Here is a 57,671-nt window from a genome sequence, read left to right as displayed (position 1 = left end):
AAAGCATGGATTACAAGGACCCGACGAAGCCGCCCCGCGTACGCGCGGAGCTGCTGCTTCGGCAGATGACGGCGGAAGAAAAGGTCGGCCAGCTCGTGCAGCCGTTCGGCTGGCAGGCCTATGAACATAAAGGCGGGAACGTCGTCATGAAGGAGACGTTCAAGGCGCAGGTCGCCCGCGGCGGCGTTGGCTCGCTGTACGGCACGCTGCGCGCGGACCCGTGGACCGGCGTTACGCTGGAGACGGGTCTGTCGCCCGTTCAGGGCGCGGAGGCCGTCAACGAGATTCAGCGCTATGCGATCGAGCGCTCGCGGCTCGGCATTCCGCTGCTGATCGGCGAGGAGTGCTCGCACGGCCATATGGCGATCGGCGCGACGGTATTTCCCGTGCCGCTGTCGATCGGCAGCGCCTGGAACGTCGATCTGTACCGCGAGATGTGCCGCGCGGTGGCGAAGGAGACGCGCGCCCAAGGCGGCGCGGTCACGTATTCGCCGGTGCTGGACATCGTCCGCGATCCCCGGTGGGGCCGGACGGAGGAGTGCTTCGGCGAGGATCCGTATCTGGTCGGCCAGCTGGCTGTCGCTGCCGTCGAAGGCATGCAGGGCGAGCGTCTCGATGCGCCGGACAGCGTCGCCGTGACGCTGAAGCACTTCGTCGGCTACGGCAGCTCGGAGGGCGGCCGCAATGCCGGGCCCGTCCATATGGGCTGGCGCGAGCTGCTCGAAGTCGATCTGCATCCGTTCCGCAAAGCCGTCGAGGCGGGCGCCGCGTCGATTATGCCGGCTTACAACGAGATCGACGGCGTCCCGTGCACGACCAACGCGAAGCTGCTGGACGAGGTGCTGGTCCGGGATTGGGGCTTCGACGGCATGATCATCACCGACTGCGGCGCGATCGACATGCTCGCGGCGGGGCACGACACGGCGGAAGACGGCATGGAAGCCGCCGTACGCGCGCTCGAAGCCGGCATCGATATGGAAATGTCGGGCGAAATGTTCGGGCGTTATCTGCTGCAAGCGCTGAGCGAGGGCAAGTTGAACGAGGCGGCGCTGGACCGGGCGGTCGTGCGCGTCCTGACGCTCAAGTTCAAGCTCGGCCTGTTCGAGCGACCTTACGTAGATGCGCAGCTCGCCGCCGACGCGATCGGCGCGGACGCGCATGTCGCGCTGGCGCGGCAGCTGGCGGCCGAAGGCGTCGTGCTGCTGAAGAACGAGGGCGGCGCACTGCCGCTGGACGCTGCGGGCGGCGGCATGGTCGCGGTCATCGGTCCGAACGCAGACCACGGCTACAACCAGCTGGGAGACTACACGTCGCCCCAGCCGGCGGACAAGGTCGCCACGGTGCTCGCGGGCATTCGCGCCAAGCTTGGGGCCGAGCGCGTGCTGTACGCGCCGGGCTGCCGGATCCGCGGCGAAGACCGGGACGGGTTTCCGCTGGCGCTTGAGACGGCGAAGCAGGCGGACATCGTCGTCATGGTGGTCGGCGGCTCCAGCGCGCGGGACTTTGGCGACGGCACGATCGACCTTCGTACCGGGGCTTCCAAAGTGACCGAAGACGGCTGGAACGACATGGACTGCGGCGAAGGCATCGACCGCATGTCGCTGCGGCTCTCGGGCGTGCAGCTCGAGCTGATCCAGGAGATTCGCAAGCTCGGCAAGCGACTTATCGTCGTCTATATTAACGGACGGCCGATTGCGGAGCCGTGGATCGACGCGAATGCGGATGCGATCCTCGAAGCGTGGTATCCTGGGCAGGAGGGCGGGCGCGCGATCGCCGACATTCTGTTCGGCGAAGTCAATCCGTCCGGACGCCTTACGATATCGATTCCGAAGGATGTCGGGCAGCTGCCCGTGTATTATAACGGCAAGCGCTCGCGGGGCAAGCGGTACCTGGAGAGCGATTTGAAGCCCCAGTATCCGTTCGGCTACGGGCTCAGTTACACGAACTACGAATATGCCAACCTGACGGTGACGCCCGCCGCGATCGGACCCGATGAAGAAGCGATCGTCTCCGTTGATGTGACCAACGCGGGCGGCGTCGCGGGTTCCGAGGTCGTGCAGTTGTATATCTCCGATGTCGCGAGCGCGGTCACGCGGCCTGCGCTGGAGCTGAAAGGCTTCGAGAAGATTGGATTGGCGCCAGGAGAGACGCGTACCGTGCAGTTTCGGGTAGGGAGAGAACAGCTTGAATACGTAGGCCCGGCTTACGAGCGGGTCGTCGAGCCCGGACGCTTCAAGGTGCTGGTCGGGCGGCATTCGGCCGACACGCTGGCAGCCGATCTGCTCGTCAAGGAGGACGGAAACCGATGAACGCAAAAGACCTATTGGAACGTCTGCGCCGTTTCCTTCGCGAGCTGTCCGAGGCACAATGGCTGGAACGGGCGGAAGTGAGCGGTTGGGCGATCGACCGGGCGACCTACGTGCTGCCGGGGCAGTATGAGGAGCGCGCTCCCTATAAGACGGAGGGACTTGCCCCGTTTCCGAGCAAGCAGGGGAACACTTACTTTTTTCGCAAAAAGCTGGAGCTGCCCGGAGACTGGATCGCGTCGGGCGGTACCGTCGGGCTCATATTCGAATCCGGCGGCGAGGGGCTGCTCCGCGTCAACGGCGCTTCGTTTCAAGGGCTTGATCGCAACCATACGTTCGTAACGCTCGACGCCGCTCGCGTCGGCACGTCGCCGGAGCTTGCGATCGAGTTGTACGACCCGATCCCCGAGCCCGTCGATCCGCTCAACCGACAGGCGGTCATACAGCCGCCGATCGCCGCGATCCGCAGCGAGCTTGTGCTGGCGAACGAACCGGTCCAGCGCCTCCTGTACGCGGCGACGGTCGTGCGCGATTCGGCCGTACTGCTGCCGGAAACGGACTTCCGCAGGGCGCGGCTGCTTGAAGCGCTGCTTCGAGCGATGGATTCGTATGTATCCTTGAGCGAAGGGGATATCCGCGAAGGTACGGCGGTTGCAGACATCGAGGCGCGATTGGGGGACGAGGTTCGCGCGGTGGGCGGCAACGCCGAAGGCGTCCAGCACATGGTCGGGCAGTCGCATATCGACGTCGCCTGGCTCTGGCCGGTACGGGAGACGGTGCGCAAGACGAGCCGGACGTTCTCGACGGTGGACGCGCTCATGCGGGAGTATCCGGACTTCCGGTACGCGCAGAGCCAGCCGCTGCTGTTCGAATTTCTGAAGAACAACGATCCGGAGCTGTACGGGCGGGTGAAGTCGCGGATCGCCGAGGGCCGCTGGGAGCTTGTCGGGGGCATGTACGTCGAGCCCGATTTGAACATCCCGAGCGGGGAATCGCTCATGCGGCAGATGCTGTACGGCCAGCGTTTTTACCAAGAAGAATTCGGACGCGTCTCGGACATCGAGTGGCTGCCGGATACGTTCGGCTACTGCGCGTCCCTGCCCCAGATTCTGAAGCACGGCGGCGTCCGCTATTTCATGACAACCAAGCTGAATTGGAACGACACGAACGTGTTCCCTTACGATTTGTTCCGCTGGGTCGGCATCGACGGCACGCCGATGCTGTCTTACCTGAACCATGGCATCAACGAGCACACGACGCCGAAGGACATTCACGACCACTGGCAATCGTACCGGCAAAAGGACGTCTATCCCGAGCAGATGCTGCTGTACGGGCATGGCGATGGGGGCGGCGGCGTGACGCGCGAGATGCTCGAGTACGTCGACCGCTCGGACCTGATGGTCGGCCAGCCGGCGAGCAAGCACAGCACGGCCGCAGATTTTTTCGCGGGCGCAGAGGAGAAGCGGGACGAGGTGCCGGAATGGCACGGCGATCTGTATCTCGAGCTGCACCGCGGGACGTACACGACCCACGGCCGCAACAAGCGCAGCAACCGCAAAGCCGAGGTGCTATACCGCGAGGCCGAGCTGTGGCACGCGCTTGCGCTGCCTCGGCTGGACGCCGGCCTGGACGGACGGCTGCGGAGCGAACTGCACGAAGGCTGGAAGCTGATTTTGCTCAACCAGTTCCACGACATCATCCCGGGGTCGGCGATTACCGAAGCGTACGTGACCTCGGAGAAGGAATACGGGACGATTTTTGAAAAGGGACGCGATAGCCTGAACGAGATCCTGCCGGCGCTCGCAGGAGGCATCGATACGACGGCGGGAGAAGGCGTGCCGTACGTTGTATTTAACGGACTTGGCTGGGCGCGGGACGTGCAGGCGGCATTGACGGTGGCGGGATCGTCCGCGAGCGCGCTGGCCGCGTTCGATTCGGAAGGACGCCGGTTGACCGCCGATGCCGTTGGCGAGGATCGTCTGGCCGTGCGCGTGCCGGCGGTGCCGGCGTTCGGCTATAAGACGATCTGGCTGCGCGAGCGGGGTGACGCAGGCGCGGCGGCTGCGGACGCCAGGGCGCGCACGCTTGGCGACAGCTGGGAGACCGAAGTCTACCGCGTTCGGTTCAACGCGCGGGGCGAGATCGTCAGCCTGTTCGACAAGGCGGCCGGACGGGAGATCGTGAAGGGCGGCGAAGCCGCGAACCGCTTCGGCTTCTACCACGACCGTCCGACGCTGTGGGACGCCTGGGACATCGACGAGCGCTACGAGTTGCAGCCGGCCGGCGAAGCCGAACTGCTGGAGAAGAGCGTCGCGCTGCAAGGGGAGACGATGGACGTGCTGCGGTTCCGCTGGCGGCTCCATCAGTCGGAGATCAGTCAGGACGTCGTTTTCTACCATGGCGACCGGCGCATCGACTTCCGCACCCGCGTCGTCTGGAACGAGGCGCACAAGCTGCTGAAGGTCGGCTTCCCGATCGACGTCGTCGCGAGCAAGGCGACGTACGAGATTCCATACGGCGCGCTCGAGCGTCCGACGCATCGCAACACGAGCTGGGAGCAGGCCCAATACGAAGTATGCGGCCACCGGTTCGTCGACGTGTCTGAGCACGGCTACGGCGTCAGCCTGCTGAACGACTGCAAATACGGCTACGACGTCCAGGGTACGACGATCCGCCTGTCCCTGCTCCGCGCCCCCAAGTGGCCGGACGTCACCGCGGATCTGGGCGAGCACGAATTCACCTACTCGCTTTATCCGCACGAAGGCGATTGGCGGACCGCGCATACGCTGCGCCGCGCTGCGGAGCTGAACGCCGAGGACGCCGTGCTTATGGCCGATCGTCAGAGCGGTTCGCTCCCGGCGGCCGGTGCGCTGCTGCCGTTCGAGAGCGAGCATGTCGTGCTCGACTCGGTCAAGCCTGCCGAAGACGGCGACGGTATCGTGCTGCGCCTGTACGAATCGTCCGGCGGCCGCGGCACCGCGGTGCTGAACTGGCCCCGTCCGTTCGCGCGCGCCGTGCTGTCGGACGCGCTCGAGGCGAACGGGGAGACACTTGCGGCCGAGGACGGCCGGATCGCGCTGTCGTTCGCGCCGTTTGAGATTAAGACCGTTAAGCTTTTAGATCGCTAATGTATCGTGCGGGATCGGCGGTATGCAGCGGGATAGGGATGCGCGAACGCGCCGCTCCGGGCCCATTAGCGGCACGGAATGCCGCTAACATACGCCACCGGCCGCTCTGAACTATTTAATGATACGTGACTGGATAACGATGCGTGCGTCTTCTCTCAGCGGCGGCTTGTTATCTCGGTCGGATCGGTGGTTCACGGTCAGGCGGCGGTAATGCTTTATAACGTTAATTTAGCTCGTTAAATCACATAGAAGCGGGGTCTTGCCTGCCATGGAACAATTCAGATTGCCACAGATCGCGATGCCGAAGCTGACGCTGCCGGCGGCCGTGCGGGACGTGCTGGCCGAAGCCGAGCAGCGGCTCGCGCACCGTCCGAAGCTGCTCCGGCTCTTCAAAAACTGCTTCCCGAACACGCTCGAAACGACGACCAAGCTGCTGGACGACGGCACGACGTTCGTCATCACCGGCGACATCCCGGCCTCCTGGCTGCGGGATTCCGTCGAGCAGGTCGTCCACTACGTGCCGCTCGCCAAGGACGATGCCGACTTGCAGCGCATCATCGCGGGCCTCATCCGCCGCCACATTGCCTACATCCAGATCGACCCTTACGCGAACGCGTTTAACGAATCCGCCAACGACTGGCACTGGAACACGACGGACGTCACCGAGATGTCGCCGTGGGTGTGGGAGCGCAAGTTCGAGATCGACTCGCTGTGCTTCTCGATGCGTCTCGCATACCTGTACTGGAAAGAGACCGGGCGCGCGGACGTATTCGACGCGGGCTTCAAGCAGGCGATGCGCCTGATCGTCGACCTGTTCAAAACCGAGCAGCGCCATTTCGAGCAGTCCCCGTACCGCTTCACGCGCAACAACGGCATCCCGACGGATTCCCTTCGCAATAACGGGTTGGGCATGCCGGTCAATTACACGGGCATGGTCTGGTCCGGCTTCCGCTCGAGCGACGACGCCTGCGATTTCCACTACAATATTCCGGGCAACATGTTCGCCGTCGTCGCGCTGCGTCATATGCAGGAGTTCGCCGAGTGGGTGTTCCGCGACATGGCGCTGCTGGCCGAGCTGAAGGCGCTCGAAGCCGACATCGATCACGGCATTCAGCTATACGGCATCTACCGTCACCCCGAGTTCGGACCGATCTACGCCTACGAGACTGACGGCTACGGCAACTACTGCCTGATGGACGACGCGGGTACGCCGGGTCTTATGTCCATCCCGTACCTGGGCTACGTGTCCGCTGACGACCCGATCTACCAGAACACGCGCCGCTTCGCGCTGAGCAAGGAAAACCCGTTCTACTACGAAGGCAAGGTCGCGCGGGGCATCGGCAGCCCGCATACGCCGCCGGACTACATCTGGCACATGGCGCTGTCCATGCAAGGCATCACGGCGTCGACCGCCGAGGAAAAGCTGGAGATGATCGCGATGCTCGAAGCGACGGACGGAGACACGGGGTTCATGCATGAGGGCTTCCACGCCGACGATCCGGCCGTGTTCACGCGCAAGTGGTTCGCCTGGTCCAACAGCCTGTTCTCGCAGCTCGTCTACCGCGCGATGAAGGATGGATTGCTCGATGGATAAGGGGGCGAGGGAGAAGGCAGCGTTGAGTGAGGACTCGTTGAAAATCATCGTTTTCTATGACCCTGCGTTTCCGGGCGCGCCGGCGCTGTCGGAGGCGGAAGCGCAGCTGATCGGCGAGGTGGCGAACGCGGAGGAACTCGGCGAGCGCCTGCGCAATGCGGGGGGCGCCAGCTTCGTATCGCTGCACGCGCCGTATTTTCCCGTCGACGCATGGGAAGACATCCTCGCGTACCTGAAGCGCGGGGGCGGTCTGCTTAGCGCCGGCGGCGCGCCGTTCCGCAAGCCGGTTCGCCGCAGAAACGGCGCCTGGCTCGTCGAAGCCGAGCAGACGGCTTATCATCGCCAGCTTCGCATACACGAGATGCTGCGGGTGTCCGCCGATCCCGTGACGAGGCACGCTTCCCACGCGGATATCCCGCTGTTCGCGGGACAGGAGGCGCTGCTCGACGTCGCCGATACTTGGAACCTCGTGCCGCACGTGTCGAGAGCGAGTGACCTGCCGCATCAGATGGGCTCGGCAGGCCCGATGGACGCGCACGTGTACGCGCTGCTCAAGGGCATGTCGGCCGACGGACGCGAGCGGTCCGCGCCGGTCGTCCTGTGGGAGAACACCAAGGGCGACTTCGCCGGCAGCCGCTGGCTGTTCGTGAACCAGCCGCTCGGCGGCGCGTTCGCGGCGCGCGGCGGCTGGGAGGCCCTCGCGGGCTGGGCGCGGTTCTGCGCGCGCGGCGTGACGGAGCTGTGGCTGAAGCCAAGCTATGCGGTCTATGAAGCGCACGAGCGTCCGCTGCTGACGCTGCAGGCGCAGACGCTCGGACGCGGCGGCGCCGCTGGCGGTGAGGCTGGCGCTTCGGCTGATGGCCGAAACCTGAAGTGGACGTTCGACCTTCGGGTCGAACGGGAGACGAAGGGACAAGAGGGCGCCGAAGAACCGTTCCGTCTGACGCTTCGCGAGAACGTAGGCCGGGAGCTGGACGTATGGCGGATTCCGGTGCCGACGGACGTGCAAAACGGCTTCTACCGGGTGTCCTGCCGGGCCGAGTCGGAGGAAGGCGAAGTCCGCTATCTCCGGCAGGGCTTCTGGGGCGCGGACCCGGCCCTGCTGGCCGAAGGCACGCCAATCCGGGCCGGACGCGATTACTTCGAGCAGGACGGACGCCCGCTGCCGATCGTCGGCATGACCTACATGACGAGCGACGTCGCGCGCAAGTTCCTGTTCCTCCCGAACGTATCGGTCTGGGACCGCGACATGGCGCAGATGCGCCGCGCGGGCATCAACTGGATTCGTACGGGCATCTGGACGGCTTACCGCAACATCATGCAGGTCGACGGCCACGTCTCGGAGGACGCGCTGCGCGCGATCGACGCGTTTTTGCTGACGGCCAAGAAGCACGGGCTGCAGGTAACGTTCACCTTCTTCTCGTTCACGCCGGAGACTTGGGAGGGCGTCAACCCTTATCTGGACCCGCGCAGCGTAGAAGCGCAGAAGCGGTTCATTCGCTCGATCGTCAGCCGCCACCGGGACACCAAGCACGTCGACTGGGATCTGATCAACGAGCCGTCGATGTTCGATCCGGTCCGCATCTTCTCCGACGGTCCCCGTTCGAGCCGCGATCCGTTCGAGCGGGCGGCGTTCGCCGAGTGGCTGCAGCGGCGGCACGGCACGATCGCGCGCCTGCGCGAGCGCTGGGGCATGACGCCGGGCGAGCTGCCGGACTTCGCTTCGGCCGAGATTCCCGAGCCCGAGCAGATCAACTTCGACGTGCAGGACATGCATAGCGGGAAAAGGGAACGCGCTGGCTCGACTACGCGCTGTTCTCGATGGATATGCATAACCGGTGGGCGAGCCAACTCGTCGCCTCGATCAAGGACCTTTGCCCGGACCATCTCGTGACCGTAGGCCAGGACGAGGCGCTCGGCGCGCAGCGGCCTTCCCCGTTCTTCTATGGGGAAGCGGTCGACTACACGACGGTGCATTCCTGGTGGCTGAACGATCAGCTGCTGTGGGACGGCGTGTTCGCCAAGACGGCGGACAAGCCGAACGTCGTGCAGGAGACCGGCATCATGTACGTGGAGACGCCCGAGGGGCTGGCCAAGCGCTCGGAGCAGGAGCTGAGGGCGCTGCTGGAGCGCAAGTACGCCTACGCCTTCGCGGCGGGCGGCGCCGGCGCGATTCACTGGATCTGGAATACGAACTTCTATATGGACAATGCGAACGAGTCGCATATCGGCGCTCTTCGCGCGGACGGCACGGAGAAGCCGGAGGCGGACGTCTCGTACGACTTTGGCGCGTTCATCGAAGCGACGCGCGATCTGTTCAAGGGCCGCGAGCTTGAGGACGTGGCGGTCGTCTTCCCGTATTCGAACGATCTGTCCAACCGCAAGCTGGCCTTCGACGCGACGACGAAGCTGACGCGCGTATTGTCCTATGAACTGAACGTGCCGTTCCGCGGCGTGTCCGAGTACGACCTGAAGCCGCTGCTGGACGAGCCGGCGAAGCTCATCATACTGCCGTCCGCGCATAACGTGGACGACACGGCGTACGCCGCGCTGCTGGACATCGTCGGCCGGACGGGCGCGACGCTGCTCGTCACCGGACCTGCGGGCCTTGATGCATACTGGCGGCACACGGACCGTCTCGCGGACACGCTGGGCGAGCGGAAGCCCGCCAACGTCGTGCGCGAGGAGCGGCTTGCCGTCGGCGGCAAGCGTTACGCGGTCAGCTACGGCAGCCGGCGCATCGCGCAGGTCGCCAAGGAAGTGCCGGCCCGCGCCGCCGGCTCGGGAGCGGACGCCGTGGTCGACGTGTTCTACGGCATCGGCCGTATCCTCTGGTGCCCGCTGCCGGTCGAGCTGAACGAACGCAGCGAGCCGATCGCGGCGCTGTATGCGCACGCGCTGGAGACGGCAGGCTATAAGCCCGCGCTCGAGTGGCTCGAGGGCGGCGATTTGCCGGGCGTTTACGGGCGCAAACTTTCGTTTGGAGAAGGGGCGCTGTACGTATTCGTCTCGGAGTATGCCTACGATACGCCGGTCCGGGTGAAGGACGCTTCGACCGGAGCGACTTATTCGTTCCTGCTGGAACGAGAGCGCTCGGTGCTGTTCGCGGTCGACCGGGAGGGCCGCCTTACGGCCGTCTATCGCCCTGGGGAGACGACAGTAGAAACAGACATCGGCGCCTGAGCGATCAGGAGAGGAGAGAGTCATTTTGGAGCAAAAAAAGAACCGCCCATATCATCTCGCACACCCACTGGGACCGCGAATGGTATTTACCCTATGAAAAGCACCACGTCCGCCTGATTCGCCTGATGGATACGCTGATGGACACGCTGGAGCGGGAAGAAGAATACCGCAGCTTTTTCCTCGACGGCCAGACGATCATCCTGGAGGACTATCTCCAGGTTCGTCCGGAGCGCCGCGAGCGGCTCGAGAAGCTGATCCGGGAAGGCCGGATTCATATCGGTCCCTGGTATATTCTGCAGGACGCGTTCCTGACGAGCGGGGAAGCGAACCTGCGCAACCTGCTCATCGGTCACCGCGACGCCGCGCGCTACGGGACGATCTCGAAGGTCGGCTATTTCCCCGACACGTTCGGCAACATCGGCCAGGCGCCGCAGATCATGAAGCAGGCCGGCATCGACAATGCCGTTTTCGGACGCGGCGTGAAGCCGACCGGGTTCAACAACACGGTGGCCGATTCGGAGTACGAATCGTCGTTCTCCGAGCTGATCTGGGAAGGACCGGACGGGTCGCGCGTGCTCGGCATTCTGTTCGCCAACTGGTACAGCAACGGCAACGAAGTGCCGGTCGACGCGGCCGAAGCGAAGGCATACTGGGATCGCAAGCTGGCGGATGCGGAGCGCTATGCGTCGACCGGCCAGCTGCTCTATATGAACGGCTGCGATCACCAACCGATCCAGACGGACTTGCCCGAGGCGATCCGCGTCGCCCGCGAGCTGTATCCGGACACGGAGTTCGTACACTCCAGCTTCGGGGAATACTTGGAGTCGGTCAGGAAGTCGCTCGGCGACAACCTGTCCGTCGTCAAGGGCGAGCTGCGCAGCCAGCGCACCGACGGCTGGTCGACGCTCGTGAATACCGCCTCCGCGCGGGTGTATTTGAAGCAGATGAACCAGCTGGGGCAAGCGCTGCTGGAGCGGGTGGCGGAGCCGCTCGCCGCGATCGCGCACGTCGTCGGCGAAGCTTATCCGCATCACCTGCTTACCTACGCGTGGAAGACGCTCATGCAGAACCATCCGCACGACAGCATCTGCGGCTGCAGCGTCGACGAGGTCCATCGCGAGATGGTGACCCGGTTCGAGAAAAGCAAGCACGTCGCCGAGGCGATCATCGACGACAGCAAGCGGGCCGCGGCGGATGCCGTGGATACGTCGGCCTTCGCCCGCTACGGCGCGGACGCGCTGCCGGTCGTGGCATTCAACACGACCGGCTGGCCGCGCACGGGCACGGTCGAGATCGAGCTTGACGTCGAGCGCATCTACTACCGCGACGGCGTGCCGCCCGAAGAGATGCAGCGCCGCATGAAGGCGCTGGACATCGGCGGACGCGTATTGGTGGATGCCGAGGGCTTGGCCGTAGCCTGCCAGGCGGAAGATCTCGGTCTGCAGTTCGGCTACGATCTGCCGGACGACAAGTTCCGTCAGCCTTACTGGACGCGGCGCGTGAAGCTGACATTCGAAGCGACGGACGTACCGGCGCTGGGATGGAAGGCTTACGCGTGGGTCAAAGCCGTCGCTGTTGCTGGCGGCGAGGCTGCCGGCGAAGCGGGCGCTGCGCCTTCGCTCGTAAGTGGCGAGCGCTCGCTGGAGAACGACCGCCTGCGCGTCGAAGTCGCGGACGACGGCACGCTGGCGGTGACGGACAAGCAGACCGGTCGCGCCTACCGCGATCTGCTCGTCTACGAGGACACCGGCGACATCGGCAACGAGTACATGTACCGCCAGCCGGACGGCGAGACGGCGCTGACGACCCGCGGCCTGGCAGCCGATATCCGGATCGTCGAAGACGAAGCGCATCGCGGCGCGATCGAGATCGTGCACCGCTGGGCCGTGCCGGCTTCGGCGGACGCGTTGTTCGAGGAAGAGAAGCGGGAAGCCGTCTACTTCCCGGAACGCAAGGCGCAGCGCGTGGCGGAGACGGTGCCGACGGAGATTCGGACCGTCGTCAGCCTGGAGCGCGCGGGTCGCGGCGTCGGCATCCGCGCGACGATCGACAACCGCGCCAAGGATCATCGGGTACGGGCTTTGTTCCCGTCGGATATTCAGGCGAAAACGCACCTGGCCGACGCGATCTTCGAGATCGCGCGCCGGGATACCGAGCCTGCCGCCGAGTGGCGCAATCCGAGCAACGCCCAGCATCAGCAGGCGTTCGTGGACGTCGCGGACGGCGAAGCCTTCGGCCTGACGGTCGCGAACCTCGGCCTGAACGAGTACGAGGTGCTCCGCGACGGACGCGGCACGATCGCGGTGACGCTGCTGCGTTCGGTCGCCGAGCTGGGCGATTGGGGCGTCTTCCCGACGCCGGAAGCGCAGTGCCTGGGCGTGCATACGGCCGAGCTGCTGCTCGTGCCGCACGGCGGCGACGGGGCGACGGACGGCGCGTATGCGGCATCGTATCAGTTCCAGACGCCTTGGGCGCTGGCGCAGACCCGCGTGCACGAGGGCAAGCTGGCCGCTTCCGGGCAGCTGCTGAGCTGGGAAGGCGAGGGCGTCGCCTTCTCCTCCGCTGCGATTGGCGAGGAGAGCGGAGACCTGATGGTCCGCTGGTTCAACATGCGGCCGGAGGCGGCCGAGCTGCGCATAGCGGCGACGGCAGCGTCGTTCTACGAGAGCGATGTGCTGGAGCGGCGCGTTACAGATGCGGCGGCGGGGTCATCCGGCGACGCCTTCATCCGCAAGCTGGGCGCCTGCGAGATTTTCACGCTGGGCATCCGCGGCGCGGCGCCGAAGAGCGCCAAGTAGTCTCAACCAGAGATTCTTTGCAGTCGGGGTTGGCCTGAGCTGCGCAAGAAGTCTCCGTCGGAGTCTCTCTCGCGCGCCAACCGGTCAAGGTCCGCCAAGTCGTCTCAACCAGAACCTCTTCGGCTGTCCGGTTGGCCTCAGCTGCGCAAGAAGTCTCAGTCAGCGCCACTTTGCCGGCAAGCCAATCAATAGCGCCATACACGAAACGGGATGGAGCAGACACGTCTGCTTCATCCTTTTTTACATCCAAATTCGCCTTCCGCTTATAGGGTGCAGGCATCGCACGTCGGCAATCCCGCAGCCGCCCGTGAGACGCAGGGTCCAAATGCCATATAAAATGGGCAAATAACGGACTCGTAAGCGCTCCCGCCGAACGCCTATAATGGAGATGGACAAAAAAGGTCAACGGCGCCTTCCGCGCTAAATCGAATATTCCGAATATGGAGGAATGAATCATGAGCAAGCCGCAAGTGGGCATCCAGCTTTACTCCGTACGCGACCGCAGCGAGAAGGACTTCCTCGGCACGATCCGCGAGATCGCCGAGATCGGATACAAGAACGTCGAATTGGCGGGGAACTACGGCGTTTCCGCCGCCGACCTGAAGAAGGCGCTGGCGGATGCCGGCCTGAACGTCAACTCGGTGCACGTCGGCCTGAACGTGCAGGAGCCGGACAAGTTCGAATCCGACCTGAACGAGAAGGTCGCTTATTACAAGGAACTCGGCATCAAGCGCTTCGTCGTGCCTTACTACCCGCTGCCGGAAAATCCGTCCGTCGAGGACGTGAACAAGTTCGCCGACACGCTGAAGCGCGCTTCCGCGATCGTACGCGCGGCCGGCCTCGAATTCGGTTACCACAACCATGCGTTCGAATTCAAGCCGGCCCAGGACGGCAAGCTGGTCATCGATCACCTCGCCGAACAGCTGTCGGCTGAAGAGCTGACCTTCGAGTTCGACCTCGGCTGGGTGAAGGTCGCGGGTCAAGACCCTGCCGCCTACATCGAGAAGTATGCCGGCCGCCTGCCGCTCGTGCATGCCAAGGACTTCAAGGACGACGGCAAGGACACCGAGATCGGCAAGGGCTCGGTCGATTGGGACTCCGCGCTGGCGGCTGCCGAGAAGGCGGGCGTCGAGTACGTCATCATCGAGCAGGAGCAGTACGACGTGAGCTCGCTCGAGAGCGCGAAGCTGAACTACGCTTGGTTCAAGGAGCGCGGCTGGATCTAAGAGACCGCACCGCGATTCGCTGACGACAGCCCGGCCGGACGGCCGGGCTTTTTGCTATGCGCGACTCATTCTTCACCTCCCCCTTCATGCGGAATTCATACCATCTTCATGCATATCCTGCCAGTCCAGGGATAGAGTAAGAATAGCGATTCATTCTTCCTTATAGAGGTGACCATGAGATGGCGAACGAGACGAATCAGAACGGCGGACAGCAACAAGGCGCGGAAACGGATATGACGCTGACCAATCGCCAGGGACATCCGATCACGGACAACCAGAACGTGCGAACGGTGGGCAGCAGAGGACCGACGACGCTGGAAAACTATCATTTCCTGGAGAAGATCACGCACTTCGACCGCGAGCGCATTCCCGAGCGGGTCGTGCATGCGCGCGGCGCCGGGGCGCACGGCTACTTCGAAGCGTACGGAAAGGCGGGAGAAGAGCCCGTCTCGAAGTATACGCGCGCGAAGCTGTTCCAGGAGGCGGGCAAGCGTACCCCGGTATTCGTTCGCTTTTCGACCGTCGTGCACGGCGGTCACTCCCCGGAGACGCTGCGGGATCCGCGCGGCTTCGCGGTCAAGTTCTATACGGAGGACGGCAACTGGGATCTCGTCGGCAACAACCTCAAGATCTTTTTCATCCGCGATCCGCTGAAGTTTCCCGACATGGTGCACGCGTTCAAGCCGGATCCGGTGACGAACGTCAACAATATGGAGCGCATGTTCGACTTCCTGTCGCTCTCGCCTGAGGCCACGCATATGGTGACGTTCGTGTTCTCCCCGTGGGGGGATCCCGGCGAATTACCGGCAGATGCAGGGTTCTGGCGTCAATACGTACAAATGGGTCAATAAAGAAGGCGTCGGCGTTCTCGTGAAGTACCATTGGGAGCCCCTGAAGCTGCCGATCCGCAATCTGACGCAGGCCGACGCGGACAAGATCATCAGCCAGAACTACAGCCACGCCACGCAGGACTTATATGAAGCGATCGAAAAAGGCGAGTATCCGGAATGGGAGCTGCGCGTGCAGATCCTGAGCGACGACGAGCATCCAGAGCTCGACTTCGACCCGCTCGACCCGACCAAGTTGTGGCCGGAGGACGTGGCGCCGATGCTGCCCGTCGGCAAAATGGTTCTCGACCGCAATCCGGTCAACTACTTCGCGGAAGTGGAGCAGGCCGCGTTCGGCACCGGCGTGCTCGTGGACGGCCTCGACTTTTCGGACGACAAGCTGCTGCAGGGGCGGACGTTCTCCTATTCGGACACGCAGCGCCATCGCGTCGGCACGAATTATTTGCAGCTGCCGATCAATGCGCCCAAGACGCATGTCGCGACGAACCAGCGCGACGGCCAGATGGCGTACAACGTCGACGCGGCGCCCGGACAGAGCCCGCACGTTAACTACGAACCTTCCTCGCTCGGCGGGCTGAAGGAAGCGCCGAAGGCGGGCAAGGATCACGAGCCGGCGTACAATGCGAAGCTCGTACGGCAGAAGATCGACCGGCCGAACGACTTCAAGCAGGCGGGAGATACGTACCGCGCGTTCGAGGACTGGGAGCGCGACGAGCTGATCGCGAACCTGGTCGCGAACCTCGGCATCTGCAAAGCGGACATTCGCGAGCGGATGATCGGCTACTTCACGCAGGCCGATCCCGACTACGGCCGCCGCGTGCGCGAGGGGCTGGAAGCAAATGGGATGCAGAACGGCAATCCGGCAAGGGGGAGCCGCGGCTTCGGACGTCGGCCTCGAAGAGGCGAAGAAGCTGGGCGGGAAGACGGACGGGTACTGACGCGATCGCCGGCGCGTCGTCACGAATAGGGATGGAATCGATAACAGACAGCCCAGGGCCGTTAGCCGGCGACTGGGCTTTTTGTTGTGGGCGTAAGGGCCGAGAAGACGACTTCTTTCCCATAGAAATAAATGTAAACCGATGGTAAGTTTGACGAAGGAATCTGAAACTGGAGGGAATTGAATTGAAACGAACGTGGAAGAAAACGGCGTTGTCCGCCGCGCTGGTCTCCGCGTTGCTCGCCTTGCCGTTGGATCGAGCATCCGCGCTGTCGTTGTCTATAAACGGGAGCGTACAGCAGCAGGATGTCCAGCCCGTCATGGTCGACAACCGCGTGCTGGTGCCGTTGAGGGGCGCCTTGGAGCCGCTGGGAGCCGCGCTTCAATGGGACGGCGAACGACATACCGTCACGGCAACGAAAGGAAGCACGATCGTGACGCTGAAGTTGGGCTCGATAGACGCCGCGGTGCAGCGAGGACCGAGGTAACGCCGGTCAAGCTTGATCAGCCGCCCAAAATGATCGAAAACAGGGTGATGGTGCCGGTCCGTTTTCTCGTCGAGCAATTCGGCGCGGACGTCAAGTGGAACAGCGCGACCCAGACGGTGGATATCAGGACCGAAGAAGCCGGCGAAGCGGCGGTCCAAGGCGCAAAAGGCGACAAAGGCGACAAAGGAGACAAAGGAGACAAAGGAGACAAGGGAGATACGGGAGCTTCGGGAGCCACCGGGGCGACAGGTGCGTCAGGGCCGGCGGGCGCAAAGGGAGATAAAGGCGATGCCGGCGCAACAGGACCGGCAGGTCCGGCAGGCCCAAAGGGGGATAAAGGCGATGACGGCGATCCAGGAGCGACAGGCCCCGCAGGCCCCGTCGGACCTGCAGGACCTTCAGGCGTGGTGGGCCCCGCAGGCCCCGCAGGACCAGCAGGACCAATAGGTCCCATTGGACCCGCAGGCCCGACGGGCGATTCTGGTTTAGCGAGCTACATTTCCGGTTATCATCTAGCGACCCCCCGCGGACGCGATCGTGGTCGGCGGCGCGGACATTCCCTTTTCTGCGGCCGGGTTGGCTGCCGGGGGGGATGGTGCATGCCGCAGGCACGACTAAATTTACGGTAGCGAACAACGGGATTTACAAAGTCAGCTATAGCGTGAGCCTCACTGGCGGCATCGGGGCGCAAATCGCTGTCGCCCGAAACGGAATCGTAGATTCCGGCACGCCGATCGGCGTCATAAACGCCGCGGGCAACTTTAGCGGCGTCGCGCTGCTCAGCTTGTCGGCCGGGGACTTTCTCACGCTTCGCAACAATTCCTTAACGGTATTGACGCTCGTTCTCGCTCCGTCCGTCGGGGCGCAGTTCACGATCGAGCAGATCGACTGATCGCGACAGATAGCCGCGTTGCCGTCGTTTGGATTCGCCAGCGCGCCAAAGCTATGGTTGCTACGCTCCGCGGGCTTGTGCTATTATGAAACTAACGTTTTATGCCTATTGAACCGATTCTCAGTGTTCCGGCATCACGGGGGGGTGGAAGCAGTGGAAATCGCTTTGAAAATCGTACTGGTCATTTTCTCGCTCGGTCTGATCGGCACCGTATTGTTGCAGCGCGGCAAGAGCGCAGGCCTGTCGGGCGCCATCTCCGGCGGTGCGGAGCACTTGTTCGGCAAGCAAAAGGCACGGGGATTGGATCTGTTCCTTCAACGCCTCACGATCGTTCTGGCAGTCGGATTCTTCGTTCTGTCCTTGGTCGTTGCTTACGTCGTGAGTGTGTAATCGCAACGTCGTTCAAGCGGGAAGCGCGGGCTTCCCGCTTTTTTTGTATCGCGAATCGGACTGGTTCGATTTACCAAACGTTTGTTTCCCCGTTCGACCGCGTCCCGGTACCCTAGCGATATTTGGTTCGGGACATCTTGCTGCGCTCCGATTGGCTCACCGCTAAATCGTGTATACTATTGGAAGATGAGGTGATGCCAGTGCCATCGTGGAGCGAGCAGGAGCTGCTCGAGATGATGAAGAATCCAGACTACAAGCCGCTCACGTACAAGGAGCTCGAAGAACGCTTCGAGATTACGGACGCCGCCGATTTCAAGGCATTTCTGCGTCTGTTGACGGAGATGGAGGAAGCGGGGAAAATCATGCGTTCCCGCGCGCAGCGCTACGGCCTGCCCGAACAGATGAATCTGCTGCGGGGCCGGCTGCAGGCGCACGCGAAGGGCTTCGCCTTCCTGCTGCCCGAGCAGGAGGGACATCCCGATCTCTATATTAACGCGAACGACCTGAAGGGCGCGATGAACGGGGATATCGTACTAGCCCGCATCACGTCCAAGAACCAAGACGGCAGCCGCATGGAAGGCGAAGTGGTAAAAATCGTCAGCCGCGCCGTCACGCAGGTCGTCGGCGTGTTCGAGCATCACGAGAGCTACGGGCTCGTTATTCCGGACGACAAGCGGATCAACAAGGAGATCTATGTCCGTCCGGCGAATTTCAAAGGTGCGGTAACCGGGCAGAAGGTCGTAGCCGACATCGTGCACTATCCGGAGGGCAAGGCGGCCGCCGAAGGCGAGATCGTCGAGGTGCTCGGCCACAAGGACGATCCCGGGGTCGACATCCTCAGCATTATCCGCAAGCATGGATTGCCGGAGAAGTTCCCCGACGAAGTGAACGCCGAAGCCGAAGCCGCGCCGGATTCCATCTCCGAGGAAGAGATCGTCGCCCAAGGCCGGCGCGACCTGCGGAGCAAGACGATCGTGACGATCGACGGCGAGGACGCCAAGGACTTGGACGACGCGGTGAACGTGGAGCGGCTGCCGAACGGCAACTATCTGCTCGGCGTACATATCGCGGACGTCAGCTACTACGTGAAGGACAAGTCCCGGCTGGACGAGGAAGCGTACAATCGGGGCTGCAGCGTGTACCTCGTCGACCGCGTCATCCCGATGCTGCCGCACCGGCTGTCGAACGGCATTTGCTCGCTGAATCCGAAGGTGGACCGTCTGACGATGTCCTGCGAGATGGAGTTCGAAGCCGGCACGATGAAGCGGGTACGCCACGATGTTTTCACCAGCGTCATTAAGACGACGGAGCGGATGACATACACGAACGTCCGCAAGATCCTCGTCGACGAGGATCCGGAGCAGATGGAGCGGTATGCGCCGCTGGTCGAGACGTTCCGCACGATGCGCGAGCTGGCGCTGGCGCTGCGCGACAGCCGGATGCGCCGCGGCGCGATCGACTTCGACTTCGAGGAGTCCAAGGTCATCGTGGACGAGGAAGGCAAGCCGGTCGACATCGTCAAGCGCGAGCGCTCGATCGCCGAGCAGATCATCGAGGAATTCATGCTGGCGGCGAACGAGACGGTGGCGGAGCATTTTCACTGGCTGAAGGTGCCGTTCCTGTACCGGATTCACGAAGATCCGGACAGCGAGAAGCTGCTGACATTCGTTCAGTTCGCTTCGAACCTCGGCTATACGGTGCGCGGCAAGGGCAACTCCGTGCATCCGCGCGCGCTGCAGGATCTGCTGGAGCAGATTCGCGATACGAAGGAAGAGAACGTCATCAGCACGATGATGCTGCGTTCGATGAAGCAAGCCAAATACGATTCGCAGAGCCTCGGACATTTCGGGCTCGCGGCCGAATTTTACACGCACTTCACGTCACCGATCCGGCGTTACCCGGACCTGGTCATTCATCGCGTCATGCGCGAGGTGCTGGAGAACGGAGGGACGCTGCCGGAGGAACGCCTCGAGCAATGGGCGGCGCGCATGCCGGACATCGCGCAGCAGTCGTCCGAGAGAGAGCGCGTGGCCGTCGACGCGGAGCGCGACACGAGCAAGCTGAAGAAGGCCGAATTCATGCTGGACAAGATCGGCGAGGAATACGACGGCATCATCAGCGGCGTGACCGGCTTCGGCATGTTCATCGTGCTCGACAATACGGTGGAGGGTCTGGTCCGTCTCGGCGAGATGAGCGACGACTACTACCACTTCGACGAGCGCCAGATGGCGCTGCTCGGCGAGCGCACGAGCAAGGTGTACCGATTGGGAGACGAAGTGCGGATCAGAGTGGGACGGGTGAACATGGACGATTATAACATCGACTTCGAAGTGGTCGGCATGAAGCCGCGCAGCGAGAGCAGAGGCGGCGGAGCGGGCCAGCGAGGCAATGGGGGACAAGGCGGCGCCGGCGGGTTCGCGGGCGCGCGCAAGGGCAAGAAGCGCCGCGGCGGCGGGGAATCGCCGGCGGCGGAAGGCAGCCGCGGCGGAGCAGGACGCGGCGAAGGCGGCGGACGTCGCGGCGGCGCGCGCGGGGATAGCGGCGCCGGGCACGCGGCGCCGCCGTTCGTGGCCGCCGGCGCGAAGCCGGGCAGCGGCAAGCGCGGTCGCGGCGGGCGCGTCAATGTCGGTACCGGCGATGCCGATGCCGGCGTGGCCAGCGACGAGCGCGACGATTCGCCGATGCAAAGCAAGCTCGGCGAGTTCGAGCAGTCGGCGGTGCAGCTGCCGCAGCCGCAGCGGCGCGGCGCGGGGCTGGCAAGCGAGGAATTAATCGGCTTTGGCAGCGATGCAGGATTTCCGCCGCGGCACGAGCGCGACCGCGAGCCGGTCGACGTGAACCGCGATTCGCCGGACTACGTGCCGGCGCCTACGCAGAAGAGCAAGCGCGGTCCGAAGCTCGACATGTGGGGCCTCCCGTTCACGACGCGCAAGTACGCGAACGATGACGACGAGGAGCGTTTCTACGGCGAGAAGAGCCAACTGCGCCGCGAGCGCAGCGCGCTCGGCCACGGCCGCAGCGGCGGCAACCGCTCCGGCGGCAGGCCGGGTCCTGGCGGCGGCGGTCCCGGCTCCCGTGGCGGCCGCTTCGGCGGCAAGCCGGGCCCTGGCGGCCGTCCGCAGCAGGGCGCCGCGCAGGGCAAGGGCGGCGCGCAGCCGGGCGATGCCGGGCGCAGCGCACGGGCCAAAGCCGCCGCGCAGACGGCGGCGGCATCCGCCTCCGGCGGCAAGAGCGCGCCGGAGGGCGCGCGCCCCGAAGGCGCCCCCAAGCCGCGCCGCCGGCGCAAGCCGAAGGCGCCTGGCGCGAAGCCGACGCCTTCGCCGGAACAATAATAACGAGAACCCCGCCGCAGCCGCGGCGGGTTCTTTGTTTTGCGTTTTGCGCCGGAATTCCGCTCGCCTCAAGTGAACACGTCGATCAACACATTGCCGTCTGCGCCTCGCGCTGCGTCCCAAGTATGCACGTAGATCAACTCCATTCCGGTCCAAGTCCGTTCCCCGCCCTAAACGTGCCTGTCGATCAACAAAACCGCCGCCCAAATCCATGCCCGTTTTCGGACAAATCCCATTAGACAATCCAGGGGCAATCCGCTAGGATAGATCATGGTAAACATGGACGCGAAGCAGCGTCGACGGGAGGAACGGAGTGATGGCAGTGCAGGACAAGCTGTATCATGTGCTAGGAGCCAAGCAGTTCTCGCGCAGCGAGCTTGAAGAGTTGTTCGCGGCGTCGCGGACGATGGAGGATGTCGTGCGCGCGGGAGGCGACCGGCGGCATGCGGGACGCATTATGACGACGCTGTTTTTCGAGGCGAGCACGCGGACGCGGCTGTCGTTCGAGTCGGCGATGAACCGCCTGGGCGGCAGCGTCATCGGGACGGAGAATGCGGCGCAATTCTCGTCCGCCATCAAAGGCGAGACGCTCGAGGATACGATCCGCATCATTTCCGGATACAGCGACCTCATCGTCATGCGTCACACGGAGATCGGAGCGGCGAAGCGCGCGGCGGCGGTGTCGGGCGTGCCGGTCCTTAATGCGGGAGACGGCGCGGGCGAGCACCCGACGCAGGCGCTCCTGGACGCGTACACGATCCAGAAGGAATGCGGCAGTCTCGACGGCCTGAGCATCGCGATGGTCGGGGACTTGGCTTACGGGCGGACGGTTCACTCGCTGAGCTACATTCTCGCCAATTTCAAGGACGTCAAAATCTACTACATCTCTCCCGAAAACGTGCCGATCCCGCCGTCGGTCAAGCACTATATGGACGACAAAGGCGTGCGCTACGAGGAGACGACGGACTTGAACGCAGTGGCCGGATCGGTGGACGTGCTGTACCAGACGCGAATCCAGAAGGAGCGTTTCCCTTCTCCGGAGGAATACGACAAGGCGGCCGGCCAGTATATTGTCGACGCCGAGCTGATGAATCGTATGCGCAGAGACGCGATCGTGCTCCATCCGCTGCCGCGGGCAGGCGAAATCGCCGAAGAGGTGGATGCGGATCCGCGTGCCGCGTACTTCCGCCAGGCGCAGAACGGCCTTTATATTCGCATGGCGCTCATCGACAGGGCGCTGCAAGCTGAATAACGGTGGATCGACGTCGGAGACATTCTCCGGCGTCGAATGATGTTCTGAGTCCGATATGTAACGAATGACAGATCGAGTTATCGTTTCGCGCGAACTGGGTACTTTATGAGGGGTCACGCGCTGTGCGATGCTGCTTCTTTTTCCGTCTCCGGCTTTACAGTTGTGAGCTGCTGGAAGCGCATGCTATAATGAGAGTCCGATCAAAATGGAGGTGAAGCAGCATGGTGAAGAGCAAGGACCAGTTCGACAAGCCGCTGGCGCAGAACAGGAAGGCTTCGCATGACTACTTCATCGAGGATACGTTTGAAGCGGGCATGGTGCTGACCGGTACCGAGATCAAGTCGCTACGGGGCGGCAGAGCCAATATGGGCGATGCGTTCGCAACCATTCGGAACGGCGAGATTTTCCTGCACAACATGCATATCAGTCCGTTCGAGCAGGGCAACCGTCACAATCCGACCGATCCGACGCGCACGCGCAAGCTGCTCATGCACAAGGCGCAGATTCGCAAGCTGATCGGCGCTTCCAAGCAAGAGGGTTACACGATCGTACCGCTGAAGGTGTACACGCGCAACGGCTATGCCAAGTGCCTCCTGGGTCTCGGCCGAGGCAAGAAGAACTACGACAAGCGCGAATCCGCCGCCAAGAAGGACGCCGAGCGCGATATTCAGCGGGCGCTGCGGGAGAAGCAAAAGGTCGCCAGGTAAGCCGGTGTTGTACGGGCTGACGACGAGGAATTCTGCGTGCCGTACAGCTGTTTTCCGTTAATCGGCCGCATCAGGCAGTCATCGCCATCCATCCCAATAATGCCGTGCGGTATTTAGCGGCGGGGTGTGCTATACTATAGAAGTTCCACCGATACGATTCGTTTTATGCACCGTGTTCGTACTTCGCCGATCGTCGCTGTCACAGCGGGAGAGGCACCTGAAGATCCGTTCGCTTGGCCGACCGCGCACGATAAGGTCCGCCGCGAAGGCTTCGCTTCTTAATTTAGGGGCCGTTTATGGATTCGACGGGGGTAGTTCGGACATGAGTAGCGGGTAGTAGGGCTGCGGCTGCTTCACCAACGCGGAAGCCAATTAACTGGCAAACAACAACCAACCTACGCTGTAGCAGCCTAAGAAACTGCTCTCGTGCTCCTACCTTCCATCGCCCATGTGGCGGGATAGGGGCTCAACTTTAGTGGGATACGCTGTCTAGTCTCCGCCTGGGGCTAGCTGAAGAAGACAATCAGGCTGACCCGAAGGGAATCCGGTGACAGGGAGTCTCTAGGGTGACATCAAATCTGTCACTACACCCGTAGAAGCTTATGTTGCGTTATCTTCGGACAGGGGTTCGACTCCCCTCGGCTCCACCATCATCAAAGCCAGCCGCGTGAGGCTGGCTTTTTTGCGTGGACCGAGGGGCAGGCGTTGCCCCGCTTCCGAAGGAGGACAGAGGTTCGACCGCGCGCAGGGAGCGAAGCGGACCGCATGAGGTTGCGGATTTTTGCTATACTGTACATGTGAATCCATAATTATCGATGTTGAGGTGGTTGCCGTGAGCGCCAAAACCGGCCAAGAACTGAAAGAAGTCCTCAAGGCAGCGAGCAAGTCCGTACGAGAAAAAGCTAAGTTAACGGGCGCTCCGCTGTTTTATATGCAGAATGGGAACCGGGTTCGCGAAGATGCAGACGGACGAAAATATGCTCTGATCGTAGATGGCGACGGTAAGTTGCTGGAGTTTTCAATTGAATAAGGCGCCAGAGTTCTACGTTTTTGCTGGATGCAACGGTGCGGGCAAGTCGACGCTCATAGAGAATTATGGGCAAGCTTTTGACGTAGTTGTAAACCCAGATCTCATCGCCAAGCATCTGAATCCTTCCAACCCCCGGAGCGCAGATTTGTCGGCAGGGAAGGAAGCGATTCGAAGGATTAGGGAATATTTGAATGGGTATCGATCTTTTGCGATGGAAACGACGCTTACAGGCCAATATGTGATCAAGCAGATGTCGACAGCCCGAGCCGCCGGGTTCAAGGTTTACTTTTACTACATTGGTCTGCAGAATGTCCAGATGCACATTGACCGCGTCAAGACTCGCGTTCTTGAGGGCGGGCATTACATCGCGCCTTCAGATATCATCCGACGGTACGCAGTGTCACTTCGAAATCTGAAGGGTGCGCTGGAACAAGCGGATGTGGCCGTAATCTTGGACAATTCCCGGGATGAATACGAGGTTTTGATGGAGATAGAGAACGGTCAAATGATCTACAAGGCCAGCTTGTTGCCAAGTTGGCTCGGTGGACTCGATCTATGGATGGAGAAATAGCAACTTGAGTCGGTTGGCTCTTTTCTTGTTGATTCAAGTTACGCAATGCATGTAAAAGCTATTATGACAAGAAGGCAATAAAGTCTTAGCTTGTGTAGTCAAGCGAAATAAGGGAGGATATAATGCCACCTCTCTAAACAATCGCACAGTGGAAAGTTGTGGATTTGCCCTGTCGCGTTTCGGCTCCACCATAAGAACTCTGACCGCATGAGGTCAGAGTTCTTTGCTATAGTGAAGCCACCAACATCGTGATATGTGTCTCTTTTGTTCGATTGCGTATTACCATGTGGTGGAAATATAATCTATTTGAATCTACATGAGGAAATAAATATTGATTCTGACGCCGTGACAACGACAGGATAGGTGATAATGGTTTGCGATTAATAATGAGTATAACAGACAGAGATGTCCTAAGCGGGGAATCTACATATCTGAATGAAGTATCCAGATTTGCTTCCAGAGGCGTGCTCATCAATAGCAGCGGGCAGGTTGCCATGATGGAAATGACGGCGCTCAACCTGTACAAGCTCCCCGGCGGCGGTCTTGAGGAGAGCGAGGATAAGGAAGAAGCTTTTTTTGCGCGAGATCAGGGAAGAAACGGGTTATGATGCTGTTGTTATTCATGCCCTTGGTTATATTGACGAACATAAATTTAAAAATCAATTCATGCAACGATCCTATTGTTATATCGCCAAGGCGGTGAGTCAACAGGGGAATGTGGAATTATCTGAGGAAGAAATTCAGTTAGGCATGCGAATGAGATGGATGAGCATCGAAGAAGCCATCGCAAAATTCCAATTCCCGATCGACAATTGCAAGGATTACTCCACGAGGTTTATGCTTCTTAGGGATCTTACGATTCTGGAGCATGCTTCTCGATGGCTCAGTAGAGGAGAATCTATGCATGGGTGAGTACGTTTGGACGATCTTTGTAGCGGGGGAAACGGGGGTCTTTCCCAATTTTTATCCGATCGGGCTCTATACCTCACGTGAGAATGCCGTTGCAGAACTGGAAGTATTGCCGCGAGAAATGAATTATCAGCTCTTGAGATTGCCCGTCAATCGGATGTTCCCGTACCGTCACAAAAAAAGCGGCATGTTGGTTGGCATGGATGGCATTTACCACGAGCACTTTCATTTCAAGGATGAAGATACAAGAAACCTTACTTAGTCGGATGGAGGCGCCTGATCATGCGCATCAGACAAGCTCATCTAGAAGATATTGAAGCGCTCATCCTCATGCGATGGGAACTCACGCTGGAGCATCAGCCGGAGACGAGCGACGACTTCGAGCTTTTTGCTGCCGAGTGCAGAACGTTCTTGGAAGAAGCGATTCGCGGCGAGCGGTGGCACATCTGGATCGCGGAAGTCGAAGGGGTCATCGCATCGCATATGTACATCCAATTGATCGATAAGGTGCCACGGCCGGGGCGCGTTACTTATCCATTTGCCTACATGACCAATGTCTATACGGATCCGGCTTACAGATCGCAGGGAATCGGGAGTCGATTGCTTGAGGCGATTCGGGCATGGGCGACGGAGAACAAGTTTGAATTTATCATCGTATGGCCGAGCGAAGAGAGCAGAGCGTTCTACGGTCGCAACGGCTACGCGCTATGCAATGATCCGATGGCGCTTCAATTATAAGCAAAAAGCAAGCCCGACGTATGAATTCTTCCTCTTGAACATACCGTGCAAGTAACCGGTAATTTACCAGAGGACGAAGGGCAGGGGCGGCCATGGTCGGAAGCGATGCGGAAAAAGTATGGCGGCAAATGACACAGAATCATTCAGGACACTGGGGAATGGACATCGATCACTGGGACTGGGTCCCGGGGGTTGGCGTCATCGCGCTGCTGGAATACTACGAGGCGACGCGCGATGAGCGGGTGCTCGCGTATTTGCAGGAATGGGTGAAACGGAACGAAGCGAAGGCCAGGGGGAAAGCGGTGATTAACGCCATCGCTCCGTTTGCGATCTTCCCCACATTGTATCGGCTGACGGGCGATACCGGCTTCAAGGATGAAGCGGTGCGCGTCGCCGAATGGCTGCTGCATGAGGCACCGCGCACGCGCGAAGAGGCGTTCGAACATACGGTGACGGAAAACGTGGCGTTTTCCGAGCAGGTGTGGGCGGATACGATCTTCATGGCGGTGCTGTTTCTGGCGCGAACGGCCTCTCTCCTCGGAAGCCAAGTATACGCCCGGGAGGCGATGAAGCAGGTGCTGATCCATCTGCGCTTGCTGCAGGATCCGCAGACCGGCGTGCTGTTCCACGGCTGGAACTGCGCCTCGGGCGATCATATGTCGGGCGCGCGCTGGACGCGGGCGAACGCCTGGATTGCCACAGGCGTCCCGATGATCGTAGCGGAGATTGGCCGGCTGGTCGACATTCCGCAGGAGCTGAAGGATCGATACGGCCGCTTGATGAGCGGGCTCCTCGCCTATCAGCAGGAGGACGGCTTATGGAGCACGGTGATGGACCGGCCTGACTTTTACAGAGAAGTGTCGGGCAGCGCGGGGATTGCTTACGGTATGCTGAAGGCGGCCGAGATGAAGCTGGTCCCCAATGAAGAGGAATACGCGGCGAGCGCGGAGCGCGCCTATCGTGCGATCGCCCCTTATATCACGGATGAGGGCGTGGTCACCGGCGTATCCGGCGGCACGCCGGTGATGCCGACGATCGAGGCTTACCAGGATGACGTACCGACGTATCCGGCCCTGTACGGGCAAGGCCTGGTGCTGATGCTGCTCACTAAAATATCGCAAAGGAGCGCGTAGATCATGCATAAGGCCGAGCTTCTCGCCTCGATCCAAGCTAAAGATAAAGCTTATGATGCCGATATCAAGCTGGTTCGCGTTCCCATGACGAAGACCTATCACACGGCGTTAACGCCGGATCGGCATCCTTTCGCTTACGAGCTATACGTCTCGACCTGCTATGCGTTCGATCTGCTGCAGTATGGCGGCGAGGCGAACGTGAAGCGGGCGGCGGACATCCTGGAAGTCGTCGTTGCCCGGCAGGACCAGGATCCGAGTCGTTCGACTTACGGGATTTGGCCGTACTTTGACGAGGAGTCGCTGGACGAGATGGATCGTCCGGACTGGAATATGGCGGATTTTCACGGCAAGAAGCTCGCGCTTATCTTGAAGCGCCACGCCGGACTGCTCTCGCCTTCGCTCATCGGCAAGCTGCGCGGCGCCGTGTACCACGCCTGCCAAGCGATCATTATCCGCAATGTCGGCCCGCATTATACGAACATTGCCATCATGGGCGCGCTCGTCACGCTGCTTGGCGGCGAGCTGCTCGGCCAGGAGGAGATTCGCAGCTACGGCGAGCGGCGTCTCCGAACGTTCCGCAACTACACGAAGGCCATCGGGACGTTTTCGGAGTTCAACAGCCCTTGCTATACGCCGATCGCGATCGAAGAACTGCACGGCATCTACGCGGAGTCGGGCACGGCCGGGGCGGTCGCGGACGCGGAGGAGTTGCTGGACCTTGCCTGGCACATGATCGCGAAGCACTATCATCCGGCGACGGGCGCGTGGAGCGGCCCGCACAGCCGGACGTACAGCACGCAGCTGCGGCCGAACGAGAAGGCGTTTCTTGAACATGCGCTTGGCCGGGGGCAAGGGCAGGAGCGGGAGCAGGCGCATATTCGTTGCCCTGAAAAGTACCGCTATCTATTCACCTCGACGGAGGAGCGCTACTTCACGGAGCCGACGCTGAAGGCGGACGAAACGGGTTATCAAAATTATGCGACGACGTACCAGAACGAGCGGCTGTCGCTTGGCAGCTATACGTTGGGCAGCATGTGGAACCAGCGCCGCAATCTGCTCGGTTACGTGGATAGCGGCGCTGGAAATGCAGTGTCGATCCAGCTCCAATTTCTAAAGGACGGCAAGGACTTCTGTTCGGCGATCTTCACGGGGGTGCAGTCGCGCGGGCGGGCGCTGTTCGGCTTTAACCTGGCGACGGACAACGGCGGTTGGCATCAGGACCTGGACATCATTAACGGCAGGTTCAGAGCGAGGGATTTGCGCATCCGGCTTCTCCTCGGCGGAAACGCGGCGAACGCGGAGCTGCCGACGACACAGACGGGCACCGGGTTTGTGACCTTAATCGGAGAGACGGCGTTGCAGGTGGAGGCGGTCGTAGACCGATCGGATTACGGCGAGCTCCAGCTGCAAGTAGAGCGAAGCGAGGAAGGCCTAGGTCTGGACTATGTGATCTCGACGGGCGAGGAGCGGGATTTCGATTTTCACGCGCTGGAGCGGGCCGTCTGGATTTTTGAGCTGTCGCTGGGCGAGGACCGGCCGCTGCCGGCCGTAGACATCCAGTCGAGCGAGTCATGGGTGACCGCGTCCATTCAGACGGACGACGGATTGGCGGCCATCGCCGTGCCGCAGAAGCCGCGGAAGACCGGCGAGCTTTACAAAGAGAACAAAGTTCAATTGCCTCCGGTTTTGCTAAAGCAAATGGCCTAATTATGGGTGTTAAGAATAAGATAAGCCTTCAATGCTGCTTCAGCATATTGGAGGCTTTTTTCGTTGCTTGCCGCACGTAAAAATAATGCACAAATGCGTAATGAGATTACGCTTGCAAGCGAATGCTTTTCAATTATGATACAGGCAGGGGTTTCTTCGAAAAAAAGTCGAAATTTAAGACGACGGCAGACAGACGGATTGCTCATGAATAGGGATAAGGAAGTGGGAGTGGCATGCGGCATTTCCTTCATCGTTCTTTTTACACGAAAATCCAGGCTTCCTTCTTGATTTTGATTTTTCTTCCGATGGTGTTCATTTCCTTCATCAGCTATTCCAATACGCAAGGCATCGTCAAGGACAAGATTCAGCTCAGCAACCAATCGGTGCTGACTGTTATGGCGAAGGACATCGAGAAGATGCTCGACGATATCGCGTATGCCTCCAATTTTTTCGTGCAGGACAAGCAGGCGCTTGATCCCCTTCGGACGTTTAAGACGATCAAAAGCATCGATAGCTCGCGGAATTACGCGGCCTACCAGCAAATCAAGGACTTCTTCAGTCAGGTGTCCGTCAAGACGATGAATACCGATATTTTTATGTTTGTAGCGAATGAGAACGATTTCATAGCGGAATCGTCGGAAACGTGGACGCTCACCCCCGAACAGGTCGAGAAGAGCTGGCATGACGTAAAAGGACGAGTCAATAAGAACAATCCGAAGGTGCTGCAATGGCTCGGTACGATCAAAAACGATGCCGAACAGGAGCCGGACAACTACTTTATCGCGAGAGCGTTGAAGGATCCGTCCGACAACCAGTACTTGGCCACCCTGGTGATCGTCATCTCCAGCAAGTACTTTGAAAAGCTGTTCGGCCAGGTCATGTCGGGCAATATGACGCTGACCGATTCGAACGGCGATCTCATCGCCGCCGGTCCGATGGCAGCATCCATGGGGGCCGATTCGGCAACGGGAGAGATTCGGAACGCGGTGGCCATTCCCAAGTCGGGATGGTCTCTTTTGTACGCGAATTCGAAGAAAGAAGTCACCGGGCAAATATCTCGGACGTTTTTTCTTTCGATTTTGATCGTCATTCCGTTTTGCGTCGTGTTTTTGTTCATCTCGTTCTATGTGGCCAAGCGGTTGCACCGGCCGATCCGCAAGCTGCAGACCGGCGTCAAGCAATTCGGCAACGGCAACCGCAACATCCGGTTCCAGGCGGAGGGAAACGACGAGATCGCCGATCTCGGAAGAACGCTGAACCGGATGCTGGATCAGATCAACGCGCTGATCGCCGACATCGAGCAGGAGCAGGAACAGAAGCGGGTGCTTGAACTGCAGGCGTTATATTCCCAGATTCGGCCGCATTTTCTGCTCAATACGCTGAATTCGATCAAGTGCAGCCTGGTTCTGCATGACGATACGGCGCACAGCCAAAAGATCGATTCCCTCATGAGCCTCTTAAGAGCCTATTTAAAGTTTAACGAGGCGTCCACGTTGCGCAGCGAATGCAAGCTGCTCGGCCACTACGTGGAGATCATGCAAATGCGAAACGATATTCAGCTGCAGTTCATTACCGATCTCTCTGCCGATGTCGAGGCATTCAGCCTGCCGAAGCTGCTGCTTCAGCCGATTGTCGAGAATGCCATCGTGCACGGCTTTATGGAGGAAGGCCCCAGTCCCCGTATCGAGCTTAAAGCCGTGCAGGAGGAGGACCGCATCCGGATCGATATCCAGGACAACGGATCCGGGATGGAGGAGGACCGGCTGGATGCGTTTAACGAGCTGCTTCGTCAGCCGGACACGGATTCGCCGGACGACTATAGACGGGTCGGGCTGATCAATGTTCAGAGACGCCTGCGAATGACCTACGGCATGAAGGCTGCCATGAGCCTCATGCCGGGCGAGCTCGGCGGACTGAAGGTTAGGCTCTCCATACCTGTAGAAGGGAAGGATGTCCATGCTCAAAGCGATGCTGGTTGACGATGACGTGCCCATGCTCAAATATTTGGCCAAGCTGGTCCCCTGGCGGGAGCTGGGTCTCGAGATCGTCGCGCAGGCCCATTCGGCAAAGCGCGCGCTTCAGCATTTTCGCGAGACGTCGCCGGATTTGATCGTGACGGATATCGGCATGCCGGGAATGGACGGGTTGGAGCTCGCGCAGGCGTGCAAAAAAAACGAATCCCGAAGTGAAGATTATTTTCCTGACCTGTCATGGAGAGTTTCACTACGCCCGAACCGCAGTCAAGCTGGAGGCAGTCGATTATTTGCTGAAGGACGAATTGACGGCGGAGCAGCTCCGCGACTCGCTCCAGAAGGCGGTCCAGCTTCTGAAGGAAGAAAAGGAGAGCCGCAGGGAGCTGGCGTACAAGCAGGATTTGCTGAAAAACCGCGAAGTGTTGAAGCAGCCTTTTTTTCAAAAGCTCATGTCCGGCTCCGCCGACGCCGGGATGCTCGGGTACGGGCAAAGACTGGGCATCGACTGGAAGCACCCGCAATTTATAATGGCGATCGGCACGATTCAATATCTCTCCTTCACCGGTCGATTCCGATATACGGACACGGACTTGCTGCTGTACGCGATCGGCAATATATCGAGCGAGCTGCCGCTGGAATCGATGACGGTCACCACCTTTATCGATCCGCAAGCGGGCTTCGTCTGCGTAGCCAACTATCAACCCTCCTTGCGCCTGAAAGGCATGGAGTCGTTCGAACGGTACTTGCGGACGCTGAAGGACAAGATCAGAGAGTATCTGGGCATCGAGGTCTACCTGTCGTACGGCAGCCCCGTCAAAGACCTCGCGTCGCTTCGACAGCAGTACAAGAAGCTGAAGGAATGGAATCGGTCGTCTTATTATGACGGACCTGCCTTCGGCCATATGCCGCCCTACGACGCCAAGCCGTGGACGAGCGATGTCTGGAACGCCGTCAGCGCGGAATGGGAGCAGATTCGCAAGGCTTTCAAAGAGCATGACGAGCCATCGGTCGACGCCTTGCTGAACCAAATCCAACAGAAAGCGGCGGAGCTGCGTCTAGAGCCGGAGGAGTGGAAGCTCAGGTCGTCCCAATGGATCCGGGTGCTTGAGCTCGACGACAATCGGAACAGCGACAACGCTTTTCACGAATGCCTGGTCAGGACCGCACGGCTGGAGGATACGATGCATCTCGTCCGGACGAAAATCGGCGAATTGTTCGCGACGAAGACGCCTCCCGTCGACCGGAAGCCGAAAATCCAGCAGATCGAACGATTCCTCTCGGAACATCTGTCCGAGAATTTGTCGCTGGTCGACGTGGCCAACCATCTTTATTTGAACCCAAGCTATTTGTCGCGTTACTTCAAGCTGGAGACCGGCATGAATTTTACGGATTTTCTCCATCGCTTCAAGATGAAGCTGGCGTGTCAGATGCTCAAGGGCAAGCAAGAGAACATCGAGATGATTTCCTTAAAGCTCGGATACGCAGATCGCACGTACTTCTCCAAAATCTTCAAAAAGTACGTTGGCGTCAGCCCGAAGGACTACCGGTAACCGAAGTAAATATTTTGCACAAAGGAGTAAAAATCGGTACGCCTCGTTCACACCGGAAGTGGCCTATAGTAAACCTATCAACCATTTCCGATTGAGGTGAGCATGTTGGCGAAGACGATGGTCAGGGCCGGGATTCCGGCTTACCAATCGCAACGAAGGTTTTGGAACAACGAAAGAAAAGAGACGCTCGCCGCCTGGCTCTTCCTGGCCCCGGAGGTCATCGGCGTGCTGCTCTTAAGCGTGTTTCCCATCTTGTTCTCGCTTTTCCTGAGCTTCTGCGACTGGAATCTGGTCGGCGGCTTGTCCGCCATCAAGTGGGTGGGGCTGGACAATTATCGGGCGCTGCTGGACGATAACAAGATCTTTATGGCATTGAAAAACAACATTACCTACACGGCGTGCGTCGTGCCGGTCGGGATCGTCCTGGCGCTGCTCCTGTCCGTCGTCATCCACTCCAAGGTCTACGGGAAGGAATACTTCAAGGTCGCCTTCTTCATCCCCTATATTTCCTCCATCGTCGCGATCGGGGCGGTGTGGAGCGCATTGTTCCATCCGTCCCAAGGGCCGATCAACCGGTTCCTGATCGGGCTCGGCATCGCGAACCCGCCCAAGTGGCTGGCCGACACGAACTATTCGCTGACCGCGATCATCGTCATCGCGATCTGGGCGGCGCTGGGGTACCAGATCGTCATCTTTATCGCCGGCCTGTCCGGCATCCCGGAGGAGTTGTACGAAGCGGCGGACATCGACGGCGCGAATCAGGCGCAGCAATTTGCCCGAATCACGCTGCCCCTGCTCGGCCCCACGCTTTCCTTCCTGATTATCACGACGCTGATGGCCTCCTTCAAAGTATTCGACCTGATCGCCTTCCTGACCGACGGCGGGCCGAACGAATCCTCGACGGTGCTCGTTTATCGCATCTACGACGAAGGCTTCCACAATTTCAGAATGGGCTATGCGTCGGCCATCTCCTGGCTGCTCTTCCTCATCGTCGGCGCAATCACGCTGATCACGTGGAAAATCCAGCGAACGAAGGTCGAGGAATGAGGGGGAGAACGACATGATGACGCGAAAGCGCAAAGCATTCAAATGGCTGACGACGGCGGTAATGGGCGCGATCTCCGTGCTGTTCCTGACGCCGCTGATCTGGATGGCGTCGTCGGCATCCAAGTACGAGAAGGACGTCATGGTTTATCCGATCCAGTGGATTCCCGCGCATTGGAACTTCGTGAACAATTTCAAGGAAGTGTGGATGAGCAACGTCCAGTTCGGATTGTTTTACTTCAACTCGCTCAAGCTGGCAGCCGCCATGACGCTGCTGACGCTCATCGTCTCGTCGATGTCCGCGTTCGCGCTGGCCAAGCTTCGGTTCAAAGGGCGGAATCTGGCGTTCGGCTTGCTGCTGTCGCTCATGATCATCCCGAACGAAGCGACGCTCGTCCCCAGGTATCTCCTGCTCAAATGGTTTCATTTGTACAATTCGCATCTTGGTCTAATCGTGATGGGAATGTTCTCGATTTACTTCACCTACCTGCTGCGCCAGTTCATGATCGGCATTCATAATGATTACCTCGAAGCGGCCAAAATGGACGGCGCCGGTTATACGCTGATCTTTTTGCGGATCATGCTGCCGCTGTGCAAGCCGATTCTGGCGACGGTCGGCATCATCAAGTTCATCTGGAGCTGGAACGATTACCAGGGCCCGCTTATTTTCCTGATCAGCAAGGAGCTGTATCCGATCCCGCTCGGCATGCAGCTGTTCAAGTCCGAATTCGCCGACAACGTGTCTTTGACGATGATGGCGTCGCTGTCCGCCATCGTGCCGCTGCTCCTCGTGTTTATCGTGCTTCAGAAGCAGGTCATTCAAGGGATATCCCTCGGGGGCGTGAAAGGATAGAAGTCAACAAAGCGCACAAAAAAACAAAAAAATCGTCCACATCCGGGCGGCTTGCCCGATTGTACAATTTGAACTGTAAACCACAATGAACGAGGGGGAAAACGAATTGAAAAAAAACAAGTGCCGCTATGCTCAGCAGCATCCTGATCGCCACGTCTGTGCTCGCGGGGTGCGGCGGGAAAAACGAAAATAACGCCGCGTCGTCCGCGGCGTCGGGAACGGCTTCGACGTCCGCGACAGGAACGGCGTCGGCGCCCGCCGAGACGGTCACGATCAAATATTACAACTGGGACAACGAGATCGCGGAGCCGAATACGAAAAAGCTGATCGAAGATTTTCAAAGCAAAAATCCCGGCATCAAAGTCGAATCGGTAAGCCTGGTACCCGGCAACTCCGTCGAATCGATGAAAAAGCTGGACGTCATGATGTCTTCCGGCGAGCAGGTGGACGTCGTCCAGTACTCGAACATCGACGAGACGATGGCGCGCGCCGCGCAAGGCGTGCTCGCCCCGCTTAACGAGCTGTATCAGAAGGACAACGTCAAGCCCGATGAAGAGTACTACATCAATCCGAAGTACAACGGCAATTATTATGCAACGATGTACACCGCCACCGATTGGCTGATCATGCTGAACGAAGACGCGCTGAAGGCCGCAGGCCTGGAGGCGCCGCCCTACGACTGGACCTGGGACGACTTCCGGACGTATGCGAAAAAGCTGACCAAGGGCGAAGGCAACGACAAGCAATTCGGGTCGTACTTCCACACCTGGGGCGAATACGCGAACCCGATCGCCTACGCCGAGTTGAAAAATCCGTACTTGACCGCGGATATGCAGCCGGCGTTCAACGATCCTTCCTTCGCCTATTTCTTCAACCTGCGGAAGGCGATGGAGAAAGAAGACAAATCGATCCAAACTTACTCGGACGTCGTGGGCGGCAAATTGAACTACGGGACCGAATTCGTCAATGGCAAAGCGGCGATGATCATGACCGGTTCGTTCCTGATCGCGGCCCTTGCGGACAAGGCCAAAAACCCGCACACTTTCAAGACCGTGTTCGCGCCGATGCCGCGTTCGTCCAAGGACGTCGAGCCGGGCCTGACCAGTCTTGGCGCCTCCTACGTGGCGATCGCGAACAACTCGAAGCACAAGGAAGAAGCGTACAAGTTCGTCCGTTACATGTCGACGGAGGACAGCGCCCGCACCGACTTGTCCGGATGGAAGAAGACGGATACGAAGGCGCTGCTGGAGCGGCTGTATGGCGGCAACGCGGATCTGATCGACCTGCCTTCGCTGACGGCGGTTCTGGCCGACAAGCGGCTGAGAACCAACGCGACGACCGACATTTCCGCGTCCTACCAGAATCAGCTGAAGAAGGTGCTGGAGAACGGGTACTCGAGCTTTATTCTCGACAACCTTTCCGTCGAAGAAGCGCAGAAGCGCATGATGGAAGAAGCGGACAAGATCATTAAGCAGAATGCGAAATAAGGAAATCAAAATCGGATAAGGAAAGCAGAAGGTTGGCGGGGCGCTTCGAGAGGTTCTGCCAGCCTTCTTCTGTTCAGGAAGGATACGCGCCATGAAACTTACTGCATTCATCTCGGCGGAGGATGTCGCCGCGCACATTCTGGGTCAGGACATAACGGGACGTCTATTTCCGGCATGGGAAGATCGCGAGGCCTGGGGCAGGATGCCGGAGAAGCTGCGACAGGAATGGATCCGCGCGGCGGAACGGCATGTAGGCGCGGACCTGCCGACGCTTCGCGCCTCCGCGTTCATGGCCTATTTTACCGAGGGCAGCCGCGCGCGGTATGAAGCCGTCGACGCGGCCAGGCGAAGCGCGCTGTGCGCGCTGCTGATCGCCGAGTGCCTGGAAGGCCAAGGAAGGTTCGTCGGGGACATCGTCGACCTCGTATGGCTCCTGTGCGAGCAGACGACCTGGTGCAGCCCGGCGCATCATTATCTATCCCGTGACCCGGCGCAAATCCTCTCCAACGTGGCGGAGCCTTTGTTCGACTTGATGGCGGGCGAGACGGCTGCGGCTCTGGCCTGGACCTCGTTCTTGCTCCGCGGACCGCTCGACCGCGTGTCCCCGCTGATTCGCGAGCGCATTCGACTCGAGATCGACCGCCGCATCGTGGCTCCCTATATGGAGCGAGACGATTTCTGGTGGATGGGCTTCGGGGAGCGGGAGCCGAACAACTGGAATCCTTGGTGCAACGGCAATATGTTGACCGTGGCGCTGCTGCAGGAGATGGCCGCGGATCAAAGAGCCGCAGTCCTATCCAAAATCCTGCGCAGCCTGGACCGGTACTTGGAGGTTCAGCATGAAGACGGCGGCTGCGACGAGGGCTCGACTTACTGGGCGCGGGCTGCCGGCATGCTGCTGGTCAATCTGGAGCTGCTGTACCGGGCGTCCGGCGGCGCGCTTCAAGTGTACGATCAGCCGTTGATTCAGAAGCTGGGACAGTTCGTCTATCGCATGTACGTCGGCGGGCCGTACTTCGTGAACTTCGCCGACGGCTCCGCGATGCCGTCGCTCGATTATGGCCTGATTCATCTATACGGCCGGAGAATCAAGGACGACAGACTGCAGGCTTTGGGACAGATCGGGATGGCCTCGTACCGCATACCAACTGAAGGCATGGTCTCTATCTTCCAGGAAATGATCAGCCTCGCTGCTTATGCGGACATCCAGACGGAGGGGACGCTGAGCCCGCCCCTGGTCCAAGACTGCTGGCTGCCCCATCTGCAGGCGATGACGGCCAGGCAGCAGGACGGCTCGGTACGCGGGTTGTATCTGGCAGCCAAGGGGGGGCACAACGACGAAAGCCACAATCATAACGATATCGGCCACTACGTGGTGTATGCGGACGGTAAGCCGTATCTGATCGACATCGGCGTGGAGACGTATACCGCGAAGACGTTCAGCCCCGAGCGCTACGAGATCTGGACGATGCAGTCCGAATATCACAGTCTTCCGGTCATCAATGGCTTCGGGCAAAAGGAAGGTCGCGCCTACCGGGCACGGGAGGTCGCTTACGAGCGTAGCGATACAACGGTGCGACTCGGTCTCGATCTGGCGGGCGCTTACCCGGCGGAGGCCGGGGTGAAGGCTTGGCGGCGAAGCTTCGCGTTCGAGCGTGCGGAGGGACGGGATGCGGCGATCACGCTGCGGGAACAGTGCACGCTCGCGGAGCCGAGCCGGTCCGTCAGGCTCCATATGATCTCCTGCCGTCGTCCGACGGTCGCGCGCGAAGGGCGCATTCTTCTGTCGGACGGGGATGGCGGCGCGCTTACGATCGATTACGAGCCGGAGCAGTGGGGCGTCGCGTTCGAGCGGATCGAAGTCGTCGACGAACAGTTAAGGCGGGTATGGGGCGACGCCTTGTACCGCATCGCCTTCATCGCAGCCGGCGAGGTCGAACGCGGGGACTGGACGTTCCGAATTACGGCGGCGGATAGCGAAGGCGAAGGCGGTACGGCATGAAGAGATCGTACGGCATGAAGAGATCTTACGGAACGAAGAGATCGTACCGCATGAAGAGATCGTACGGCCTCGCGGCGGCTTTGGCCGGAGGGATCGCGCTTTTCGCCCTGATTTTCTTCGCAGGCCGCCTCCCTGCGCTGTCAGGGAACGGGGGCGACGCTCCGCACGCCGCGATGGGCTACATCGACGATATCCCGGTGGATCAGAGGGAGTTCAGTTTGGTTCTGAACCAGGTAAAGGCGCAGGTCGCGAGCTATTTTAAGACGACATACGACGCGGATGCCACGCCGGCCTTTTGGGATACCTCCTATCAAGGGGAGGTTCCGCTCGCGAAGGCGAAGCAGATGGCGCTGCAGCAGATCAAGCGCGTCAAGGCGGTGCAGCGCCTGGCCAGCCAAAACGGGCTGTTGGACGACCTTTCCTACGCCGCTTTTCTCGAGAAATGGGCCGAAGAGAACCGCAGAAGGGCGAACGCGGTCAAGCGCAACGAGGTCATCTACGGCCCTCGCCAGTACGACGAATGGGGCTACTATACGTATCTCAATACGAATAGGGAGCTGAAGCTCAAACAGCTGCTCTACGAGCGGGAAGACCCCGTGTCCGAACAAGCGGCGAGGGACGCTTATGAAGCGTGGAAGGACGCGTTATACGCCGAAGTCGGCGAGATCAGGACGTACAAGGTCGAAATTCCCTACTCGACAGCTCCAGGGGGAAGCGGGCCAGTCGGACAAGCAGGAGGCCAAGGCGAAAATCGAGCAAATCCGGCAGCGTCTGGAGCGCGGAGAGGATCTTGAGGCCATCGGCCAGTCGTTGGCGATGGAAGCCGAATCGGGCTGGGCGTTCGGCGAGTTTCAGGTAAACGAAGATACGCTGCGAAGCAAAGATCTGAATACGCCGGACGAGGCGGCGATCGAAGAAGCACTCCTTTTGTCCGAAGGCGGCGTCAGCCAGGTTTTTGCCGACGGGGATCGCTTTGCCGTGCTCAAATGCCTGGCGCGAAAAGGAGGTGGTTACCGGCCGTTCGGCGACGTCAAGGAAGACGTGAAACGCCGTCTGTTCGAGGAAAAGTTCGAAACGGAGGTGAAGAGATTGGTTGCGGAAGCAAAAGTAACGCTGAAGGAGCAAGTCTACCGAAGCATGAGGCTTCAATAGCGGAGGCGGGAATGCATGCGGCATTTTATGAAAACGCTTAATCAGAACGCGAGGAGGACAATGAGAGATGAGTGGTTTGAAAAACAAGCGTTCCTGGCTGTCCATCGGTTTGATTTTTACGCTGATGCTGGGCTGTACGCTGTCGATCCCTTCCTTGGCGACGAAGGCTTTTGCGAACAACGCCACTTATTATGTCGATTCGGTCGGCGGCAGCGACAGCAATAACGGGCTGAGCGACGGTTCGGCCTGGCAATCGCTCGCCAAGGTGAACGCCACGACGTTCCAGCCAGGCGACAAGATCTTGTTCAAAGCCGGATCCGTCTGGTCCGGACAATTGCACCCGCTCGGCTCCGGCACGTCCGGCGCCCCGATCGTCATCGACAAGTACGGCAGCGGGGGGAAGGCCCATCATTAACGGGAACGGGCTGATCGGCGCCACGGTGTATTTCTACAACCAGCAGTATTGGGAAGTTAACAATCTGGAAATTACGAATTCGGCGACGGCGGAGGGCGAACGGTACGGGATCAAGGTAGAGGCGCAAGACGTCGGGACGTACAACCATTTTTACATCCAAAACAATTATGTTCACGACGTAAAAGGAACGAACAGCGACGCGCTTAAAGCGACCGGGGGAATCCTCGTGCTCGTCACGGGGACGGCGGTGCGCTCGAAGTGGAACGACGTGCGGATCGACGGCAATACCGTCGAGCGCGTCGACCGTACCGGGATCAACAGCGCGAGCTCGTGGGGCAACAATGACAATACCGGCAGCTTCGAGCCGTTTACGAACCTGGTGATCAGCAACAATACGCTGAACGATATCGGCGGGGACGGCATCGTGATGCGCGCTTCGATCAACGGTCTTATTCAATACAACGTGGTGAATGCCGCGCACAACCGGGACACGCACTACGACGTGGCGATCTGGGCGATTAACAGCACGAATCCGGTGATGCAGTACAACGAAGCGTATAACACAAAAACGACGAACGACGGCCAGGGCTTCGACTGCGACTACAACCTGAGCGGCTGTACCGTGCAATACAACTACAGCCACGACAACGAAGGCGGCTTCCTGCTGATCATGGGCGTCGGCGCGATCCGCAACGTCGACATGGTGGTACGGTACAACATCAGCCAGAACGACCGGGCGCGCACGTTTCAGTTCAGCGACAGCTACACGCCGCTGAACGCCAGCATTTACAACAACACGATCTATGTCGGGTCCGGCTTGACGACGAGCATCGTATACGGACTCGGGGGCAGCAATCCGCTGTCGTTCAAAAACAACATCGTGTACAACCTCGGCAGCGGAGGCTATACGGTCAAAGGGAACGACGTGTACGATTACAATCTGTTCTACGGCAATCATCCGACAAGCGAACCGAGCGATCCCCACAAGCTTACGAGCGATCCGCTCTTCGTCACGGCGGGAAGCGGGGGGACCGGACGGAATACGGTAGACGGGTACAAGCTCGTCGCAGGATCGCCGGCCATCGGATCGGGCGTTCTGATCGGCGGCAACGGAGGGAAGGACTACTGGGGCAATGCCGTGTCTTCCACCGGCGCGCCGAACCGCGGCGCTTACAATGGGGCGGGCATCCCTGCGGGCAGCGCCAACCTGACTTTGCTGAGCGACAACTTCGAAACGGGCGCCGCGACGGGCTGGAGCGCTTCGGGCGGAACGTGGAGCGTCGTAACGGACGGATCGAAGGTTTACAACCAATCGAGCACCGCCGCTGCCGCCGTGACGGCCTACAGCGGACAGAATGCCTGGCAGAATTATGCGGTATCCGCCAAAGTGAAGGCCGACGCCTTCGACAGCACCAACTATGCGGGAGTCGGCCTCGTCGCCAGGCGCGTCGACGTTAATAACTATTACGTGTTCATGTATTATAAATTGAACAATACTTTAAAAATCGCAAAGGTGTCCGGGGGGAACGGCCACCGATCTGGTGACGACGCCGTTCAGTCTGGGCACGGGAACGTGGTACGACTTCAAGGCGGTCGTCAGCGGCAGTACGCTTGAACTTTGGGTGAACGGGGTCAAGCAGCTGTCGACGACCGACACGAGCATCGGCGCCGGTCAGGCGGGCCTGTACGCGCACAGGGCCAACGCGAAGTTCGACGACGTCAAGGCGGTGCCGATCTTCGGCGAAGACTTCGAATCGGGTTATGCGGCAGGCTGGGCGTTAACCGGCGGCACCTGGAGCGTGGCGACGGACGGGACCAAGGTTTACAACCAATCCAGCACGTCGGCCGCGAGCGCGATCGCCTATGCCGGGCAGACCTCGCTGCAAAATTACGCGGTGTCGGCCAAAGTCAAAGCGGATGCCTTCGACAGCGGGGGGTATGCGGGCGTCGGGATTGTGGCGAGACGGGTAGACAGCAACAACTACTATGTGTTTATGTACTACAAATTAACGAACACGCTCAAAATCACCAAAGTATCCGGAGGCGTCGCGACGGACCTGACCTCGACCACGTACTCGCTGGGTACCGGCACGTGGTACGACTTCAAGGCGGTCGCGAACGGAAGCACGCTGGAGCTCTGGGTGAACGGAACCAAGCAGCTGACGACGACCGATACCGCGATCGCGTCCGGCCAATTCGGCTTGTACGCGCACCGCGCCAACGCGAAGTTCGATAATGTGATGCAGTATTGAGCGTTCCCTATTGACAGCTATCTCGCTTCTGGAATAAGGTGTAAAGCAACGATACGCATAAAAGCGAAGAAGAGGACAAGTAGACGCTTATCGCGTTGCAGAGAGCTGCCGGCCGGTGCGAGGCAGTATCGCAGAGCGTTGAACCATCGCCTCCGAGCAGGTCCCCGAACTTGAGTAGGCGGGCCCGGCATCCCGCCGTTAACCGGGAGCATCATTGTTGGATGATGGCAGAGCGGGCGTAGCGCGAGCATACGTCAAACAGGGTGGTACCGCGGATCGACTCCGTCCCTTGAGGATGGAGTTTTTTTTGCGTTTTAATTTGCGCTTAAAAATGGCATTTTTAAATCCGGTTAAAGGGGATGCGAGCGGTTATGGTGTTGTACACGGATCGATTGAAGCTGCGATTGGTCGAGCCCAGGGATGCGGAGCCTATGGAGAGACTGATCAATGACAAGGAGATTGCGCGGACGACGCTGGGGATCCCGCATCCGTATCCGCCCGGATCGGCAGACGCATTCATTCAACGCAGGCAAGAGGCCGCGGACAAAGGGGAGGGCTTTTCATTCGCCGTCCTCGACCGGCCGTCTGGGACGTTTATGGGCATCGTGGGGTTGCGAATCGATCCGGCGCATCATCACGCCGAACTGGCTTACTGGTTGGGGAGAGCTTACTGGAACAAAGGTTATTGCTCGGAGGCGGCGAAGCGGGTATTGCAGTTTGCATGGGAAGACTTGAAGCTGCATCGCGTATGGGCCGCGGCCATGACGCGGAATCCGGCTTCGTTTCGCGTGATGGAAAAGATGGGAATGAAGCATGAAGGCGTTTTTCGGGGACATGTGTTAAAGGACGGCACTTACGAGGATTTAACCTATTATGCCTTGCTGCGTTCGGAGTTGTCGTAATTAAGGTTAACGGCGTCTAAGGAGGGATCCGGTTGGAAAAGACATTGAACGGCGCAAAGTTAGAGGTGGTGCAGGGAGATATCACACAATCTGCCATGGCGTGTATCGTGAATGCGGCCAATAGCAGTTTGCTGGGCGGCGGGGGCGTGGACGGGGCGATCCACCGCGCCGGCGGGAGACGAATACTGGACGAATGCGTTCGAATTCGAAGCGAACGGGGCGGATGCCCCGTCGGCGAGGCCGTCATCACGACAGGGGGAAATTTAAAGGCCAAGCATGTGATTCACACGGTGGGGCCGGTCTGGAACGGCGGAAAGAAGGGGGAGGCCGAGAAGCTTGGCAACTGCTACAGGAGCGCGCTGCGCCTGGCCGAACAGCATGGGATCGCGAGCATATCTTTTCCGAATATCAGCACGGGTATCTACGGTTATCCCAAGGACGAAGCCGCCGAAGTAGCGATCGGGGCCGTCACAGGCGTACTGGCGCGCAAGCATGGGTTCGAGCGCATTCAGTTCGTATGTTTCGATTTCGAAAATTATGATTTGTACGTGGAACGTGTCGGGGAATTATGACACGCCAAGCTTCGAGCGGGAAGAGGAAAGCGGCGGATACGCCGTCAGGCGCATGACGCTGATCATCCGGCCGGAACAACAATTATCCCCAAGTTATCAACGTTATCAACAACCTATCAACAATATGTGCACAGCGTTATGCACATGCGCACATACTCGCCATTTTAATGATTCGTTCTTTTATAACGCGCACGAAGGGAGCTAGCGTTCAGTAAGCTCCTCGTTCAGCACGGCGCAAAGCATCAATTGATTAAAAGTGAAGAGGCTGACAGGGGCTATCGCGCAAAAGTACACGATCGAGAGCCACACCCGTTCGTCGTTTCAACCTAGCGCGCAAAAGTGCAGGATTTTTAGCCAAAAATCCTTTTTCTGGAATAAAAGACGAGCTATCGTGCACTTTCTTTTACACGATAAATCGCAAAAAACTCCATACCAGCCATTGAATGATGCATTTTTGCAGGATAGCTCTCAGGTCAACGATCCGCCTTGGCCGTTTCCAGGGAGTGCGAGTGGTTTTCCCTTCGTCCCTACGCGTAACGGGCTCCGAATTGATTTATCCCCAAGTTATACACGGGTTGCGCACAAAGTTATGCACATGTGGACACGGTTCGCCAGTCTTGTCGGCCTCTCCTCTCCTCTCCTCTCCTCTCCTCTCCTCTCCTCTCCTCTCCTCTCCTCTCCTCTCCTCTCCTCTCCTCTCCTCTCCTATCCTATCCTATCCTATCCTATCCTATCCTATCCGTGTCTCGATTCGTTTCCCGTTTTCCCGATTAGCGAAATTGGCTCCCCCCCCCCGTTCCTCGCCTTCCGGTCTGGTGATACAATGAATCGTAGCGACTGAACAGAGGGGGAAGGCGAAAAAGAATGGCGGCAGCAAACACGATTTTGTTTATCGGCGATTCGATTACGGACGGCGCTCGCGGCCGCACTAGCGATCCCAATCATATTTTGGGGCACGGTTTTGTATTTCAGATCGCGGGCCGCTTGGGCTTGGAGCTTGGCGCGAATGCACCTCAAGTAGTGAACCGCGGCATCAGCGGGGACCGGGCTTCGGACTTGTATGCCAGATGGAACGAAGACGCGATCAGCGTGCAGCCATCGATCATCAGCATCCTGGTCGGCGTTAACGACGCCTATTATCAGATCCATGACGACGCGCGCGGCGCATCGGACCGATACAAGCTGGCTTATACGCATCTCCTCGAGGAGACGCGGACGGCGCTCCCGAATGCGAATATCGTTTTGTGCGAGCCTTTCATCTTGCGGACCGGCTCCCTCGAAGAGAAATGGAACGCCTGGGAAACGAAAATGACGGCTTACCGGCAGATCGTGCGAGAGCTGGCAGACAGCTACTCCGCGACGTTCGTACCGCTTCAGCAGCTCTTCGACGAAGCCTGCGAACGGGCGCCCCGGGAGCACTGGCTCTGGGACGGCATCCACCCGACCGCCGCCGGCCACGAACTGATCGCGCGCCAGTGGCTTGAGGTCGTGTCCTGGCAAGGCCGGCAACGGCAATAAAGAAGCTTCGGCAGATGACGTAGAATTTGAGGAAGGGCGAGGTCAAGATGGCTGCGAATTGGTGGTTGGCGCTCATTATTATGGTCGTGTTCAACGGCATTCTGGTTTGGACCTTGATAACGGGGACGGAATCCGTGAGCCGCACGGCGAAAAAATGGCTTTTTTATCGTGGTAAACGCTGTCGGGCTCATTCTCGCTGTTTCTCAATTTTTCTGGATGGATTTTTAGCAAGGCCCGATCGGATAAAAATTTCCCTTCCGCGTAACCTAGTGGGATGTCGAGGCAAGTCTGCCATGCAGCGCGCCGACGCATCGATTTCGGACTATGCGGAGGGATAACGGGTGGAAAACCTATATACGGCAACCGTGACGGTCACGGGCGGACGCGAAGGTAAGCTGTCTTCGAGCGACGGCGTGCTTCAGCTGGAGCTTCGCATGCCCAAAGAGCTGGGCGGCATGGGCGGGGCCGCTACGAATCCGGAGCAGCTGTTCGCCGCGGGCTACGCGGCATGCTTCGAGAGCGCGCTGAATCTGGTATGCCGCAGGCGAGAGGTCAAGTACGAAGGCACCGAAGTGACGGGCAGCGTCACGATCGGCAAAGACGCGGACGGCGGATTTGCCCTGGCAGTGGCGCTCGACGTGAAGCTGACGGGCGTCGAACGGACGCTTGCCGAACAGCTGACCGCCGAGGCGCACCAGGTATGCCCTTATTCCAAGGCGACGCGGGGCAATATCGAAGTCAAGATTAACGTCGTTTAAGACGCGGCGCCCGGCAAACGCAAATAAGACACCGCGACCTTTTGCGAGAAGGCGAACGGTGTCTTATTCTTTTTTAAATAAGGTTATTGTCGGTCCGTATTCCGAGTGCCGCTAGCGGTTTGGCCTTGTTCGAAGGCTTCTGCCGCTTCCTCCGCGGAAAACTCGGTATCGTCCTGACCGGGCACGGGCAGCTTGTTCAGCTCGGTCGTCTGGACCTCCGCCTTGGTCGGTTCGTTTTGGTTATTTGTCATGGGGCACCTCCTTGGACGATTTTGACAACCATTCCAGCATGCCACGTTTAGGTCCGGAATATGTGCGCCAGATGAGGGGGCGGGATTTATGCAAGGAAATCAAACGATCACGCTTGGCATGGGCTGCTTCTGGTCTCCCGAAGCGTTGTTCGGCTCGTTGCCGGGCGTCGAGGAAACGCGCGTGGGATATGCGGGCGGCACGACCGGGCAGCCGACTTACCGCGAGATGGGGGAACACTCCGAGACGGTCGAGATCGTCTACGACGCCGAACTGATCTCGATCGATCGCCTGCTGGAGACGTTCTGGGATCATCATAATCCCGTTAATATTAACGGATATAAAGGAAGGCAGTATCAGTCTCTGCTGCTGTACCGCGACGAGCGTCAAGCGGAGGCGTTTAACCGGATGAAGAAGCGGATGGAAGCGGCCAAGGGGTATCCGTTGGAGACGGAGATCGTACCTTTTAAGGCGTTTTATGCGGCCGAGCCGCGTCACCAGAAGTATTATCTGAAAAGATATCCGGACGCCGCGGGCAAGCTGCGCGGGCTGTACGAATCGGAAGAAGCGTTCCTGCGCTCGACGCTGGCCGCGCGGCTTAACGGTGTGGCCAAAGGCTATGCGAACCTGGCGCCTGTCCTTCGGGAGATTCAAGCGTGGCCGATCCGTCCGGACGAGCGGGACGCCTTGATCGAGCGGGTCCGGCAGATTCGGTGGTAGTTGGTAAAGCATGGCGAATTGTCGTATCATGAGGAACCGACACTCGCGGATATACGAAGGGGATTAACAATGAGCGAACCCAGCTTTAACGACTATACACTAAGCGACGACATACGCCGGGCTTTGGACAGCATGGGATACGCCAAGCCGACGGAAGTACAAAGCAAGGTCATCCCCATCGCGCTGCAGAAGAAGGATATGACCGTCAAGTCTCACACGGGAAGCGGGAAGACGGCGGCGTACGGAATCCCGATCTGCGAGCTGGTGGAATGGGAGGAGAACCGTCCGCAAGCCTTGATCCTGACGCCGACGCGCGAGCTGGCCGACCAGGTCAAGGAAGACATCATGAACATCGGCCGCTTTAAGCGGATCAAGGCGACCGCGATTTACGGCAAGCAGCCTTTTGCCAGGCAAAAGATTCAGTTGGCGCATAAAAACCATGTCGTCGTCGGCACGCCGGGGCGGGTCATGGATCACATCGAGAGAGACACGATCGACCTCGAGCAAGTGAAATACCTGGTCATCGACGAAGCCGACGAGATGCTGAGCATGGGATTCATCGAGCAGGTGGAGAAGATTATCCGCGAGCTGCCGAAGGATCGGGTGACCCTGCTGTTCTCGGCGACGCTGCCCAAGGATGTCGAACGCCTGTGCCACAAGTATATGAAGCAGCCGCTCGATATCGAGATTCAGACGGCGGGCAGAACGACAAGCCAGATCGAGCATGCGCTCTACACCGTGAAAGATGACGACAAGCTGAACCTGCTCAGGGACGTCGCCACGGTCGAAAATCCGGACAGCTGCATTATTTTTTGCCGGACGCAGGTCCGGGTCGACGTCGTATTCAAGGAACTAACCAAGCACGGATACCCCTGCGACCGAATCCACGGGGGCATGGAGCAGGACGATCGCTCCCAGGTGATGAACGCGTTCAAGCGCGGGGAGTTCCGTTATCTGATCGCGACGGACGTGGCCGCGAGAGGCATCGATATCGACAATATCAGTCTTGTAATTAATTACGACTTTCCCCAGGAAAACGAAAGCTACGTGCATCGGACCGGCAGAACCGGACGAGCCGGCAACAGGGGCAAAGCGATCTCCTTCGCCACGCCGAACGAAGAGAAATTCGTGATCAACGCGGAGCGCTACGTCGGTTTTGAGATTCCGCGGAGAAACCATCCCTCCAAAGACGCGGTGGCGTATGCCCAAGCGTCCTTTGATGCGAAGATCAAGAGCAAGGCGGGCGTCAAAAAGGACAGGATCTCCCGATTGGACGAGGAGATCCTGAAGCTCTACTTCAACGGCGGGAAGAAAAAGAAAATCCGGGCGGTGGACTTCGTCGGCACGATCGCCAAGATCGAAGGCGTATCGGCGGAGGATATCGGGATCATCACGATAGAGGACAATGCATCCTACGTGGATATTCTCAACGGCAAGGGCCGCCTGGTGTTGAATAAGATGCAGGACACGACGATCAAAGGCAAGCTGTTGAAGGTCCGCGAAGCGAACAAGAAATAGAAGAACGCATCGGCCTTGCCGCCGGCAAATTTTTAGCTTTTCAAAAGCGGACGGTTGTGGTTTAATATACTTAATATTTCCAGCGGTGAAGCACACCCTGGCAGGACGTCTGCGGACGTCTTGCCGGGGTGTTTTGTTTTGCCGGGACATTTTAAGGAGGCGTGCGGCATGAAGCAGGCAAGATTGTACGATCAACCGGAGCAGTTCGCGGAGATGATGAAGCGCCATTTGGCGGCAAGTCTGCAGATCGACGTCAGATTAACGGAGGGAGAGCCGCTGCTGCTGGAGATGGACGACAAGATCGGCAAGTCGCAGGTCAGCTTGCACGATACGTATCGCACGTACATGGCCGGGGGGCGATTTAAACGCAGCCGTAGATTACCTGAACGATATCGTTCGCAGTTCGAAAATCGCAGGCGAAAAGAAGGACGAGGTCGCCATTCTCGATCCCGATTATATTTATCCCGCGCTGCGGGACGAGGCATACGCGGAGGCCACCCGGAAGCAGGCGGGCGGATTGTCTGCGGAGCGACTGCCTGGCCTGCGGGAGATGTATCTTGAGATTAAAGACGAGCTGACGAAAGTAATCACCGCAGGCATGCTGGAGCTGAACCCGGACCTGCGCGAGGACGAGCTGAGGAAGATCGCGTACCGCAATCTTCGGCGGGCGGGCTGGCAGGAACCGCGAATGAGGTTGCCGACGCTGCTGGACAGCTGCAGGCTGGAGGTGTACATGCACGATACGCACCCGGCGGAGTGCCAGTTTTTGGATCCCGAGTTAAACAAGCGGCTCGGGCGCAATCCTTATCTGGTCGCGTTTACGAATCGCAAGACGGTCATGGTGCTTCGCGCGGACGAAGAGATGGAGACGCTCCGACAGGCGCAGCGACTGGCGGAGGAATCCGGCTTCCGGACGATGGCGAAGCGCAGCGTGGCGCTCATGCCGAGCCCGGTATCCGACCGCGTATATTGGGTGCGGGACGGCAAAGCCGGTCTGCTGCCGCCGCTGAAGTAACGCTTCCCGCCTGGCAAGGTCAGGATGCCGAGTCGGCATCCTCGGGGGGCTGCGCGGCCGGCTGGGAATCGGACGCCCCCTCATACCTCGCCAGCGCCCAGGCCGCCGACTCCCGCATTCGCCTGCGCAACTGCTCGCCCTCGACGATCCTGACCCGGCGTCCGAGGAAGCGAATCTTGGACAGCAGGAATTCGCTCTCGTCGGCGAGGCAGGAGACGCGGATGCGGTACAAGTCCCGATTCTCTTCGTAGCTGACGGTCTTATCGAAGCAGGAAAAGGCGTAGAGGATCCGGGATAGCTCCGCGTTGTATTCGCGGACGATCTCGATCACCGCATAGGTTCGGCGTTCTTCTAGGATCGCGAGCGCACGGCTTCGCAGCGCTTCGACGCGCTCTGGCGGCAGCAGAATGGGTTCCGCGGTGACGATATGCTGCAGCTTGCTCGACATGAGGCCGCGCGCGTTGTACCAGAGCAGGTACCACTCCCGCTTGACCATATTGTATTCCAGCTTGACGGGCAGCCCGTTCTGATTGGATTGGACGCCGCCGTGCTTGAGTCTTGACGTAAGCCGAATGCCGCGGCCTTGCTGGATCATGCGGCGGAGGGGGCGGAGCAGGGGATGATAGACCTGCCTTTCCCGGCTCTTGGCTTTTTCGGCGATGTATTCGCGGCTCTCGATCGCGGTCTCGTCCTGCAGCAGGTCTCGAAGCCGGGACAGCGTCTCCGCGGCGAAGGCATCGGCGGACGCGGGATGCTCGAGCATCGTCTTGAGCCACGAACGCTCGTGGGCCGTGAGGGCGATCGAGTCCGCTTCGTCCAGCCGCGATAGAATCCGATAATTAAAGATCTTCTCGAACGGGTTCATAATAAGCCTGAATCTCCTTCCATTCGGCGATCAGCTCCCTGCGCAGCCATGCCGGCTCCAATACTTCGCAGCTCGAGCCGAAGCTGCGAAGCCACGGCTTGATCTCGTAGATGCCGTTGACCTCGATTTCATACAGGAAGGTCGTGTCCGACTCGTCTGTCACCACGCCCCATTGGCCTTGGGACAGGACGCGTTCGCGCACGAAGTTCGCGCCCGCCCGTCCGGGATTGTAGAAGCGCGCCCGGATCTTCACGCGCCGGTGGGTGTCCGTCACCCAGCTGTGTTCGAGCTCCTGCTCAATGACTTCCAGCCGCCGGTCGAAGGTTTCCGCATCTACGGCATCCCCCAACTCAATCTGAGTGACGCCTTCCATGCGATACTTCATCGTGCCGAGCCGGGGGCTGTGTCCGATCAGATACCAACGGCCGTATTGATGGTCGTACACCACGCGCAGCGGCAGCGTCGTCTCGAAGCGGCCCTCCGTCTCGCGCTCGAACAGCGGGTTCGTGTTTTTGGACGCGTAGTTTTTCCCCTTCTTGGGCGACAGGTAGAGGAAAGTCAGTTTTCTGCGCGCCCGGATCGCCTCGAATACCGTGTAGAGATGCGCCTCGTCGAGGATGCGCGTGTGATAGTGATATTTGTACAGGTGGACATCGAAGGTCTCGGACCCGTATCCCCGTCTCGTCAGCGCCTTTTTCAGCGTATCTCTCAACAGATAGCCCTGAACGGCGGGCACCTGCGTGTTGGCCATCACGTCGACATAGTCGTAAAGGTCCAGCAATTCCTCGTCCGCCAGCCGGTCGATCAGATCGATGTCGGCCCGATACTTGTACGGTCGTCCGCCCTCCATGCGGCGGATAACGCCGACCTCTTCCAGATACTTGAGGTCCCCGCGGACGGTCTTCTCGTCAGGGCAAGCATAATCGGACGGCATGCTGTCGCTGCAGGCGTCCAGCAGCTCTTTGGCGGTCAGCGCTTCGCCCTGCAGCAAGCCGATCAGAACCGCGAGCCGGACGCTCTCCGAGTCCTTCAGCGATTTGGATCTGAAGAGGAAGAGCAGCAGCGGGTCCGCTGATTCGTAGTGGTTGTAGCGCAGACCTTCGGCAAGGTCGTCGGCGGCGTCCGAGGACAGCATCGTCCGCATGTCCTTGATGTAGCGCAGTGTCTTGTCGTACGTATGCACGGAGATGCCGAGCCGGTCGGCGAATTGCTGCCTGCTGTAGGCGCCGCCGGCCAGCGCCAGCATGCGAAGAAACTGAACCTCTTTATCGAAGCTTTCCCGTGCCATGCGCGCACCTCCTGCCAATCTTTGTACCATTGTATCAAGCAAAAAGGCAGGGGAATATGGAAAGTTTTTACGCGTTGCCATACTTTCGCCCTGTTCGAACGAAGCGAATGCTGCGAAAATCAGGTTGTGAAGCCGAGCCGCAAGGCAACGGGTTCACGGGATCATGGAGGCGCACGGAAGGGTTACTTCGCCCAAATATTCATTAGGCTCGAAACCTAATCGCTTCGATCATAACGACAGGATCGAAGCGCAGAACCTTTCCAACCCATTTCCTCCAAGATACTTATTCAAGCCGTTTATGGTTGACAGCGTTAAACGCTCAATGCTAGGATTACCGGCAACATCCTGAATTGGAGAAAGGAGTGCAGAACATGCGCGACACGAATTTTATTGATGAACGTCCAGACCATCGCAGCCCAACGTCCCAGATTAAAGTAAGCCAGCGAGAGATAAGCGCGTTCAATTCGCAAGATCTGTATCTCCAATCTCATATCGGCATTCTTTACAGGCGCAATCCCGCTTCGGTTCGTCGGTTGTTTTCTACAGCCTGACGCCGCCGGCGACGGCATACATATGCGTACCCGTAAAGACTGCTTGTAGCCGAGCGGTCTTTTTCTATGGCTGAATTCAGTCTTAGAGGAAGATCCGAGGGCGACAGGGGTCTTTTTTTCATACCTATACGGCCCCTGCAAAGTACATACCGCGTCAAGCGATATTAATAACGAGGAGAAAGGAGGCGGCGCGCTCCTGCCATCAGGCAGGGGCGGGGCCGACGGCAACAATCGCATTCCATGATGGAGACCATGGCGAAAAGGCGAACGCAGCGGACTGTGAATCCGCCAGTACCGGTTCGAGTCCGGTTGGTCTCCCCATACGATGCCCGGTAGCCAAGCGGCAAGGCAGATGACTTTGAATCATCCACCGCAGGTTCGAATCCTGCCCGGGCAGCCACTCGATTTACGATGAACCGCCGCGGCGTGGTGGTGAAACTGGATGAACACACGGGCCTAACACGACCGGATCTGCGGGTTCGGGCCCCGTCCACGCCTCCAAATCCATAGGGTTGTAGCTCAGCAGGTAGAGCGCCCGACTGTTAATCGGACGGTCGCAGGTTCGAGCCCTGCCAACCCTGCCAATACGACAAACAAGAAAGGAAGAAGCCGCCTTGCGCTACAGGTGACACTTATGAAAAGACACGTATACCCCATGCTTCACGAGCATGTCTTCCGCAACCTCTCCGAACAAAATCTGTCGCTGGACGAAGTCTTCGGACGCATCCAGAGCTTCATGGCGCGCGATCCGCGCGCGGCGTATCAGCTCGTCGTCGGGACGGACGCGCAGATGCACGCCGGACATACGAAGTTCGTAACGTCCGTCGTCATTCTCCGCCCGGGCCGGGGCGCCTGGTTCTGCTACCGGCAGGTGATCGTCCCGCGGGAGCTCCGGTCGCTGCGCGAAAAGCTGAGCCTCGAAACGACTTACAGCCAGGAGATCGCAGCTTACTTCGATGCCGGGAAAAGGGCGGCGCTGGAGGATATTCTCCTGCCCTATGCCTATCACGGCGCGAGCCTGGCGATGTTCGTCGATATCGACGCAGGCACGGACGAGAGACGCAACAGGACGTCGGCGATGGTCGCCGAGCTGGTCGGAAGAATCGAAGCGATGGGGCTGTCTGCCCGAGTGAAACCGGAGGCGATCGCGGCTTCGTCCGTTTCCAATCGCTATACGAAAATCCCGTACAGAGGCGCTAAAGCCTCGAAAACGGCATCGAATTTCGGATAAATTTACAAGTCGTCATACTTGCGCCATGTTCGCGGCAGCGGATGTGCGCGATGATAGGAGCAAGGAGCCGGCGCCGAAAAGGCGGGCACCAAGCAAGCAATTGCAACATGTAGATCCAAGAGTAAGCGTAAAGCAAAATTATCGACGCTCGTTCGTTGAGGCGCATGGAAGGGCTACTTCGACTTTTAATCGGCTTGTCGTTGGTTCGAGTCCAACTCCCGCTTCGGCGGGATAGCTCAGATGGTTAGAGCAGCATGCCTTTCCGACCTTTCCTCAACGATGCAGCAAGACAAACGGAGCGAGGCGAACGAGAGGGATACTTCGGTATAGGGGACGGACACGGCCTTTCGCAGGGCCTTCCGTGAACCTTCTCGGCCATTTCCTCGCTCCGCTCTCTTTAAGGAGGTTTAATCCGATGAGTTTCGCTAAAAAGCTGTTCTCGGCCGTCCGGCCGACGACATTGAACCAGGATGGCTATCCGTCCTACGAACGTTCCGCCGAGGAACGGTACGTGCAGACGCTGGTCACCAATACGATGGGCAACACGTTTTACGCGGACGGTCAGTCGCTGCTGGCTGAAGCAGAAGCGCTCCATCATGAGATGGCGCAGCGAGATCCGCAGTTCATGGCCAGAGCGCTCGTCTATGCGCGGGGCGAAGGCTATATGCGGCTTCAGCCGCTGTGCGGCCTCGCGGTCCTGTCGGCCTACCGGCCCGACTTGTTCGCGAGGATCTTCCTTAAGGTCGTGCAAATCCCGTCCGATCTGTCCGACTTCCTGACCATCCTCCAGGGAATGGGCCGGGGCGAGGGCGGCCGGGCCGTAAAGCGGCAGGTGAACCGGTTCCTGGCCGGCGTGTCCGAATACTGGGCCGTCAAGTACAACGGCCGGGGCCGGGGCTATAGCCTCGGCGACGCGATCGCGACGGCGCACCCGAAGCCGGCGGACCTGAAGCAGCAGGCGCTCTACCGGTACCTGCGGGGCCAGGAGGCGAACCTGTCGCTGCTGCCGCAGGTCCATGCGCTGGAGCAGCTCAAGCAGGCGACGTCCGAGGCCGAGCGGCTGTACTGGATCGAGACGGGCAAGCTGCCGCACGAGGTCGTCACGGGCGCGGTGAAGCCGACCAAGGCGATCTGGGAAGCGCTGATCGGCCAGATGCCGACGTTCGCGCTGCTCCGGCACTTGAATGCGCTCGAGCGGGCCGGGGTGCTGGAGGATTGGAATACGCTGCGAGCCGTGACGGATCGGCTGACCGATCAGCGCGCACTTGCGAAGGCGAGGATTCTGCCGTTTCGGTTCGCCAAGGCGTTCGGGCAGGTGAAGCATCCATTGCTGCGCGACGCACTTCGGGACGCGGTGGAATATACGTTCAGCCATCTGCCGGACCTGGAAGGGCGGACGGCGATTTTTCTAGATATCTCAGGTTCGATGAACGGCGAGTACCTGCAGACCGGTTCCGTGTTCGCGCTGGCCCTGTACAAGAAAACGGCGGGAGACTCTCTGTTCTGGTTGTTCAACACCGTCGCAAAGGATGCGATGCCTTCCCGCAAAGACAGCATCCTCTCGCAGGCAGGAGGCATCCGTGCGGGGGGCGGCACGGATGCCGGCGCGCCGGTGCGCAAGCTGCGGCAGGAGCGCCGCAAGGTCGAACAGATCGTTATCATAACGGACGAACAGCAAAATGCGGGCAGTCCGTTCTACAAGGCGCTGAAGCAGTACAGGGAGAAGGTGAACCCGAACGTCAAGGCGTTTATCGTCGACGTCTCGCCTTACCGCGGCGCGATGGTGCCGCAGCAGGACCCGGGTACGTTCTATATCTACGGCTGGAGCGACACGGTGCTGAGCTACATTGCGCAGTCGGCCAAAGGCTACGGCTCCATGGTCGAACGGATCGGAGCATTCGATATCGATAACTAAAACAAGAGGTGCGTAAAAATGAAGCTGGCGGAAGCGTTGGTCCTCAGGGCGGACAGTCAGAAAAAAATCGCGCAGCTGCGGCAGCGGCTGGAGCGCGTGGTGAAGGTGCAGGAGGGCGAGGCGCCGGCGGAGGATCCGGCTCTGCTGATGGCGGAGCTGGAGCAGACGCTCGCCGAGCAGACGGCCTGGGTGCGCCGGATTAACAAGACGAATGCGTCCACGCCGTTTAACGCAGAGCTGAGCATCTCGGATGCGCTGGCGGAGCGGGACCGGCTCATGCAGCATCGCAAGCTGCTCGCCGACCTTCTCGAGCAGGCGTCGATCAAGCAGGACCGGTTCAGCCGTTCGGAAGTCAGGTTCGAGCGGACGGTGGACGTCGCGCAGCTTCAGGCTCGCGTCGATGCGCTGTCCAAAGCCTACCGGGAAATGGACTTTCGCATTCAGGAAATGAACTGGACGACGGATCTGATCGAAACGTAGCTGCGAAGGTAGTCCGAACCGGCCGAGGCGTGCACAACCCGCCAACAGGGAAAGTTGGACTCGAGCGGACACGGGGGCCATGTCCAACCCATCAATCATGAGCCCAGCAATGTGACGAGCGTAACGTGTACCAGTCAATGTAACCACCGCGTGCAGGTCGGCAGGATTCGGGCGAGGGCGGGAATGGGGAATTTCGCAGCGCCACAAGACAGCAGGGCGGAGGCTTCGGCGTATCGGAGCCGCCGTTCTACATAGAGGTGATTTTCAGATGGAAACCATAAAGAAAACGATAAGCGAGCAATTGGAGCGACTGGAACGGGAAGAGAACGTCCGCATCCTGTATGCGTGCGAATCCGGCAGCCGGGCGTGGGGGTTCCCGTCGCAGGACAGTGACTACGACGTGCGGTTCGTCTACGTGCGCGAGCCCGATTGGTACTTGTCGATCTACGATAAACGAGATGTCATCGAGCGGCCGATCAGCGATCAATTGGACATCAGCGGTTGGGACCTGCGCAAGGCGCTCAACTTGTACCGCAAGTCCAACCCGCCGCTGCTCGAATGGCTGCAATCGCCGATCCAGTACGCCGAGCGCTACACCGTGGCGGAGCAACTGCGCGCGATCTCGCCGCTTACCTTTTCGCCGAAGTCCTGCATGCATCACTACCTGAACATGGCCCGGGGCAACTACCGGACGTACCTGCAGGGCGAGCGGGTCAAAATCAAAAAGTACTTCTACGTGCTGCGCCCCGTGCTGGCCTGCGAATGGATCGAGCGGTACGGCGGCATGCCGCCGATGGCGTTCGACGTGCTGGCGGACCGGCTCCTCCCGCGGGACGGCGAGCTGTGGCTTACGGTGCAACGGCTGCTGGCCCGCAAGAAGGCGGGCGAGGAGCTGGATTACGAGCCGCGGCTCACGATCGTCAACGACTATCTGGAGGAACGCCTCGGTCATCTGGAGCGAAGCGCAGCGTCGCAGTCTAAGCAGGCCGAGCGCCTGGACGACCGGCTGGACGCATTGTTCCGGTCGGCGCTACGAGAGGTCTGGGGCGCTTAGCGGCTTGCGGCCATCAGTGATTGCAAATAAAGGAGCGTAAGGACAACATGACTTATCAAACGATTGAAGGCGTGCGCGTCTGGGGGGGAGCCCGACGAGAGCGCGCTGTCGCAAGCCAAAACCTGCGCGGTGCACGGCAACGTCGTGCAGGCGCTGCTGATGGCCGACCACCACAAAGGCTACAGCCAGCCGATCGGCGGCGTGATCGCGTATGATGGCCAGATCTCGCCTTCCGGCGTGGGCTACGACATCGGCTGCGGCAACAAGGCCGTGCGCACGAACCTGATGGCAAGCGATGTGCTGCCTCATCTCTCCGATATCATGGACCGGATCGCGCGCAAGGTGTCTTTCGGCATCGGCCGCGCCAACAGCGAGCCGGTCGATCACGAGCTGTTCGACGATCCGGATTGGAGCGTATATGCGGCGATCGGGCGGCAGGAGCACGACAAGCTGAAGAAGCTCGCGCGCGACCAGCTCGGCACGGTCGGCAGCGGCAATCATTACGTCGACTTATTCGTCGAACCCGCCACCGGCCGCCTGTGGATCGGCAATCACTTCGGCAGCCGGGGCTTCGGCCATAAGACGGCCAGCGGCTTCTGAACCTTGCGGCAGGTCGCGAGTTTCTAGGCAACGCGCCCGGCGAAAGATGGATCAGCCGCCGGTGTTGTTCGATCTCGATAGCGAGCTCGGCGACTTATACTACAGGGCGATGAAGCTGGCCGGCCGTTATGCGTATGCCGGGCGCGACTACGTGATCCGGCAGGTGCTGGCGATTCTGGGCGCGGAGGCGGACTTCGAGGTGCACAACCATCATAACTACGCGTGGCGTGAGACGCATGGCGGCAAGGATACGATCGTCGTGCGCAAAGGCGCGACCCCTTCGGCGCCGGGACAGCTCGGTTTTATCGGCGGCAGCATGGGCGATATCTCCGTCATCGTGCGCGGCAAGGACACGACGGAAAATCGCGATTCCTTCTACAGCACCGTCCACGGCGCGGGCCGCGTGATGAGCCGCACGCAGGCGGCCGGCAAGATGAACTGGAAGACGCGTACCCGTTCGGGCGGACAGATCACGCCGGAGCAGATGAAGCAGGCAGTCCGGGAATTCGGCGTCGAGCTGCGAGGCGCTGGGACGGAC

Annotated in this window: 45 protein-coding genes, 4 tRNA genes, 1 other RNA gene, 4 pseudogenes and 1 other annotated feature (1 of these 55 cut by a window edge); of the genes and pseudogenes, 51 read left to right on the top strand and 3 right to left on the bottom strand. The window is 59.8% G+C overall.

What is annotated here, in order from left to right:
* Window positions 1–5 precede the first annotated feature (5 nt).
* From OMP38_RS20655 to OMP38_RS20480, 38 genes and pseudogenes are all read left to right on the top strand, one after another.
* Window positions 6–2,309 carry a glycoside hydrolase family 3 N-terminal domain-containing protein gene (locus OMP38_RS20655; RefSeq protein WP_277566747.1) on the top strand — a complete coding sequence of 768 codons (2,304 nt, stop codon included), beginning with the start codon at window positions 6–8 and terminating at the stop codon, window positions 2,307–2,309.
* 14 nt (window positions 2,310–2,323) lie between these two features.
* Window positions 2,324–5,434, top strand: coding sequence for an alpha-mannosidase (locus OMP38_RS20650; RefSeq protein ID WP_277566889.1), 3,111 nt, complete (start codon window positions 2,324–2,326; stop codon window positions 5,432–5,434).
* 268 nt (window positions 5,435–5,702) lie between these two features.
* The gene (locus OMP38_RS20645) at window positions 5,703–7,028 is read left to right on the top strand and encodes a glycoside hydrolase family 125 protein (RefSeq protein ID WP_277566746.1); all 1,326 of its coding nucleotides are present in this window, start codon (window positions 5,703–5,705) and stop codon (window positions 7,026–7,028) included.
* A pseudogene (locus OMP38_RS20640) lies at window positions 7,021–10,211 on the top strand (beta-galactosidase). Before OMP38_RS20645 ends, OMP38_RS20640 begins: the two are co-directional and overlap by 8 nt.
* Complete coding sequence (locus OMP38_RS20635; RefSeq protein ID WP_277566888.1) at window positions 10,208–13,009, top strand: alpha-mannosidase; 2,802 nt, start codon at window positions 10,208–10,210, stop codon at window positions 13,007–13,009. Before OMP38_RS20640 ends, OMP38_RS20635 begins: the two are co-directional and overlap by 4 nt.
* A 455-nt stretch (window positions 13,010–13,464) precedes the next feature.
* Window positions 13,465–14,235, top strand: coding sequence for a sugar phosphate isomerase/epimerase family protein (locus OMP38_RS20630; RefSeq protein WP_277566745.1), 771 nt, complete (start codon window positions 13,465–13,467; stop codon window positions 14,233–14,235).
* 179 nt (window positions 14,236–14,414) lie between these two features.
* Window positions 14,415–16,021: pseudogene (locus OMP38_RS20625) on the top strand (catalase).
* Between the two features lie 184 nt (window positions 16,022–16,205).
* Window positions 16,206–16,508, top strand: a complete 303-nt coding sequence (locus tag OMP38_RS20620; protein ID WP_277566744.1) for a copper amine oxidase N-terminal domain-containing protein — start codon at window positions 16,206–16,208, stop codon at window positions 16,506–16,508.
* Complete coding sequence (locus OMP38_RS36095; RefSeq protein ID WP_420869685.1) at window positions 16,406–17,137, top strand: copper amine oxidase N-terminal domain-containing protein; 732 nt, start codon at window positions 16,406–16,408, stop codon at window positions 17,135–17,137. The genes OMP38_RS20620 and OMP38_RS36095 overlap by 103 nt, the downstream gene beginning before the upstream one ends.
* On the top strand, window positions 17,101–17,400 hold the full coding sequence (locus OMP38_RS20615) for a BclA C-terminal domain-containing protein (protein WP_277566743.1): 300 nt from the start codon (window positions 17,101–17,103) through the stop codon (window positions 17,398–17,400). Before OMP38_RS36095 ends, OMP38_RS20615 begins: the two co-directional genes overlap by 37 nt.
* 153 nt (window positions 17,401–17,553) lie before the next feature.
* On the top strand, window positions 17,554–17,790 hold the full coding sequence (gene secG, locus OMP38_RS20610; RefSeq protein ID WP_090117057.1) for a preprotein translocase subunit SecG: 237 nt from the start codon (window positions 17,554–17,556) through the stop codon (window positions 17,788–17,790).
* Window positions 17,791–17,984: 194 nt separating this feature from the next.
* Window positions 17,985–21,122 (top strand): ribonuclease R, encoded by a 3,138-nt coding sequence (gene rnr / locus OMP38_RS20605; protein WP_277566742.1) that lies wholly within the window; start codon window positions 17,985–17,987, stop codon window positions 21,120–21,122.
* Between the two features lie 316 nt (window positions 21,123–21,438).
* Complete coding sequence (gene pyrB, locus OMP38_RS20600; RefSeq protein WP_277566741.1) at window positions 21,439–22,374, top strand: aspartate carbamoyltransferase; 936 nt, start codon at window positions 21,439–21,441, stop codon at window positions 22,372–22,374.
* A gap of 221 nt (window positions 22,375–22,595) precedes the next feature.
* Window positions 22,596–23,081: an SsrA-binding protein SmpB gene (gene smpB, locus OMP38_RS20595; protein ID WP_217597866.1), complete on the top strand. Its 486-nt coding sequence runs from the start codon at window positions 22,596–22,598 to the stop codon at window positions 23,079–23,081.
* A gap of 286 nt (window positions 23,082–23,367) precedes the next feature.
* Window positions 23,368–23,731, top strand: a transfer-messenger RNA (tmRNA) gene (gene ssrA, locus OMP38_RS20590).
* Between the two features lie 182 nt (window positions 23,732–23,913).
* The gene (locus OMP38_RS20585; RefSeq protein WP_217597813.1) at window positions 23,914–24,111 is read left to right on the top strand and encodes a hypothetical protein; all 198 of its coding nucleotides are present in this window, start codon (window positions 23,914–23,916) and stop codon (window positions 24,109–24,111) included.
* On the top strand, window positions 24,104–24,682 hold the full coding sequence (locus tag OMP38_RS20580) for an ATPase (RefSeq protein ID WP_277566740.1): 579 nt from the start codon (window positions 24,104–24,106) through the stop codon (window positions 24,680–24,682). The genes OMP38_RS20585 and OMP38_RS20580 overlap by 8 nt, the downstream gene beginning before the upstream one ends.
* A gap of 576 nt (window positions 24,683–25,258) precedes the next feature.
* The gene (locus OMP38_RS20575) at window positions 25,259–25,594 is read left to right on the top strand and encodes an NUDIX domain-containing protein (protein ID WP_277566739.1); all 336 of its coding nucleotides are present in this window, start codon (window positions 25,259–25,261) and stop codon (window positions 25,592–25,594) included.
* A complete protein-coding gene (locus OMP38_RS20570; RefSeq protein ID WP_277566738.1) occupies window positions 25,587–25,853 on the top strand; it encodes a hypothetical protein in 267 nt (88 codons plus the stop codon). Before OMP38_RS20575 ends, OMP38_RS20570 begins: the two co-directional genes overlap by 8 nt.
* A 20-nt stretch (window positions 25,854–25,873) precedes the next feature.
* The gene (locus OMP38_RS20565; protein WP_277566737.1) at window positions 25,874–26,329 is read left to right on the top strand and encodes a GNAT family N-acetyltransferase; all 456 of its coding nucleotides are present in this window, start codon (window positions 25,874–25,876) and stop codon (window positions 26,327–26,329) included.
* Between the two features lie 92 nt (window positions 26,330–26,421).
* The gene (locus OMP38_RS20560) at window positions 26,422–27,462 is read left to right on the top strand and encodes a glycoside hydrolase family 88/105 protein (protein ID WP_277566736.1); all 1,041 of its coding nucleotides are present in this window, start codon (window positions 26,422–26,424) and stop codon (window positions 27,460–27,462) included.
* Window positions 27,463–27,465: 3 nt separating this feature from the next.
* Entirely contained in the window at window positions 27,466–29,169 is a 1,704-nt protein-coding gene (locus tag OMP38_RS20555; protein ID WP_277566735.1) for a hypothetical protein, read from the top strand.
* 233 nt (window positions 29,170–29,402) lie between these two features.
* Complete coding sequence (locus tag OMP38_RS20550; protein ID WP_277566734.1) at window positions 29,403–31,148, top strand: sensor histidine kinase; 1,746 nt, start codon at window positions 29,403–29,405, stop codon at window positions 31,146–31,148.
* Window positions 31,120–31,287, top strand: a pseudogene (locus tag OMP38_RS36090) (response regulator); the annotation flags it as partial. The gene OMP38_RS20550 and the pseudogene OMP38_RS36090, both read left to right, overlap by 29 nt.
* A 67-nt stretch (window positions 31,288–31,354) precedes the next feature.
* Window positions 31,355–32,692 (top strand): response regulator transcription factor, encoded by a 1,338-nt coding sequence (locus tag OMP38_RS20545; protein ID WP_277566733.1) that lies wholly within the window; start codon window positions 31,355–31,357, stop codon window positions 32,690–32,692.
* 102 nt (window positions 32,693–32,794) lie between these two features.
* A complete protein-coding gene (locus OMP38_RS20540; RefSeq protein WP_277566732.1) occupies window positions 32,795–33,739 on the top strand; it encodes a carbohydrate ABC transporter permease in 945 nt (314 codons plus the stop codon).
* 13 nt (window positions 33,740–33,752) lie between these two features.
* A complete protein-coding gene (locus OMP38_RS20535) occupies window positions 33,753–34,589 on the top strand; it encodes a carbohydrate ABC transporter permease (protein WP_277566731.1) in 837 nt (278 codons plus the stop codon).
* A gap of 128 nt (window positions 34,590–34,717) precedes the next feature.
* Complete coding sequence (locus tag OMP38_RS20530) at window positions 34,718–36,076, top strand: ABC transporter substrate-binding protein (protein WP_277566730.1); 1,359 nt, start codon at window positions 34,718–34,720, stop codon at window positions 36,074–36,076.
* A gap of 91 nt (window positions 36,077–36,167) precedes the next feature.
* Window positions 36,168–38,078, top strand: a complete 1,911-nt coding sequence (locus OMP38_RS20525; protein ID WP_277566729.1) for a heparinase II/III domain-containing protein — start codon at window positions 36,168–36,170, stop codon at window positions 38,076–38,078.
* Complete coding sequence (locus OMP38_RS20520) at window positions 38,075–38,872, top strand: hypothetical protein (protein WP_277566728.1); 798 nt, start codon at window positions 38,075–38,077, stop codon at window positions 38,870–38,872. The genes OMP38_RS20525 and OMP38_RS20520 overlap by 4 nt, the downstream gene beginning before the upstream one ends.
* Before the next feature lie 22 nt (window positions 38,873–38,894).
* A complete protein-coding gene (locus OMP38_RS20515; protein ID WP_338130557.1) occupies window positions 38,895–39,230 on the top strand; it encodes a peptidylprolyl isomerase in 336 nt (111 codons plus the stop codon).
* 67 nt (window positions 39,231–39,297) lie between these two features.
* Window positions 39,298–39,645 carry a hypothetical protein gene (locus OMP38_RS20510; RefSeq protein WP_277566727.1) on the top strand — a complete coding sequence of 116 codons (348 nt, stop codon included), beginning with the start codon at window positions 39,298–39,300 and terminating at the stop codon, window positions 39,643–39,645.
* Between the two features lie 25 nt (window positions 39,646–39,670).
* Window positions 39,671–41,260, top strand: a complete 1,590-nt coding sequence (locus OMP38_RS20505) for a right-handed parallel beta-helix repeat-containing protein (RefSeq protein WP_277566726.1) — start codon at window positions 39,671–39,673, stop codon at window positions 41,258–41,260.
* Complete coding sequence (locus OMP38_RS20500) at window positions 41,187–41,897, top strand: 3-keto-alpha-glucoside-1,2-lyase-like domain-containing protein (RefSeq protein ID WP_277566725.1); 711 nt, start codon at window positions 41,187–41,189, stop codon at window positions 41,895–41,897. Before OMP38_RS20505 ends, OMP38_RS20500 begins: the two co-directional genes overlap by 74 nt.
* 57 nt (window positions 41,898–41,954) lie before the next feature.
* Window positions 41,955–42,190, top strand: a binding site (T-box leader).
* 78 nt (window positions 42,191–42,268) lie between these two features.
* Window positions 42,269–42,799, top strand: a complete 531-nt coding sequence (locus tag OMP38_RS20495; RefSeq protein WP_277566724.1) for a GNAT family N-acetyltransferase — start codon at window positions 42,269–42,271, stop codon at window positions 42,797–42,799.
* 32 nt (window positions 42,800–42,831) lie between these two features.
* On the top strand, window positions 42,832–43,371 hold the full coding sequence (locus OMP38_RS20490; protein ID WP_277566723.1) for an O-acetyl-ADP-ribose deacetylase: 540 nt from the start codon (window positions 42,832–42,834) through the stop codon (window positions 43,369–43,371).
* An 864-nt stretch (window positions 43,372–44,235) separates the two neighbouring features.
* Window positions 44,236–44,889 carry an SGNH/GDSL hydrolase family protein gene (locus OMP38_RS20485; RefSeq protein WP_277566722.1) on the top strand — a complete coding sequence of 218 codons (654 nt, stop codon included), beginning with the start codon at window positions 44,236–44,238 and terminating at the stop codon, window positions 44,887–44,889.
* Window positions 44,890–45,230: 341 nt separating this feature from the next.
* Entirely contained in the window at window positions 45,231–45,647 is a 417-nt protein-coding gene (locus OMP38_RS20480) for an organic hydroperoxide resistance protein (RefSeq protein WP_277566721.1), read from the top strand.
* An 83-nt stretch (window positions 45,648–45,730) separates the two neighbouring features.
* On the opposite strand, the gene OMP38_RS20475 is transcribed toward OMP38_RS20480, so the two are convergent.
* Window positions 45,731–45,898 (bottom strand): hypothetical protein, encoded by a 168-nt coding sequence (locus OMP38_RS20475; RefSeq protein ID WP_277566720.1) that lies wholly within the window; start codon window positions 45,896–45,898, stop codon window positions 45,731–45,733.
* A gap of 88 nt (window positions 45,899–45,986) precedes the next feature.
* On the opposite strand from OMP38_RS20475, the gene msrA reads away from it, so the two are divergent.
* The 4 genes from msrA to OMP38_RS20455 all read left to right on the top strand — a co-directional run bounded on the left by msrA (window position 45,987) and on the right by OMP38_RS20455 (window position 49,149).
* Window positions 45,987–46,616 carry a peptide-methionine (S)-S-oxide reductase MsrA gene (gene msrA, locus OMP38_RS20470; RefSeq protein ID WP_277566719.1) on the top strand — a complete coding sequence of 210 codons (630 nt, stop codon included), beginning with the start codon at window positions 45,987–45,989 and terminating at the stop codon, window positions 46,614–46,616.
* Window positions 46,617–46,685: 69 nt separating this feature from the next.
* Complete coding sequence (locus OMP38_RS20465) at window positions 46,686–48,134, top strand: DEAD/DEAH box helicase (RefSeq protein WP_277566718.1); 1,449 nt, start codon at window positions 46,686–46,688, stop codon at window positions 48,132–48,134.
* A 168-nt stretch (window positions 48,135–48,302) separates the two neighbouring features.
* Window positions 48,303–48,695 carry a hypothetical protein gene (locus OMP38_RS20460; protein WP_277566717.1) on the top strand — a complete coding sequence of 131 codons (393 nt, stop codon included), beginning with the start codon at window positions 48,303–48,305 and terminating at the stop codon, window positions 48,693–48,695.
* Complete coding sequence (locus tag OMP38_RS20455) at window positions 48,652–49,149, top strand: hypothetical protein (protein WP_277566716.1); 498 nt, start codon at window positions 48,652–48,654, stop codon at window positions 49,147–49,149. Before OMP38_RS20460 ends, OMP38_RS20455 begins: the two co-directional genes overlap by 44 nt.
* Window positions 49,150–49,168: 19 nt before the next feature.
* On the opposite strand, the gene OMP38_RS20450 is transcribed toward OMP38_RS20455, so the two are convergent.
* Both OMP38_RS20450 and OMP38_RS20445 read right to left on the bottom strand, forming a co-directional pair.
* The gene (locus OMP38_RS20450; RefSeq protein WP_277566715.1) at window positions 49,169–50,014 is read right to left on the bottom strand and encodes a WYL domain-containing protein; all 846 of its coding nucleotides are present in this window, start codon (window positions 50,012–50,014) and stop codon (window positions 49,169–49,171) included.
* Window positions 49,989–51,302: a helix-turn-helix transcriptional regulator gene (locus OMP38_RS20445; RefSeq protein WP_277566714.1), complete on the bottom strand. Its 1,314-nt coding sequence runs from the start codon at window positions 51,300–51,302 to the stop codon at window positions 49,989–49,991. Before OMP38_RS20445 ends, OMP38_RS20450 begins: the two co-directional genes overlap by 26 nt.
* 797 nt (window positions 51,303–52,099) lie before the next feature.
* Between OMP38_RS20445 and OMP38_RS20440 the strand changes: the two genes are divergently transcribed.
* The 9 genes and pseudogenes from OMP38_RS20440 to OMP38_RS20400 form a co-directional block, all read left to right on the top strand.
* Window positions 52,100–52,174: transfer RNA gene (locus tag OMP38_RS20440), tRNA-His, on the top strand.
* Window positions 52,175–52,179: 5 nt separating this feature from the next.
* Window positions 52,180–52,253: transfer RNA gene (locus tag OMP38_RS20435), tRNA-Gln, on the top strand.
* Window positions 52,254–52,276: 23 nt separating this feature from the next.
* Window positions 52,277–52,354, top strand: a tRNA-Val gene (locus OMP38_RS20430).
* 7 nt (window positions 52,355–52,361) lie between these two features.
* Window positions 52,362–52,437, top strand: a tRNA-Asn gene (locus OMP38_RS20425).
* Between the two features lie 50 nt (window positions 52,438–52,487).
* Complete coding sequence (locus OMP38_RS20420; RefSeq protein WP_277566713.1) at window positions 52,488–53,084, top strand: ribonuclease H-like YkuK family protein; 597 nt, start codon at window positions 52,488–52,490, stop codon at window positions 53,082–53,084.
* A 415-nt stretch (window positions 53,085–53,499) separates the two neighbouring features.
* On the top strand, window positions 53,500–54,999 hold the full coding sequence (locus tag OMP38_RS20415) for a TROVE domain-containing protein (RefSeq protein ID WP_277566712.1): 1,500 nt from the start codon (window positions 53,500–53,502) through the stop codon (window positions 54,997–54,999).
* 18 nt (window positions 55,000–55,017) lie between these two features.
* Entirely contained in the window at window positions 55,018–55,479 is a 462-nt protein-coding gene (locus tag OMP38_RS20410) for a DIP1984 family protein (protein ID WP_277566711.1), read from the top strand.
* A gap of 268 nt (window positions 55,480–55,747) precedes the next feature.
* On the top strand, window positions 55,748–56,533 hold the full coding sequence (locus OMP38_RS20405) for a nucleotidyltransferase domain-containing protein (protein ID WP_277566710.1): 786 nt from the start codon (window positions 55,748–55,750) through the stop codon (window positions 56,531–56,533).
* A 47-nt stretch (window positions 56,534–56,580) separates the two neighbouring features.
* Window positions 56,581–57,671, top strand: a pseudogene (locus tag OMP38_RS20400) (RtcB family protein) (it continues 135 nt past the right edge of the window).

This window comes from Cohnella ginsengisoli (assembly GCF_029525555.1).
GTDB lineage: Bacteria > Bacillota > Bacilli > Paenibacillales > Paenibacillaceae > Cohnella > Cohnella ginsengisoli.
This window is presented reverse-complemented; position numbering and strand designations above follow the sequence as displayed.

Coding starts and splice junctions, on each gene's coding strand:
- OMP38_RS20535 (WP_277566731.1), top strand. CDS start 33,753: ATGATGACGCGAAAGCGCAAAGCATTCAAATGGCTGACGACGGCGGTA.
- OMP38_RS36095 (WP_420869685.1), top strand. CDS start 16,406: ATGGGACGGCGAACGACATACCGTCACGGCAACGAAAGGAAGCACGAT.
- OMP38_RS20565 (WP_277566737.1), top strand. CDS start 25,874: ATGCGCATCAGACAAGCTCATCTAGAAGATATTGAAGCGCTCATCCTC.
- OMP38_RS20555 (WP_277566735.1), top strand. CDS start 27,466: ATGCATAAGGCCGAGCTTCTCGCCTCGATCCAAGCTAAAGATAAAGCT.
- OMP38_RS20410 (WP_277566711.1), top strand. CDS start 55,018: ATGAAGCTGGCGGAAGCGTTGGTCCTCAGGGCGGACAGTCAGAAAAAA.
- OMP38_RS20525 (WP_277566729.1), top strand. CDS start 36,168: ATGAAACTTACTGCATTCATCTCGGCGGAGGATGTCGCCGCGCACATT.
- OMP38_RS20465 (WP_277566718.1), top strand. CDS start 46,686: ATGAGCGAACCCAGCTTTAACGACTATACACTAAGCGACGACATACGC.
- OMP38_RS20485 (WP_277566722.1), top strand. CDS start 44,236: ATGGCGGCAGCAAACACGATTTTGTTTATCGGCGATTCGATTACGGAC.
- rnr (WP_277566742.1), top strand. CDS start 17,985: ATGCCAGTGCCATCGTGGAGCGAGCAGGAGCTGCTCGAGATGATGAAG.
- OMP38_RS20510 (WP_277566727.1), top strand. CDS start 39,298: ATGAGTGGTTTGAAAAACAAGCGTTCCTGGCTGTCCATCGGTTTGATT.
- OMP38_RS20540 (WP_277566732.1), top strand. CDS start 32,795: ATGTTGGCGAAGACGATGGTCAGGGCCGGGATTCCGGCTTACCAATCG.
- OMP38_RS20615 (WP_277566743.1), top strand. CDS start 17,101: ATGGTGCATGCCGCAGGCACGACTAAATTTACGGTAGCGAACAACGGG.
- OMP38_RS20475 (WP_277566720.1), bottom strand. CDS start 45,898: ATGACAAATAACCAAAACGAACCGACCAAGGCGGAGGTCCAGACGACC.
- OMP38_RS20530 (WP_277566730.1), top strand. CDS start 34,718: ATGCTCAGCAGCATCCTGATCGCCACGTCTGTGCTCGCGGGGTGCGGC.
- OMP38_RS20405 (WP_277566710.1), top strand. CDS start 55,748: ATGGAAACCATAAAGAAAACGATAAGCGAGCAATTGGAGCGACTGGAA.
- OMP38_RS20450 (WP_277566715.1), bottom strand. CDS start 50,014: ATGAACCCGTTCGAGAAGATCTTTAATTATCGGATTCTATCGCGGCTG.
- OMP38_RS20550 (WP_277566734.1), top strand. CDS start 29,403: ATGCGGCATTTCCTTCATCGTTCTTTTTACACGAAAATCCAGGCTTCC.
- OMP38_RS20445 (WP_277566714.1), bottom strand. CDS start 51,302: ATGGCACGGGAAAGCTTCGATAAAGAGGTTCAGTTTCTTCGCATGCTG.
- OMP38_RS20655 (WP_277566747.1), top strand. CDS start 6: ATGGATTACAAGGACCCGACGAAGCCGCCCCGCGTACGCGCGGAGCTG.
- OMP38_RS20515 (WP_338130557.1), top strand. CDS start 38,895: ATGGAAGCCGAATCGGGCTGGGCGTTCGGCGAGTTTCAGGTAAACGAA.
- OMP38_RS20570 (WP_277566738.1), top strand. CDS start 25,587: ATGGGTGAGTACGTTTGGACGATCTTTGTAGCGGGGGAAACGGGGGTC.
- OMP38_RS20415 (WP_277566712.1), top strand. CDS start 53,500: ATGAGTTTCGCTAAAAAGCTGTTCTCGGCCGTCCGGCCGACGACATTG.
- OMP38_RS20495 (WP_277566724.1), top strand. CDS start 42,269: ATGGTGTTGTACACGGATCGATTGAAGCTGCGATTGGTCGAGCCCAGG.
- OMP38_RS20645 (WP_277566746.1), top strand. CDS start 5,703: ATGGAACAATTCAGATTGCCACAGATCGCGATGCCGAAGCTGACGCTG.
- pyrB (WP_277566741.1), top strand. CDS start 21,439: ATGGCAGTGCAGGACAAGCTGTATCATGTGCTAGGAGCCAAGCAGTTC.
- smpB (WP_217597866.1), top strand. CDS start 22,596: ATGGTGAAGAGCAAGGACCAGTTCGACAAGCCGCTGGCGCAGAACAGG.
- OMP38_RS20560 (WP_277566736.1), top strand. CDS start 26,422: ATGGTCGGAAGCGATGCGGAAAAAGTATGGCGGCAAATGACACAGAAT.
- OMP38_RS20460 (WP_277566717.1), top strand. CDS start 48,303: ATGAAGCAGGCAAGATTGTACGATCAACCGGAGCAGTTCGCGGAGATG.
- OMP38_RS20630 (WP_277566745.1), top strand. CDS start 13,465: ATGAGCAAGCCGCAAGTGGGCATCCAGCTTTACTCCGTACGCGACCGC.
- msrA (WP_277566719.1), top strand. CDS start 45,987: ATGCAAGGAAATCAAACGATCACGCTTGGCATGGGCTGCTTCTGGTCT.
- OMP38_RS20520 (WP_277566728.1), top strand. CDS start 38,075: ATGAAGAGATCGTACGGCATGAAGAGATCTTACGGAACGAAGAGATCG.
- OMP38_RS20420 (WP_277566713.1), top strand. CDS start 52,488: ATGAAAAGACACGTATACCCCATGCTTCACGAGCATGTCTTCCGCAAC.